Raw genomic sequence first — 55,239 nt, 5'->3', positions numbered from 1 at the left:
GCTGGTCGCCCGGGACTGATCCGGGGACAGGCCTGCGAGGAGGCGCTGTAAACCCGTCCCTGGGCGCTACCAACGCCACAAGTAATGCAGAGTCGAGGGGGTATGCAATGACCTACAGCATTATCGGATATGACTACGCCAGCGGTGCCCACGGCATCGCCTGCGCCACCGGCGGTCCGGCACTGGGTGCCTTCGTGCCGCATCTGCGTGCCGGGGTTGGAGCAGCAATCACCCAGGGATACAGCACCAATGTACTGGCCGCCGAACAGGGCCTGGCGGCGCTGGCTGACGGCATGTCGGTAGAGGCGGTGGTGGAAGCGCTCCAGCGTGACGACCGGGGCGCCGCCTGGCGACAGATCGCGCTGATGGATGCCCGGGGCCGGAGCGCCGGCTGGAGCGGTGAACACAACGTGCCGGTGGTCGCGCTACTGCGCGAGCCGGGCGTGGTGGTAGCCGGCAACATGCTGGCAAGTGATCGGGTCGGAACGCTGATGATGGAGGCGTATCGGCGTAGCCGCGCAAACGCCGACAACCTGGACGCTGCGCTGCTAGCGGCGCTGAACGCCGGCTGCGACGCCGGTGGCGACGCCCGCGGCACGCGCTCGGCGGCACTCAGGGTGCGGGCGCCGGGCGGGCTGCCGCTGGACCTGCGCATCGACGATGCCATGAATGCGGTGGTCGAGCTGCTGGCCCTCAAGCGGCGGGTCGACCATGATCGCGACTATCAGGCCTTTCTTGGGCGGCTGCCGACGGCCAATGACCCGCATCGTCACTGAGCGGGCATTATTGTACTAGAGACGGGAATTCGCGTGAGTCAATCGATACGTGAATGTTGAAAAATTATAATTTTTAAAACTCAATGCAGGGGCCAGGCTAGGGGCTATCCTAACAACACGCCTGATCACAAGGCCACGACACGAGATGCCCGTATGCTGAACGTCGATTCCCCGCTCTATCGCGAGCAGGTCGGCAGCGAATCAACCGCCGACCCCGCGCTCAATCACGCCTTCTGGATGCCGTTTACCGGTAACCGCGACTTTCACGCCAAGCCACGCATGGTGACCGGCGCCGAGGGGCGCTACTTCATCGATCGCCACGGCCGCCGGCTGTTCGATTCGCTGTCCGGGCTTTGGACCTGCGGCGCCGGCCACAATCGCGAGGAGATCCGCGACGCGGTCTCCCGGCAGCTGGGCAGCCTCGATTTCGCGCCGGGCTTCCAGGTCGGCCATCCGCTGGCCTTCGAGCTGGCGGAAAAGGTCGCGAGCCTGACCCCGGCGGGGCTCGATCACGTATTCTTCACCAACTCCGGCTCCGAGGCTGCCGACACCTCGGTGAAGATGGCCAAGGCATACTGGCGTCTCAAGGGCAAGCCCGAGAAGACCCGTCTGATCGGCCGCGCCAAGGGCTATCACGGGGTCAATATTGGCGGCACCAGCCTGGGTGGCATCGGTGGCAACCGCAAGCACTACGGTCAGCTGATGGATGTCACTCACCTGCCGCACACCCTGCAGCCCCAGCTCGCCTTTACCCGCGGTCAGGCCGAGACCGGCGCCGAGCTCGCCGATGCGCTGCTCGAACAGATCGCGCTGCACGACGCTTCCAACATCGCCGCGGTGATCGTCGAGCCAATGTCGGGCTCGGCGGGGGTCATCGTGCCGCCCAAGGGCTATCTACAGCGCCTGCGCCAGATCTGCGATCAGCACGACATCCTGCTGATCTTCGACGAGGTGATCACTGCTTTTGGCCGCTGCGGTGCTACCACCGGCGCCGAAGCCTTCGGCGTCACGCCGGATATCATGAACGTCGCCAAGCAGCTGACCAACGGCGCGGTGCCGATGGGTGCGGTAATTGCCTCGGGCGAGATCTTCGACACCTTCATGCACGGCGGCGGTGCCAAGCATGCCATCGAATTCCCCCATGGCTATACCTACAGCGGCCACCCGGTGGCCTGTGCCGCGGGCCTGGCGGCGCTGGAGCTATTCGAGCGCGAGCAGTTCCCGGCCCAGGTGGCGGCCATTGCGCCGCTCTTTGAAGACAAGCTGCACGCCCTGAAGGGGCGGCGGCATATCGTCGATATTCGCAACTACGGCCTGGCCGGCGCCCTGCAGCTGGCGCCACGTGACGGCGATCCCACGATACGTCCCCGCGATGCCGCGGTAGCGCTATGGGACGCCGGCTTCTACGTGCGTTACGGTGGCGATACCCTGCAGTTCGGTCCGCCGTTCTCGACCACCGGCGATGAGCTCGAGCGGCTCTTCGATGCCGTGGCCACGACCCTCGATCATCTTGCCTGAGCCCAGCGCTCAGGCAGTAATATACGTATTTCAGGAGTCAGCATGGAACAGGTTACCCATTTGATCGGCGGTGAGCGCGTCGCCGCCGAACGCTATCTCGACATCACCAATCCTTCGACAGGCGCGGTGATCCGTCAGGTGGCAGACGCCGATGGCACCACCGTCGAGCAGGCCGTTGCCGCGGCCAAGGCGGCCTTTCCCGCCTGGCGCGACACCCCGCCGGCCAAGCGCGCCCAGGTGATGTTTCGCTTCAAGCAGCTGCTCGAGGACAACGCCGAGCGGCTTACCCGCCTGATCAGCGAGGAGCATGGCAAGGTGCTCGAGGATGCGCTGGGCGAGCTCAAGCGCGGCATCGAGAACGTCGAATACGCCTGCGGCGTGCCGGAGCTGGTCAAGGGCGAGTATTCGCACAACGTCGGGCCGAACATCGATGCCTGGTCGAACTTCCAGCCGCTGGGCGTGGTGGCCGGCATCACGCCGTTCAACTTCCCGGCGATGGTGCCGCTGTGGATGTATCCCATGGCCATCGCCTGCGGCAACACCTTCATCCTCAAGCCCTCGGAGAAGGATCCCACCTCGGCGCTGGCGATCGCCGAGCTGCTCGAGGAAGCCGGCGCGCCCAAGGGCGTGATCAACGTCGTTCACGGCGGCCGCGAGGCGGTCGAGGCGCTGCTCGACGCACCGGACGTGCAGGCGCTGTCCTTCGTCGGCTCGACGCCGATCGCCGAGGCGATCTACTCCCGTGGCTGTGCCAACGGCAAGCGGGTGCAGGCGCTGGGTGGGGCCAAGAACCACGCCGTGGTGCTGCCCGATGCCGATATCGATAACGCCGCCAATACCCTGATGGGGGCCGCCTACGGCAGCTGCGGCGAGCGCTGCATGGCGATCTCGGTGGCGGTCTGCGTCGGCGACGAGACCGCCGAGCGGCTGATCGAGGCGCTGCGGCCCAAGATCGACGCGCTGAAGATCGGTGCCGGTACCCAGCCCGGGCTCGACATGGGGCCGCTGGTTACCGCCGAACATCGCGACAAGGTGCTCGGCTTCATCGATGACGGCGTGGCCGCCGGCGCCGAGCTGGTCGCCGATGGCCGTGGCCTGACCGTGCCGGGCCACGAGCAGGGCTTCTTCATCGGTGGCTGCTTGTTCGACAAGGTCAGCGCCGACATGCGCATCTACCAGGAGGAGATCTTCGGCCCGGTACTGTGCGTGGTCCGGGTCGACAGCCTGGATGCGGCCATCGAGCTGATCAACGCCCACGAATACGGCAACGGCACCTGCCTGTTCACCGGCGACGGCGAAGCGGCGCGGCGCTTCGCCGACCAGATCCAGGTCGGCATGGTGGGTATCAACGTACCGCTGCCGGTGCCGGTGGCCTACCACAGCTTCGGCGGCTGGAAGCGCTCGCTGTTCGGCGACCTGCACGCCTACGGCCCCGATGCGGTGCGCTTCTACACTCGCCGCAAGGCCGTCAGCCAGCGCTGGCCGGCGCCCTTCGAGAAGACCCACGCCGAGTTCACTTTCCCCTCCGGCGGCAGTTGAGCCGCCCGCGCTGCATTGGCGTCTCGCGGGGCGCCCTGTCGTAGGACAGGGCGCCCCGCGTGCGTCTACGGCCTAGGTCGATGCGGCCAATGTCGTAGCAAGAAACATCCATGATTGCCGATATTCTGCATGACTCGACAATAATAAGCGGGAGTGAATATGGGCAAGCTAGTGTGCGCAGGGGCGTGTCTACTGCTAATTGCCGCCGGGTGGCTGGGGGCGTCGTTTCAGGCCGCCTGGGCATTGGCGCTGGCGCTATTGATGGCGGCACTGGGGGGCGCCGGAGTGATGCTGGCGAGGAGCTGCGCGGTCTATGCCGCGGGCGAGGAACCGGCCTCTGGCGGGAAGTCTGGTGCGTCGCCGCTGGCCGACTACCGCTCGCTCAAGGCGATGGCCTATCGTCTGATGGGTCGCGCCAGCCGCACGGCGATCGCCTCGGCCGAGGTGTCGCACCATGCCGATCGCATGGATCAGCGGCTGGCGCGGCAGGACCAGGTGGTCAAGGAGGCGGTGGCCAGCATGCAGGCGATCACCGCCGCTATCGAGCAGGTCACCCGCAGCGCCCAGCAGGTTGCCGAGCTCGCCGGGCAGTCGCGGGTCTCCAATGCCGCCAGTCGTGATGCCCTGACCCAGGTGATCGAGGAGATGCGCGCCCTGGCGGCACGCTCCGAGGAAGCCCTGGGACTGTTGACCACGCTCAGCACCAAGAGCGAGAGCGTGCGCCACGTGACTGCGCTGATCGAGGATATCGCCGAGCAGACCAACCTGCTGTCGCTGAATGCTTCCATCGAGGCGGCCAGGGCCGGTGAACATGGCCGTGGTTTTGCGGTGGTGGCCGGCGAGGTACGCCAGCTGGCGGGCCGCACCTCGGACGCCACTCGTCAGGTCGAGAGCCTGGTCGGGGAAATCGGCGACAGCAGCCAGCGGGTGGTGGAGACCATCGGTCATCTGATGCAGCGGGTCGGCGATCGGGCCCGGGAGGTCGAGACGGTCGGCCAGCAGCTCGCTGATGTTACCCAGCACGTCGACAGCGTCGAGTCGCAGATCGGCAGCATCGCCGAGGCGATGGCCGATACCAATGGCCACAGCCAGCAGATCGCCACCACCCTGCAGCAGCTGGACGTCGACACCGCGGCCAGCACCCGCGACATGCATGACTTGGCCGAGCAGGCGCGCGCGCTGATGGATGCCGCCGAGGGCGTCGACGGTGAACTCGCCCTGCAGCGCCTCAACGGTCGCCATCAGCAAGTGCTGCAGGCTGCGCGGCGTAGCGCCGAGCAGATCGGCAAGCTGTTCGAGCAGGCCGTGAAACGCGGCGAGATGAGCCTCGAGCAGCTGTTCTCCGAGTCCTATGTGCCGCTGCCCGATACCCGGCCGGCCAAGTACCAGACCCACTATGATCAGTTCACCGACCGCCATCTGCCGGCTATTCAGGAGCCACTTCTCGAGGCCCTCGACCTGGCCTACGCCATTACCTGCGATCGCCGTGGCTATGTGCCGACCCACAATCGTCGCGTCAGTCAGCCAGCCACCGGCGACTATCAGCATGATCTACACTACAGCCGCAGCAAGCGCATCTTCGACGATCCAACCGGCCGCCGCTGCGGGGCACACCAGAAGCCTTTGCTACTGCAAACCTACAAACGTGATACTGGCGAGGTGATGCACGACCTGTCGGTGCCGATCTTCGTGCAGGGGCGCCACTGGGGCGGTTTTCGCATCGGCTACCAGCCTGCAGGGGGAGAAAACGTATAGGGAGACGCGGCATGTACAGGCAAGGAACGCCGCGGAGGACGGTCGGATCACGGCTGGTCGGCAGCCTGCTGGGGCTGCTGCTCGGGGCGGCGTGGCTGCCGGCCCTGGCGCATGATATCCACGTGCTGGCGTCCTACCACCAGGGCAACCCCTGGACCGATGATCTGGTCGCGCATATCGGGGCGGCGGTGGAGCGCCGCGATGACAGCTTGGCGCTAAGCGTCGACTATCTGGATGCGCGGCGCATCGATGAGAGCGAGGCCTTTGCGCTGCACCGTTCGCGTCTGGCCGGGCGTCTTGCGGCAGCGCCTGCCGAGTATCTCATCCTGCTCGACGACGCCGCCCTGCGCTTCTATCTCGACTTCCCGCAAGCGCTGGGCAATCCCCGCCGCGTAGTGGCCGCAGGCATCAACGACCCGGCGCTGTGGGGAGCGGCGACCTATCACGGCGTGCGCCTGGTGGCCACCCAACCGGTGGAGCGGCGCTCGCTGGCGTTTCTGACCGAGCTGTTCGGTGCGCCGTTGCCGCTGCTGGTGCTGGGGGACCGTACGCAGGTGGGGCGCAACCTGACCCGATCGATGCTCGAGGCAATTGACGCCAATGAGCAGGTCGAACTGTTCGACGTGCTCTGGGAATGGAGCCCCGAGCAGGTGACCGAGGCATATCGCGACGCCCCACCTGGCACCCAGGTATATCTGGTCGAAGGTCAGACCATGGGGGCGTCCGATATCGACGCCGAACGGCGCACCTGGTTGAACCAGTTGGAGGCGCGCGGCATTGCGGTCTTCTGCCACCTGCCGTACCAGATCGCGCTGGGCTGTGACGGTGGCGCGGTGCTGGATATCGAACGGGTAGCCCAGCTGCTGGTCGACTCGCTGCTCAGCCACGCCCACGACCAGCTGCCGGTGATACAGGAGGTAGGCAGCTACCGCTATCTACTCGATGCCCGCTGGCGCCAGCGCGCGGCGGGCCGCGATGATATCGAGTGGCTCAACGTCGAGCGCTATATCAGCGCACGTGCCGGCATGTCCCGCCAGCTGCAGTGGCTGGTGGCTGGGCTGGCTACGCTGCTGCTGGCGAGCCTGGTGGTGCTGGGCTGGCTGCGCTGGCGGATGCTGCGGCAGCGCCAGCGGCTGCTGGTCGACCGACGTACCGGCCTGCACACCCGCCAGGCCCTGGAGGCGGCGGCGTTGGCCAAGCCCGAGCGGGTATTCTCCGGCTGGCTGTTCATGCTCAAGGCACCTCAGCTGCATGATTTTCGCCAGCGGCTCGGGCATGAGGCCGCCTGGTCATTGATGCGCGGGCAGCTGGCGCTGATTCTCCCGCGCCTGCCAGAGGCGTGGCAGCTCTATGTGAACCCCGACCTTACTCTGGTGGGTCATATCGACAGCGACGCCGAGGGCGACCCTGAGGTTCAGTTGGACCGGCTGCTGGCGGCGCTGCCGCAGCTCGATGGCGGTCATCGCCGCCTGGAGTGGTATGCCTGCCTGGTGATGTGCCAGCCGCGGTTGACCAACCTGCCAGCCTACCTGGCGGCGCTGGAGGATGGCATGCATCAGCTGGGGCGCGAGGGCTGGCAGCGGCCGTTGGCGCGGGTCGCGCCCTACGACGAATCGCGGGGCAGTCGCTATCGCAAGCTCTCGGATGCGCTGCGCGAGGCCTTCGAGTCGCACAGCGAGCAGTTCTATCTGCTGATTCAGCCCCAGTTGGCGCCGCGTGACGCTCGTCTGGTGGGCGGCGAACTGCTGGTTCGCTGGCGCCATCCTCATCTGGGCGAGGTGATGCCCAGCGAATTTCTGCCCATCGTCGATGCGCTGGGGCTCAACGACGCTCTCGACCGCTGGGTGATGGAGCAGGGCCTGTGCTGGTTCGAGGCATGCCGCCCCAGGCTTCCCGAGGGCTTCGTGGTGGCGGTCAATATCACCCTCAGTACGCTGGGCCGCGACGACTTTCTGGCCCAGCTGGGCCAGATCATCGAGTCGCGGCAGCTCGACCCGGCGTGTATCGAGCTGGAGATTACCGAGCACGCCAATTTTCACGATCTCGGCGATATCGATCGGGCCATGACCCGGCTGAGAGGCCTTGGCGTGCGACTGGCGCTGGACGACTTCGGTACCGGGCATACCGCCTTCCAGCTGCTCCAGCGGCTGCCGCTGAATAGCGTCAAGCTCGACCGTGAGCTGCTGCAGGCGTCAGGACAGCATGGTCGCGCCCGGGATGCCTACTCGGCGCTGGTGGGTTTCTGCCAGACACTGCGGCTGGGTATCGTCGCGGAGGGTGTCGAGACCGAGGAAGAGGCGCAGTGGCTGGTATCGATGGGCATCGAGGTGGTGCAGGGCTTCTATTTTGCGCGACCCATGCCTTTCGATGATTTCCTCGTGCGCTACGGCAAAGGCTAAAGTTTTGATTGTCCCTGCCGTTAACTAATATTACAAGATATTTCCGGGTATGCTTAAGGATCGCGAGATGCGGCCTGACTGACACTCGATGTTACCTTTCGGCGCTGTCAGGTGCGCCGTTCGTCATGGTCACCCTGCTGGAGAAGGCCGGCCGGGATTGTTAACGGAGTCAGCATGTTCCAGGCCGCGAAAAGCGCCAAACTGGCACTCGACAGCACGCTGCTGGGAGATTCGCTCGAGGCGCTGTTTGCGCCGGCGCAGTTGATCGACGATGTGCAGTGGGTGAGTGGGTTTGCCGGCCCCTCTCTGCAGCGTTTGCTGCACGTACCGGCGCTGCGCGAGCGCGGCCCGCAGCGTGACGCCCTGGGCAAGATGCCCGAGCTGGCCCTGGCCTGGCGACGGCTGGCCTGCGGCGAGGTCAGGCTGGGCGACTGGCTGCCTCAGCATGACGCTGAGTGGGCGGCCTACAGCGATTTCGTCAGCTTCGTGATGTATGCCAGTACCCTGATTGAGCTCCACGAAAAGCCCTCACTGCGCCGCCTCCAGCACCTGCTGGGGCTGGCTGCGCTGCGCCTCAAGCTCGACCCGCTGATTCACCGCCAGCCCGAGCTCGCGGTGCGTCTGGGGATCATGATCGATACGCCCGGCTATCTGGTGGCAGTGGAGATCGCTGCCGCCTGCCAACTGCGCGTGGCCTCGGTGCGCAACGCCATCTCGCGGCGTGAAATGATCGCCGACCCGGCCCACGGCGTGCCGGTGGATGCAGCGCTGGACTGGATGGTGCAGCGCCGTGGCTTCCTCTATCCGGTGATCAACGCCATCACCCCGGGGCGGCGCATCAACGGCCGCCTGGCCAATCAGTGGCTGCTGCAGGACCCGCGGGTGGAGCAGCTGCGCCGCGTCACTCGGCTACGCATGATGCAGTGGCGGGTGTTGGGCTCTCAGCGCTGCTTCGGGGTCAACGAGCAGGGGCTGCATCACTGCCTGGTGACGCTGCCGGCGAATGATCCCGATGGGCTCGCCGCGGCCGGCCTCAAGGCACTGGAGGATCGCTCCGACGACAGTGCGGTGGCGCTCTACCGGCAGAGTTTCGCCGCGGCGGTGGTCGGCGATGGTGCCGGTGAGGCGCCGATCCACCAGGGCGTGGTGCCGACCATGCAGGCGCTGGATACGCTACTCGACTATCTCGCCGATGCCGCTCAGGCCGCCCGCGGCGCGCCGTCCGATCTGCCCTGCCAGGCTGACCAGGAGTAGAGCGCCAGGCCGATCCAGATGAGTACGAAGGTCGCCAGCTGCAGCGGCGTGATCGTCTCGCCGAAGATCAGCAGGGCGATGAAGAACTGAATGGTCGGGTTGATGTACATCAGAAAGCCCAGGGTTGCCAGGCGCAGGCGGCGTGCGGCCCCGGCAAACGCCAGCAGGGGCAGGGCGGTGATCACTCCGCTGGCGATCAGCAGCCAGGTATGGCGTGCCTCGCCGAGGAAGTGCGAGACCTCGAGGTGGGTCAACCAGCCGAGGGCCAGCAGTGCCAGCGGCAGCAGCAGTAGCGTTTCGACGAACAGTCCTGACAGACCATCCAGCGGCACCTGCTTGCGCAGCAGGCCGTAGGTGCCGAACGAGAAGGCCAGTACCAGAGTAATCCACGGTAACTCTCCCAGCCCAACCAGTTGGATGGCGATGGCCAGGCTGGCCAGGCCCACCGCCACGCCCTGTAGCGGCGCCATTCGCTCGCGCAGCACCAGCATTCCCAGCCCCACGTTGACCAGCGGCGTAAGAAAGTAGCCGAGGCTGGCCTGCAGCACCTGACGGCTCTCCACGGCGTAGATATAGATCGCCCAGTTGAGGGCGATCAGCAGTGCGCAACCGAGCACGCGGCCCAGTCGCCGCGGTTCGCCCAGCGCCAGGCGTACCGGCGTGAAGCGGCCGAGCACGGCGATCAGGCCGAGCAGGAACAGGCATGACCAGACGATCCGGTGAATCAGGATCTCCCAGGCCGGCACGCCGTCGAACAGCGCGAAAAACAGCGGGAAGCAGCCCCACATGGTGTAGGCGCCGAGCCCGAACAGGGTCCCCTGGGTAGCCTCGCTGAAAGGGGTGTGACGAGTGTGGGACGTCGGTGGCATGATGACCTCGAAAGCAAAGCGCTAATCTATCATAGCCGTGCCAAAACCCCAGGCCTGCGGGATGCAAGGAGGTGCTTAGTGTCAACGCTGCGAACCACCCTGGTGCAGTGCGATCTGCGCTGGGAGGCGCCGCTGGACAACTGCCGAATGCTCGAGCAGCTGCTCGGCGAACTGGACGCGCACGACACCGACCTGATCGTGCTGCCGGAGATGTTTGCCACCGGCTTTACCATGAACTCGCGTGAGATGGCCGAGCCCATGGCCGACAGCCAGAGCGTGGCCTGGCTGCGCGAGCAGGCTCGCCAGCGCGGCTGCGTGGTGACCGGCAGCGTCGCGGTGGTCGAGGCGGGGGAGTACTACAATCGGCTGATCTGGGCGCGTCCCGACGGCACTCTGAGCCACTATGACAAGCGCCATCTGTTTCGTATGGCCGGCGAGCATGAACGCTACGCCATGGGCGAGCAGCGGGTAGTGGTGGAACTCAACGGTTTTCGCGTGCTGCTCAGCGTCTGCTACGACCTGCGCTTTCCGGTCTGGCTGCGCCAGCAGCCCACGCCCAGCGGATTCGAATACGATGCGCTGCTGTGCGTGGCCAACTGGCCGGCGCCACGCCGCCATCCCTGGCGTACCCTGCTGCAGGCGCGTGCCATCGAGAACCTGTGCTACGTGGTTGGCGTCAATCGCGTCGGCGAGGATGCCAAGGGGCTCGCCTATGCCGGCGACTCGATGCTCGTCGACTTCAAGGGCGAGGCGCTGATCGACGAGCCGCGCGATCGCCCCTTCCTGCGCACTGAGCATCTTGAGCGCCAGGCACTGGAGGACTTTCGCCAGGCCTTCCCGGCATGGCAGGATGCGGACCCCTTCACCCTGCTCCATGAGACCCCACGCTAATGCGCCTCGACAAGTTTCTCGCCGATACCACCGACCTGACCCGCAGCCTGGCCAAGAAGGCGCTGCACCGCGAAGAGGTCAGCGTCGATGGCCAGGTGACCAAGAACCCGGCGACCCAGGTCGATGCCGACAGCGAGGTGCGCTGGCTGGGCCGGCGCCTGGCGCTGGTAGGACTACGCTATGTCATGCTGCACAAGCCGGCCGGTGTCGAGTGCAGCGCGCGGCGTGGGCTCTACCCGCTGGTTCGCGAGCTGATCGAGCTGCCCAACGTCGAGCGGCTGCAGACGGTGGGGCGCCTCGATGTGGATACCACCGGCCTGGTGCTGCTCAGCGACGACGGCCAGTGGTCGCACCGCGTGACCTCGCCCAAGCGCCGCTGCGGCAAGGTTTATCGGGTCACCCTCAGCGATGCGCTGGAGGGTGAGGCGCTGGCCGAGGCACAGCGCGACTTTGCCGAGGGCATACTGCTCGACGGCGAGGAAAAAGTGACGCGTCCGGCCGAGCTTGCGATGCGCGCGCCGCGCGAGGCCGAGCTGACCCTCTATGAGGGCAAGTACCATCAGGTCAAGCGCATGTTCGCGGCCATCGGCCACCACGTCGAGGCGTTACACCGCGAGTCGGTGGGGCCGCTGGCGCTGGGTGACTTGGCGGTGGGGGAGTGGCGTGAGCTGACAGACGCCGAAGTGGCCGCCTTCTAGCCCTCGGGAGACGCCGCGTTGGCGGCCCAGGTGGCGCTGCGGTCGCGTCCCTGGTGCTTGGCCTGGTAGAGCGCCTTGTCGGCCAGGCCAAGCAGCTCGCCGGGGTGCCGGGCATGGCACGGATAAGTCGCCACCCCGCAGGAGAGGGTGATGCTGGGCAATCCAACGCTGCCATGCTGCAGGCTCACGCCGCGTGCCCGCGCTACCAGTTCGGCGGCGCGGCTCTCTGCCTGCTCGGTGTTGGCGCCCGGCAGCAGGGCGACGAACTCCTCGCCGCCCAGTCGGCAGACCACGTCGGCGCCGCGGAAGTGCTCCTGCAGCAGCAGCGCGATGGTCGCCAGTACGCTGTCGCCCGCCTCGTGACCGTAACGGTCGTTGAACTGCTTGAAATGATCCAAGTCGATCATCACCAGCGACAAGGGCGTGCCCTCGCGGTCGGCACGGGTCGCCTCATGCTGCATCAGCTCATCGAAATAGCGGCGGTTCTTGAGGCCGGTGAGAGGGTCCGTATAGGAGTAGCCCTCGAGCTTGTGCACCAGTAGGTCGAGTTGCGCGGTACGCGCCCTCACTTGTGCCTCCAGCTGATGGTTGAGGCGTGCCAGCTGGTACTGGGTGTTGCGATAGTGCCACAGTGAGATCCCCACCATGGCCAGCGAAAAGGCCAGCAGTCCCAGACTGACCGGCACCTTGCGCCAGCCGAGCAGGCCATGAGCCACCGCCATGTCCACCAGGAGCAGGATGGCCATGAGGGTGAAGGCGACGATGATCCAGCGCTGCTCGGTGTCGAGGTGGGCGACTCGCCAGCCGGCCAGGGTCAGCATCAGCGGCAGGGTCATGGCCAGCATCAGGTCGAAGGGCGGAAAGGTGCTGGAGACGCTCACCAAGCCGCTGAGGATGCCCCCCAGAGCGCCCACCAGGTAGGCCAGATGCAGCTGCCACAAGCGCTGCATCCAGCGGCGTGGCCATCCCTCCAGCCAGTGCGCAAGCAGCAGCCCCATGGCCACGGGGAGGGTGAAATAGCCGCTGGCGGCGATGCCATCCCATAGCAGCGGCCGGTTCAGCATCAGCTGACTGGCCTGGGTTTCGGCGAGAATCATGCTGCCAGCGGCCAGTGAGAAGAGCGCGACGGCGGCCAGGCTTCGGCGCTGAGTGCCGATCGCCGCGAAGGTCGCCGCCAACAGCGCCAGCAGCAGCGAGAAGGCGCTGATGATCACGTCGTGCAGGGAGCGCTTCACGACCATGGCCAGCACGTCCAGGCGGTCCATCAGCTTGACCTCTCCCCAGAGGCCGATATCGGTGTAGTTGGAGAAGACCCGGACGTGGAGGGTCCTGCCGGCGAAGTCCTCGGGTAGCTCGATCATGTGCCAGGGCCAGCCGGCGAACGTGCCGCGGCCCTGGTCATCGAACTCGCCGTATTGATAGAGCGGCTCGCCATCCAGGAAGAACTGGGCGATGAGATCGATGCTGTAGATGTAGATGACCGGATCGCGCCACTCGCCATCCGGCAAGGTGGTGCGCAGCCATAGGTGCTGCTGTCCCGCTCTCCCGGGGGGATTGGAAGGGAAGCCGATCTCCTGCCAGTCCTCGGCGGCCTTGTCGTGGCGCCATATCGGCCTGCCCGAGGCATCGAGCGGAGAGTCCCCCCAGCGCCACTCCCAGCCGGAAAGGTCCTTGGGCGGAGCAGTCGCTGCCGAGGCGCTATGGGTCAGCAGCAGGCAGAGCGCGGCCAGCAGCACAACCAGGATACGAGGCATCGGGCACCCATCGACTAGTGGCGTAGCGCCGAGTATAGGCGAGGGTTCGAGCCGAGTCGCGGTGACAGAGCTATGCACCTTCGACGTTAGGCATCAGCCCGGCCGCGGCCACCAGCGCCTGGGTGTAGGCGTGGCGCGGTGCGGCGAGTACCTGTTCGCAGCTGCCCTCCTCGACGACCTCGCCCTCCTTGAGCACCATCACCCGGTGGGCGACGGCCCTGACCACCGCCAGGTCGTGGCTGATGAACAGATAGCTCAGCCCGCGGCGCGCCTGAAGGTCGCGCAGCAGCTCCACCAGCTGCTTCTGCACGGTGCGGTCGAGGGCCGAGGTGGGTTCGTCGAGCACCACCAGTTCAGGCTCGAGGATGATCGCCCGGGCCACGGCGATACGCTGGCGCTGGCCGCCGGAGAACTCATGGGGGTAGCGTGCCGCACAGTTGGCCGGCAGACCGACCTCCTTGAGCGTGGCCTGCACTCGCCGTTCGACCTCGTCGCGACTCAGCTCAGGATGATGGAAGCGCAACCCTTCGCTGATGATCTCCGACACCGGCAGACGCGGCGAGAGCGACCCATAGGGATCCTGGAAGACGACCTGGAAGCGCCGACGGCGGCGGCGCAGGTCGTTACCGCTGAGGCGGTCCAGGCGCTCGCCCTCGAACACCACGTCGCCTTGGCTGGGCGTCATGCGCAGCAGCGCCATGGCCAGGGTGGTCTTTCCCGAGCCGGACTCGCCGACGATGCCCAGGGTCTCTCCCCTGGCCAGCCGCAGTGACAGCGGCTGCACCGCGACGAACGGTGGCGGGCGACGCGAGAACAGTCGCTTGGGGCGCGAGAAGGCCACGCTCAGGTTCTCGGCGCTGAGTAGCGGCTGGCTGCCGGCCGGGGCCGGGCGACCCTCGGGCTCGGCGTCGAGCAGGGTGCGGGTATAGGCGCTGCGCGGCTGCTGGAAGACGTCGGCCACCGGGCCGGTCTCCTGTACCTGGCCCTGGTAGAGCACGCACACGCGGTCGGCGTGGCGGCGCACCAGGTTGAGGTCGTGGGTGATGAACAGCATGCCCATGCCGTGGTGGTCGCGCAGCTCGGCGAGCAGCGCCAGGATCTCCTGCTGAACGGTGACGTCCAGCGCGGTGGTCGGCTCATCGGCGATCAGCAGCTCGGGGTTGTTGGCGATCGCCATGGCGATCATCACCCGCTGGCGCTGGCCGCCGGAGAGCTGGTGGGGCCAGGCGTCGAGCAGTTCGTCGGGGCGTGGCAGCTTGACCTGCTCGAGCAGCTCGCGGCAGCGCGCCCGGGCAGCGCGTCCCGAGAGGCCCTGATGCAGGCGCAGCGTCTCGCCGATCTGGCGAGCCACGGTATGCAGCGGATTGAGCGAGGTCATCGGCTCCTGGAAGATGAAGCCGACGCGGTTGCCGCGCAGCCCCTGCCAGTCACGCGGCTTCATGCGCGACAGGTCGGTGTCGCCGAGGGAGTAGCTGCCGCTGATCCGCGCATTCGGGGGCAGCAGGTGCATGGCGCCCAGGGCGCTGACCGACTTGCCCGAGCCGGATTCACCGACCAGGGCCAGGGTCTCGCCGCGGCGAACCTCGAGGCTCAGCCGGTCGACCACGGTGACATCGTCGAAGGCGATGCTCAGCTCGTCGAGGCGCAGCAGGGTGTCATCAGGCATGAGCCTTGGTCCTCGTATCGGTGCCTGGCTGGGCGCTGGAGGCGTGCTGGATATGGCGCGGGTCGAAGGCGTCACGCAGCCCCTCACCGATGAATACCAGCAGCGAGAGCATCAGCGACAGGCTGACGAAGGCGGTGATGCCCAGCCACGGCGCGTGCAGGTTGTTCTTGCCCTGGGCCACCAGTTCGCCCAGCGACGGAGCCCCCGGCGGCAGGCCGAAGCCCAGGAAGTCGAGGGCGGTGAGGGTGGTGATGGCACCGGTGAACAGGAACGGCACGAAGGTCAGGGTCGCGACCATGGCATTGGGTAGCACGTGGCGCCACATGATCAGTCTCGACGGCAAACCCATGGCCTTGGCCGCGCGCACGTATTCGAGGTTGCGCGCGCGCAGGAACTCGGCGCGTACCACGTCGACCAGCCCCAGCCACGAGAACAGCAGCATGATGCCCAGCAGCCACCAGAAGCCGGGCTGCACGAAGCTGGCCAGGATGATCAGCAGGAACAGCACCGGCAGCCCCGACCAGATCTCGGTGAGACGCTGGCCGATCAGGTCGGTCTTGCCGCCGAAGTAGCCCTGGATGCCGCCGATCACCACGCCGGCCACCAGTGAGCCGGCGGTCAGCACCAGCGCGAAGGCCACCGACAGCCGAAAGCCGTAGATCACCCGCGCCAGCACGTCGCGGCCCTGATCATCGGTGCCCAGCCAGTGCTGGGCATCCGGCGAGGCCGGTGAGGGCCGCATCATCTGCATGTCGAGGGTCTGGTAGGAGTAGGGGATCGGCGGCCACAGCGCCCAGCCGTGGGTGTCGATCTGCTCCTTTACGAAGGGGTCGTGGTAGTCGGTGCGGGTGGGCAGGAAGCCGCCGAATTCGGTCTCCGGGTAGTCGACCAGCAGCGGCACATACCACTGGCCGTCGAACTGCATGACGATCGGCTTGTCGTTGGCGATCAGCTCGGCAAACAGGCTGACCACGAACAGTGCCATGAAGATCCACAGCGAGACCCGCGCGCGACGGTTGCGGCGAAACACCTCGAGCCGGCGCCGGGTGATCGGCGAGAACTGGGGGGAGAGTAGTGACATCGGCTCAGGACTCCCGGGTCTCGAAATCGATACGTGGGTCGACCCACACATAGGTCAGGTCGGAGATCAGCTTGAGGATCAGGCCGATCAGGGTATACAGGTAGAGGGTGCCGAAGATCACCGGATAGTCGCGCTGCATCACCGCCTCGAAGCCGAGCAGGCCGAGCCCCTCGAGGGAGAAGATGACCTCGATCAGCAGCGAGCCGGTGAAGAAGATGGTGATCAGTGCCCCGGGCAGGCCGGCGATGATGATCAGCATGGCGTTGCGGAACACATGGCCGTAGAGCGTGCGACGGTCGCTGGCGCCCTTGGCCCGGGCGGTGAGCACGTACTGCTTGTGGATTTCGTCGAGGAAGCTGTTCTTGGTCAGCATGGTCAGGGTGGCAAAGCTGCCGATGGTCATGGCCACCACCGGCAGCGTGATGTGCCAGGCGTAGTCCTTGATCTTGCCCCACGTCGAGAGCTCGTCGAAGTCCGGCGAGGTCAGCCCGCGCAGCGGGAACAGGTCCCAGTAGCTGCCGCCGGCGAACAGTACGATCAGCAGGATGGCGAACAGGAAGCCGGGGATGGCATAGCCGACGATGACCAGGCCCGAGCTCCAGACGTCGAAGCGCGAGCCGTGATGCAGTGCCTTGCGAATGCCCAGCGGGATCGAGATCAGGTAGACCAGCAGCGTGGTCCATAGCCCCAGCGAGATAGACACCGGCAGGCGCTCGATCATCAGCTCCACCACCGGTCGGTCGCGGAAGAAGCTGTTGCCGAAATCGAAGGTGGCATAGTCGCGCAGCATGCCGACGAAGCGCACGTGGGCGGGCTGATCGAAGCCGAACTGCGCCTCGAGCTGCTCGATGAAGCGTGGGTCGATGCCACGGGCGCCGCGCGACTCGTCGCGGGTCACCACCTCGGCGCCGCCCATGTCGAGGCGCGTGCTGGCCATGCTGTCGACGCCTTCGAAGCGCGCCAGCATCTGGTCGATGGGGCCGCCCGGGGCGGCCTGCACGATGATGAAGTTGAGTAGCATGATCCCCAGCAGGGTGGGGATCATCAGCAGCAGTCGGCGCAGTGTATAGCTAGCCACGAGGCATCCTTCCGGTAGGCGTTGCGTCAGCGACGGCGCACGCGACGGTTGATCTCGGCTTCACGTTCGGCATCCACCCACCAGGCATCCAGGTCCATGCCGTACTTGGGGTAGGGTTCCGGCCAGTCGAACTTGTCCCACACCGCAATGCGCGTCTCGCCGGAGTGGTAGTGGGGAATCATCGCGAACTGCCACAGCAGCACCCGATCCAGGGCGCGGGTCAGGGTGTTGAGGGTCTCACGGCTGTCGGCGCGGATCAGCTGCTCGACCAGCGCGTCGACCACCGGGTGCTGTAGGCCCATCAGGTTGCGGCTCTGGGGCACCTCGGCGACCGCGCTGGTCCAGAAGTCGCGCTGTTCGTTACCCGGGTTGTTGGACTGCGGGAAGTGCGCCGTGGTCATGTCGAAGTCGAAGCTGCGCAGCCGGTTGAGGTACTGGTTGATATCGACGATGCGGATCGATGACTGCACGCCGAGGCGCGCCATGTTGCGCAGCATGGGTTGCACTACCCGCTCCAGCCCGCTATCGAACAGCAGCACCTCGATGCTCAGCGGGCGGCCAGTCTCGGCATGGCGTAGCACGCCATCCTCGACCTCGTAGCCCGCCTCGCGCAGCAGGTCGAGGGCCAGGCGCAGGCGCTCGCGCAGATTCTCCGGGTGCTCGATGGGCACCGGCTCCTCGAACAGGCGGTCCGGCAGTTGATCCCGGAACGGCTCGAGCAGCTCGAGCTCGGCCTCGCTGGGCAGGCCCTCGGCGGCCATCTCGGAGTTCTGGAAGAAACTCTCGGTGCGCTTGTAGGTGTCGTAGAAGATATTGGCATTCAGCCACGGGAAATCGAAGGTCAGCGAGAGCGCTTCGCGTACTCGCGGATCGCTGAACTTGTCGCGGCGAAGGTTGAAGACGAAGGCCTGCATGACCGAGGGATTGACGTCGGGAATCGCCAGCCGCTTGACCAGGCCGTCGCGGTAGGCCGGGAAGTCGTAGCCGATGGCCCAGGTGGCGGCGCGGGCATCGGTGCGGTAGTCCATCACCCCGGCCTTGAAGGCCTCCCAGGCGATATCGCGGTCGCGATAGTAGTCGTAGACCAGGCGATCGATATTGTAGCGTCCGCGGTTGACCGGCAGGTCGCGGCCCCAGTAGTCGTCGTCGCGTACGTAGGTGATGCTGCGCCCGGGCTGAACTTCGCCGATGCGGTACGGGCCGGAGCCTGGGTGACGGTCGAGGGTCGGGGCGCTGAAGTCGCGGCTTTCCCAGTAGTGCCTGGGCAGCACCGGGAGCTGGCCAACGATGAGCGGCAGCTCGCGGGAGTCATTGCTGGCGAATTCGAAGCGCACGGTATGGTCGTCGAGGGCCTCGACGCTCTGCACCTCGGCATAGTAGCCGCTGTAGAAGGGGTTGCCCTGTTCGATCAGCAGCTCGAAGCTGAATGCCACGTCGTGGGCGGTGACCGGCTCGCCGTCCTGGAAGCGCGCCTCGCGGCGGATGTCGAACTCTACCCAGTAGCGCTCCGGGTCGAGGCGAATGCCTTCAGCGAGCAGGCCGTAGAGAGTGAACGGCTCGTTGGGGTTGGCTTCCAGCAGCGTGTCGTAGATCTGCGAGATGCCGACCGCGGCGGTGCCGCGGATGATGAAGGGGTTGGTCGAGTCGAAGCTCGAGCCGACCGCCGCCCGGGTCATGCTGCCACCCTTGGGCGCCTCGGGGTTGACGTGGGGGAAATGGCTGAAGTCAGCGGGTAGTTCGGGCTCGTCGTAGAGCGCCAGGCCGTGGACGGTGGGCACGTCGTCGGCCTCGGAGGCGGTGTCCGGCAGGCCGCCAGGCTCGGCGTCCAATGGCTCGGCGGAGGTGTCGCTGGGCGGCGGCGCATCCGCCGGGGCCCCGGGCAGCTCGGCGCTGGCCAGGGGAGCGAGAGCCAGCACGGCGCCACACAGGGCGATCAGCAGCCACGGGCGTAGAGCGGGGCGACGAGGTAGGGCGATCGACATCGAGACATCCTTGGACATGTCGCACAACGGTCGCGGCAGCGCCGCGACCGCTAGCATGGCAGTAGCATAACGCAAAGGTGTCAGTCGCTCGGCGTTTTGACAACTCCCCTGGTCCAACGCCTTTCAACCCTGATCCCAGGACCGCCGCCAAGGGGCTAGTTGGCGGCCAGGGTGCTCTGGGGAACCTGCAGCGTCTGGCCCTCGCGAATCACGTCGCCGTTGAGGCCGTTGTAGTCGCGTAGCTCGGCGACGCTGGCACCGAAGCGCGAGGCGATCGCCGACAGGCTGTCGCCGCTGCGTACCACGTACTGCTCCCAGCCAGTCGGGCCGTCGCCTGGGGCGATGCTGTCGAGGCCTGCGACCAGATCCTCATGGCGGTCCACCGGCACCAGCAACACCGGCGAGTGGTTGGGCGAGATGGTGCCCTTGAGTAGACCGGGATTGAGCGCCTGGAGCTCGTCGCGGCTGACCTTGGCAAGCTCGGCGGCGCGGGCGAGGTCGACGGGCTGCTCGATATCGACCTTGGCAAAGGCAGGTGTATCTTCGATATCAGGCAGCTCGACGGCGTAGCGCTCGGGGTCGTCGATGATGGTGGCGATGGCCAGCAGCTTGGGCACGTAGTTCATGGTTTCGCTGGGCAGGCGCAGGTGCCAGTAGTCGTCTGGCTCGCCGCGAGCGGCGGCGGCACGACGCGCGTTGTTGACGGTGCCGGCGCCGGCGTTATAGGCCGCCATGGAGAGCTCCAGGTCGCCTTCATACCACTCCTCGGCCTGCTGTTCGAGGTAGTCGAGCGCCGCGCGGGTCGAGGCAACCACGTCGAGGCGACCATCATAGGCGCCGTTGCGCGACAGGCCGAGGGCATCGCCGGTGCCGGGCATGAACTGCCACAGCCCGCTGGCCCCGCGATGACTGCGAGCGGCAGGATCGAAAGAGCTTTCGACAAACGGAATCAGGGCCAGCTCGCCGGGCAGGTCGCGGGCCTCGACCTGCTCGGTGATCCAGTGCAGCCAGGGCCGCGCCCGCTCGGTGATCTCGGCGATGTTCTCGGGGCTCGAGCGATAGTACTCGATCCACTCGTCGATGCGTGGGTCGTGGCGCGCGTCCTGCAAGGCGAAGCTGTCGCGCAGGCGCGCCCAGGCATCCTGAGGGGTGGCAGGCTTGAGCGCCAGGGCGTGCCAGAAGTTGAGCTGAGCGGGCTCAGGCGCCGAGAAGCCGCGTGGGATCTCGTCGACGCGATACTCCGCGGCCGCACCTGCGGCGCTCAGGGTGATGGTGATACACAGCAGGCTGCCCGCCAGGCCCATGGCCAGGCGGCGCGTGGTTCGGTAGGTCATGTTGAATGTTCCTCTGGGGCGCTGATGACGGCGTCCATAAGCATCAGAAGTTGTCTTTCCAGGCGCGCAGGGTGGCGAAGGTGGCCAGCGGAGAATCCGTTGCTCCGTGATGCGCCGCGGTGGCTTGCAGGGCCGGCTCGCCACTGCGCAGGAAGGGATTGATGTCACGCTCGGTACCGAGGTGAGAGGGTAGCGTCGGGCGATCCTGGTCGCGCAGCGCCTGGCACTGCGCAATCACCTCGTCGAGCCGGGGATTGTCGGGGTCGGCGGCCTTGGCGAAGCGCAAGTTGGCCAGGGTGTACTCGTGGGCGGCGAAGACCAGGCTGTCGTCGGGCAGTTCGGCGAGCCGCGTCAGCGAGGCGTGCATCTGCTCGGGGCTGCCCTCGAAGAGTCGCCCGCAGCCACCGAAGAACAGGGTGTCGCCACAGAACAGCAGCGCCGGAATGCCGGCGGCGAAGTAGCTGATATGGTCGAGGGTGTGCCCCGGGGTGGCGATGACCTCGAAGCGGCGTCCGAGCACGCTGCACTGGTCGCCGTCGGCCAGTACGCTGTCGACGCCGTCGATGTCGGGTGGGCCGTAGACATGGGGGCCATAGCGCTGCTTGAGTTCGCCGAGTCCGCCGGTGTGATCGTGATGATGATGGGTAATCAGTATGGCATCGAGGGTCAGTGCTTCGCGCTCGATGAGTTCGATCACCGGGGCGGCGTCGCCGGGATCGACGACCACGATGCGCTTGGCGTCGCTCTGGCGCATCAACCAGATATAGTTGTCGCTCAACGCCGGAATTGGTGTCACGCTCAGCATTGGTCACTGTCCTCGGTGGCGGTCGGTCATCGCTGACTTAACCCGTCAGGCAGCCCACGTTATAGTCATGAAACGTGCAAGAAATTCCGCTAATCGAGCGCTGCCTCGGTGCAGGATCGCTACAAAACCCGCTACTTTGGAGGTAACCTCTGGCGCTGTCAAATTCGGATATAACGATACAGTTGGCGCAGCTGGTGCGTGAAGGCCGCCGCTACTGGTCGTCGCCGGACGGTCAGGCCCACTGGCAGGCCGAGCGTGCCTGCATCGGGCCGGTCTGCGAAGCGCTGTTCGGGCAGCATAGCCTGGAGCTGGGCATTGGCCCGCCGCTGTGTGACATGTCGCCGATCCATCATGCGCTGCGCTGGTCACCGACCCGCGAGCTGGCCGAGCAGTCGCAGACGCTGGTATGTCTGCCGCATGCGCTGCCGTTGCCGGATGCCACGCTGCAGCTGGTGGTGGTCCATCACCTGCTGGAGGTGGTGGCCGAGCCGCACCATGTGCTGCAGGAGGCGGCCCGGGTTACCGCCGACGGCGGCGAGCTGATCATCTTCGGCTGGGACCCGGTCGGCGTGTCGGGCTTGTCGCGGCTGCTGTCGCGGCGCCGTGAGCAGCTGCCGTGGCGCGGCCATTGGCGCACCCCCGGGCGGCTGCGCGACTGGTTGGCGTTTGTCGATTTCGAGATCGAGCGGGTAGACTACTGCGGCTTTCATCTGCCGGGCAGCCTGCCGCGCAATGCCACCCTCGAGACCCTGGGGCGGCGCCACAACGTGCCGCTCGGCGATACCTTCATGATCCGCGCGCGGCGCCACTCGCAGCGAGCCCAGATCCAGCGCCCACGGCTCTCGCTAAAGGATGCCCTGGGCGGTGCCTCGCTGGGCCACGCGACCCGGGTCGGCCGACACGCCAACAGGAAAACGCCCCTTGAGTGATACCGCACTGCCCAGCGTAACCATCTATACCGACGGCGCCTGTCGCGGCAATCCTGGCCCCGGCGGCTGGGGTGCGCTGTTGATCAGCGGCGACCATGAAAAGCCGCTCAACGGCTATGAGGCCAGGACCACCAACAACCGCATGGAGCTGATGGCGGCGATCATGGCGCTGCGCGAGCTCAAGCGCGAATGCCGCGTGGCGCTGTGGACCGACTCCGAGTACCTGCGCAAGGGGATCACCGAGTGGATCCACGGCTGGCAGAAGCGCGGCTGGAAGACCGCCGCCAAGCAGCCGGTCAAGAACGCCGAGCTGTGGCGTGAGCTGCTGGCGGAAACCCAGCGCCACCGCATCGAGTGGCACTGGGTCAAGGGCCATAGCGGCCATCCGGGCAACGAGCGCGCCGATCAGCTGGCCAACCAGGCCATCGATGCCAATGCTGCCGGCTGAGCGCTGCCCGCCAACCATCTGAGAGGACCGCATGCGACAGATCATTCTGGATACCGAAACCACCGGCATCGATCCCAAGGAAGGCCATCGGCTGATCGAGATCGGTGCGGTGGAGATGGTCAATCGCCGTTTTACCGGCAATACCTACCATCAGTACATCAATCCCCAGCGCGACATCGAGCTCGAGGCGGTGGAGATACACGGCATCACCAATGAGCGGGTGGCCAATGAGCCGCTGTTCGCCGAGATCGCCGATGATTTCTGGGCCTTTATCGCCGGCGCCGAGCTGGTGATTCACAACGCTGCCTTCGACGTGGGGTTCATCGACCATGAGCTGAGCATGCTCAACGCTCAGCGTGGCACGCCCACGCTGGGTCCGGTGGCCGACCACTGCGCGATCCTGGATACCCTCAAGATGGCGCGGGACCTGCACCCGGGCCAGCGCAACAATCTCGACGCACTGTGCAAGCGCTACGAGATCGACAACGCCCAGCGCGTGCTGCACGGCGCGCTGCTCGACGCCGAGATCCTCGCCGAAGTCTATCTGGCGATGACCGGTGGCCAGACGGCCCTGAGCCTCGATGCCTCCAGCGCGGGCGGTGATAGCGGCACGGCGAGTGGTGCGGTGGGGATCCGTCGGCTGTCGTCGGAGCGTCAACGCCTGGCCACCGTGGCACCCAGCGAGGCGGAGCTGGCAGCGCACTTCGCCAAGCTCGATGGTATTCGCCAAGGTGCCGGTGAGTGCGCCTGGGATTCGCTCAGCGGCTGGCCGGCCACGCCACAGGAGAGTGGCTGATGCTGCGTCGTGAGCTGCCTCGCGGGGTATCCAGCGGCTACCTGCTGTGGGTGGCCCAGGGGCAGGTTGCCGAAGGTGAAGGTGGCACGCCGCTGCTCGCCGCCCAGGCCTGGCGCGAGAGCGACCTGCCGCTGGGCTACTGGCACGACGTGCCGGTGGCGCTGCGCCTCGGTGACGCGCCTGACCCGCAGCACACCTGGCATGCCGGGCGCGACTGGCTGGCACGGCTACCCGAAGGCTGGTTTGCGCTGCTATCGACCGCGCTGCAGGTGGCCAACTGGTGGCGTGATCACCGTTTCTGCGGGCGCTGCGGAAGTCCCTCGCGGCATCTATCCCACGAATTTGCGATGCACTGCGACAGCTGCGGCCACCGCAACTATCCGCGTATCTCGCCGTGCATCATCACGCTGGTGACCCACGGCGATGCCATGCTGCTGGCGCGCAGTCCACGCTATCCGGCGGGGCGCTATTCGACACTTGCCGGGTTCATAGAGCCTGGAGAGTCCGCCGAGGAGGCGGTGCGTCGCGAGGTGTTGGAGGAGGTCGGGGTCAGTGTCGGGCGGATCAGCTACTACCGTAGCCAGGCATGGCCGTTTCCGCATGCGCTGATGCTGGGCTATTTCGCCGAGGCGGCCAGCCGGCGGATTCGCATCGATGAGCATGAGATCGCCGATGCCGCCTGGTTTTCGCCGCGGCGCTTGCCGCAGCTGCCGCCGCACTACTCGATCTCGCGGGCGCTGATCGAGTCGCACCTGCGGGCGGTGGCCAGGGGCGACGGCTGAGCCCGCCGACGGCGGGCTCGGGGCGCTCAGCGGTTGGGGAACAGGCTGGTGAGCTTGGTGGCCAGCATGACGTTGCCGGTGGCCTTGAGCTTGCCGGTCATGAATGCGGTCATGCCGTTGATCTCGCCGTTCATCACGCCCTTGAGGGTGTCGGTGGTCATGGATAGCGTCACCGAGGGGTCGTCGTGCTCGCCCTGCTGGACATCGAGGCTGCCATCCTTGACCACCAGATAATAGTCGTCGGCATCGCTGAAGTTGAACTGGAAGACATCGTCCATGCCTGTCGCGGCCTCGGCGTCGAAGCGTTGCTGGAGCTTGTCGATGATGGGGTTGTCCATGAGGGTGTCCTGTGCTGAACGTGCGCGAGTTAGTAGCGCTGCGGAAAGTCCGGCAGCTATCATGAGCGTATTTAAAACGACCGTTTAAGGCAAGTACCGCGGCCGTGCCGGGATAGCCGTCCAGGCAAACGATAAAGTCACCATGGCCACTGGTACCAGCACTTTGACGAGGCCAGCAGATTTGATTGAGGAGAGTGTCTTGAGCGACGGGATTGGCGACATCTTGCTATTCGTACTCCAGTGGCTGGTGCTGCTGGGGATCGTGGCGGCGTTGGTGGTGGCCGGGCTGGCGCTGCTGGGGCGGGCGCGGCAAACCGGCAGCGAGCGCAGTCGTCAACTGCGCATCGATGAGCTCAACGGCCACTATCGGTCGCGCCGCCAGCGTCTGCAGCTGGCTCGCTTGGCGCCAGCTGAGCGCAAGCGCTCGATGAAGACGTGGCGTCGCGAGGAGAAGCAGCGCCGCAAGTACGGCGATCAGGCACTGACCGGCAGCGTCTGGGTGATCGAGTTCCACGGCGATATCAGGGCCTCGGCCACGCCGCGTCTGGCCGAGGAGGTCTCGGCGCTGCTGGCGGTGGCCGAGGCGGGCGATGAGGTGGTGGTGTTGCTGGAGTCTGCGGGAGGCTTGGTGCACGCGTATGGTCTGGCGGCGGCCCAGCTCGATCGCCTGCGTGATGCGGGCATCGCCACGACGGTATGCGTCGACAAGGTGGCAGCCAGCGGCGGCTACATGATGGCGTGCACCGCCCAGCAGCTGCGGGTCGCGCCCTTTGCCGTGCTGGGCTCGATCGGTGTGGTGGCTCAGCTGCCTAACGTGCATCGCCTTCTCAAGCGCCACGATATCGATGTCGACGTGATGACCGCGGGGCGCTACAAGCGCACCCTGACGGTATTCGGCGAGAATACCGAGGAGGGGCGCGAGAAGTTCATCGAGGACCTCGAAGGCATCCACGGTCTGTTCAAGGAGTATGTGGCGGCGCGTCGGCCGCAGCTCGACATCGAGGCGGTGGCCACCGGCGAGATCTGGTACGGCAGTGAGGCAGTGCAGAATGGACTGGCCGATGAGGTGGGCACCAGCGAGGCCTATCTGCTCGAGCGCATGGCCCAGGCCAGGGTGTTCAAGATCAGTCTCGAGGCGCGACGAGGGCTGGGTGAACGCCTGGGGCTCGCCGTCTCGCAGGGCGTCGAGCGCGGCGTCGAACGCACCCTGGAGGCGCTCGACGCCAGTCGTTGGCTGCGACGCTGAGTTGTGTGGCGGTTGAGTGGTGTCAGGGTCAGGTGCGATACAAGGCGGCGAGGGTGTCGATGACACGCCGGGCGTGATCGCCGTGAAGCGAATAATATATCGTCTGCGATGCGCGTCGGGTGCTGACCATGTTTTCACGGCGCAGGATCGCCAGGTGCTGCGACAGCGCCGATTGGCTAAGGCTGAGCTTGCCATTGAGCTCGGAAACCGACAGCTCGCTGTCATCGAGCAGGCAAAGAATGCGCAGTCGGTTCTCGTTGGCCATGGCCTTGAGCAGGCCGGTGGCATCGGCAAGGGTCGAGTCGCCGGCATCGAGCAGCTGGGCGGCGGCGTGGCGAGTGCTCATGGTCATCTCTCCTTATGGGGCGAATCTTGTTGTAGTGCTGGACGACACCGGAATCAGCGCTATCTAATCATTTAGTAAATGTTTAAGCGCTTCGCCACCCCTTCGGCAACAATAAGTTAACGCTGAATCAATGCTTCTTTGTAATCTGTTGGTTTACTTGCGTTTCCATTGCGTTATTGTCAACAATTGTGCGCGGCTTTGGCCTAATAGCCGATGGTATGAGAGAAATGCAGGCGATTAACTTCTAGAGTGTCAACAATTCGTTGCCAGCCCCGGGAGCCCCCATGAGTCGCTATTCCTCCGTCTATCGCCACGCCATCGACCAGCCAGCCCAGTTCTGGGGCGAGCAGGCCCAGCGTATTCCATGGTTCACGCCACCCACCACGCTGCTCGACTATGACGCACAGGGGCATGCCCGCTGGTTCGTCGATGGCGAGATGAACACCTGCTATGCGGCGCTCGACCACCACGTCGAGAATGGCCGTGGCGACCAGCCGGCGGTGCTGTGGGACTCACCGGTCACCGCCAGCAAGGCGCGCTACAGCTATCGCGAGATGCGCGATGAGGTGGCGCGGCTGGCCGGGGCGCTTGCGGGGCTTGGCGTCAGCAAGGGTGACCGGGTAGTGATCTACATGCCGATGGTGCCCGAGGCGCTGATGGCGATGTACGCCTGCGCGCGTCTGGGGGCGGTGCACTCGGTGGTGTTTGGCGGGTTCGCCCCGCACGAGCTGGCGGTGCGCATCGATGACGCCGAGCCCAAGGTGGTGCTGGCCGCTTCCTGCGGCGTCGAGGTCGACCGGGTGATCGCCTACAAGCCGATTCTCGATGCGGCGCTCTCGCTCAGCGAACATCGTCCCGAGGCCTGTGTGATCCTGCAGCGCGACGTGGGCGAGGCCGAGCTGGGGGCGCTGGATCATGACTGGCGCACGCTGGTGGCCAATGCCGCGCCGGCAGACTGTGTGCCGGTCAAGGCCAGCGACCCGCTGTATATCCTCTATACCTCGGGTACCACCGGCAAACCCAAGGGCGTGGTACGCGACAACGGCGGCCATGCGGTTGCGCTGCACTACTCGATGGAGGTGGTGTACGGCATGCAGCCCGGCGAGGTGTTCTGTTCGGCCTCGGATGTCGGCTGGGTAGTGGGGCACTCCTATATCGTCTATGCGCCGCTGCTGGCCGGCTGTACCACCCTGGTCTATGAGGGCAAGCCGGTGCGCACGCCGGATAGCGGGGCATTCTGGCGGCTGATCGAGGAGTACCGGGTCAAGGTCTTCTTTGCCGCGCCCACGGCGTTTCGCGCGATCAAGAAGGAGGACCCGGAAGGGCGCTGGCTGGAGCGTCATGACATCACTTCGCTGCGCACCCTGTTCCTGGCCGGCGAGCGCCTCGACCCGCCGACCTTCCACTGGCTTGAAGGCCTGCTCGAGGTGCCGGTGGTCGACCACTGGTGGCAGACCGAGACCGGCTGGCCGATCGCTGCCAACCTGCAGGGCCTGGCGCCGATGCCGACCAAGGCCGGCTCGGCGACCTATCCGGTGCCGGGGTTCGATGTGCAGGTCCTCGACCCCGAGGGCGAGCCGGCCGGGGTGGGTCAGCAGGGCGCGGTGGTGATTCGCCAGCCGCTGCCACCGGGCTGCCTGACCGGCGTATGGCGCGATCCGCAGCGCTTCCACAGCGCCTATATGGCGGCCTTCCCCGGCTATTACCTGACCGGTGACGGCGGCTATTTCGATGCCGACGGCTACCTGTTCATCATGGGCCGCACCGATGACGTCATCAACGTTGCCGGCCACCGCCTCTCCACCGGCGAGATGGAGGAAGTGGTGGGTGCCCACCCGGCCGTCGCCGAGTGTGCCGTGATCGGTATCCACGATGCGCTCAAGGGCCAGGTGCCGGTAGGGCTGGTGATTCCCAAGGACGGCTTCGATGGCGATGAGGCGGCCCTCGAACAGGCCCTTATCGCGCGAGTCCGCGAGCAGATCGGTCCGATTGCCTGCTTCCAGCAGGTGCTGGTGGTGCCACGTCTGCCCAAGACCCGCTCGGGCAAGATCCTGCGCAAGCTGCTGCGTACCATCGCCGACGGCGAGCGCTTCGGAATACCGTCGACCATCGACGACCCCGGTAGCCTCGAGGATGTCCACACGGCAATGTGCGAGCGCGAGCTGGGCCAGGCCAGCCAGGCGCGCCAGGGCTGACCGCGCCGCCGTCAGCCGGTATACTAGGCTCACAGACGACGCCACGCCCCGCGTGGCGTCGTGCCGTTCCATGAGGGTTCCCTCACCCCTCGATCACAAAAAAGGTGCTGCATGTTCCATCTCTCCCCGCGCCAGGCCCGGCGCTGCCTGCTGGCGATGGTCAGTTTCCACGTGCTGGTGATTGCTACCAGCAACTATCTGGTACAGCTGCCGTTTACGCTGTTCGGCTTCCATACCACCTGGGGCGCGTTCAGCTTTCCGTTCATCTTCCTCGCCACCGACCTCACCGTGCGGCTGTTCGGCAAGGCCCAGGCGCGGGCCACCATCACCCGCGTCATGCTGCCGGCGCTGCTGATCTCCTATCTGGTGTCGGTGATCTTTCCCCGCGGCAGCTTCGCCGGCCTCGAGGGCCTCGGCGAGTGGAACCTGTTCGTGGCGCGCATCGCGCTGGCCAGCTTCATGGCCTACGTACTCGGCCAACTGCTGGACATTCATGTCTTCGACCGCCTGCGCCATCTCAAGGCGTGGTGGGTGGCGCCGGCAATCTCCACGGTGTTCGGCAACCTGGCCGACACCATGGCGTTTTTCTCGATCGCCTTCTACCACAGCCCCGACCCCTTCATGGCCGCCAACTGGCTGGAGATTGCCTGGGTCGACTACGTCATCAAGCTGGCCATCAGCCTGCTGTTCTTCCTGCCACTGTACGGCGTGCTACTGGCCTGGCTGAGCCGCCGGCTGGTCGACTGGACCGGCCACCGCGACCTCGCACCGAGCGCCGCTGGCGAGGTTCGCTAGGCGCCGCCCAATGATTTAAAGGAGAGCCCATGAGCGTTGAATTGCACGCAGTTGATACCGGCGGAGAGGGGACGCCGCTGGTGGTGGTGCATGGCCTGATGGGGAGTGCCGACAATTGGCGCTCCCACGTCAAGCAGTGGCATCGCAAGCGTCGCGTGGTGGCGGTGGACCTGCGCAATCACGGACGCTCGCCGCACGCCGCGGGGATGCGCTATGCCGAGATGGCCGACGACCTGCTGGCCTGCCTCGAGCGACTCGGCATCCAGCGCTGCCATCTGCTTGGCCACTCGATGGGCGGCAAGGTGGTCATGACGCTGGCACGGCAGGCCCCCGAGCGCGTGGCCTCGCTGATCGTCGCCGACATCGCGGCGGTGCGCTATGGCCACGGTCACGATGCCATCTTTGCAGCCATGCACCACGTCGAGGCGCATGCGCCGAGCAATCGCCGCGAGGTCGACGCGCTGCTCGCCGAGCACGTCGAGGACAAGGGGACGCGGCTGTTCCTGGCCACCAACCTGGCGCGTGGCGAAGATGGCCGCATGGGCTGGCGGCTGGGCCTCGAGCACATCGAGGCGGCCTACGAGGCGATCCGTGACGTGCCGGACGGCGAGGGTGCCTATCCGGGGCCGGCGCTGGTACTGCGCGGAGGGCGCTCGGACTACGTCAGCGATGCCATGCTGCCGGGGCTGCGCGAGCTGCTGCCCCGCGCCGAGGTGGTCACCCTCGACGCAGGCCACTGGCTGCATGCCGAAGCGCCTACCGACTTCCAGGCCGCGGTCAACGACTTCGTGGCGAGCGTCGAAGGCTGAGCAGCGCCTCAGTCCAGTGGCTGAACCTCGAGGCGGTGGCTGTCGCCGCCGATGAAACGGCCGAGGATCTTGTAGGTATCGACGTCGAACTGCGGCGTCTGCTGTGCCAGCGCGGCCAGCGACGCCGCGCTGAGGTCGCTCACGCTGCCCAGGTAGCACCAGTGGTCGACCAGATGCCACTGCTGCATGCCGCCGGGATGATGCTCGCCGAAGGCCACCCGACCGGGCCACGGCCAGTGCTGGACGCGTAGCCGCTCGAGGGCCTCTCGGGCCCGGGCATCATGCTGATGCGGCGACTCCTTGCCGCAGCAAGCGCCGGCGCAGCGCCCCAGCTGATGTGCGAAACAGGCGCCTTTGCCGTGTTCGAGCCCCAGCCTGCGTGGACACAGGGCATGGTTCTCGGCGATCTGCTTGAGGGCCAGGCGCGCATCGCGGGGGTGGCGAAAGAGCCCGTACAGGGCGCAGCTGGCACGCCCGTCCAGGGCGTCGCCACTGACCAGCGACGGCGCCTGCTGCTGGGCTGGCCACTGCCAGCTGACCAGTCTGCCGCGGCGTCGCAGCTGCCGGTTCATGATCGGCATCAGCGTCTTGACCAGGCGCGCCTCGAGCAGCTGAGCGCCGAGGTCGCCGGCGGTTTCCTGCCAGTCGATGTCCTGAATCTGCTGTACCAGACGCATCTCCCGCTCGCTATGGCGGTCGGCGCTGAAGTGGCTGAGTACCCGGGCGCGCAGGTTGACGCTCTTGCCGACGTACAGCGGCAGGCGGTTGTGACCATAGAAGAGATACACCCCGGGGCGCGCGGGTAGCGCCCGCAGCGCAGCGGGGTCGAGATGGGTGGGAAGGCTCGCCTGACGCCGCTGAGCGACGCACAGCGCGTCGATATGCTCGCTGCCGTGCTCGGCTTGCCAGTGCTGCCACAGTGCCAGCATGGCGCGGGCATCGCCTTCGGCACGGTGGCGTGAATAGCCGCTCAAGGCGTGGCGCTCGAGCAGCGCATCGAGATTATGCTGGCGCTCGTGGGGCGCCAGTCGGCGCGACAGCTTCAATGTGCACAGTGTGGGGGCAGTGAAGCGGCGGCCGGCGCGTTCGAACTCATTGCGCAGGAAACCGTAGTCGAAGCGCGCATTGTGCGCTACCAGGCAGGCGTCCTGAAGCCATGCGAAGAGCTCGTCGGCGAGTGCCTCGAAACGCGGGGCGCCCGCCACCAGTGACGCATCGATGCCGGTAAGACGGCTGATGTGGGCAGGGATCGGCTCGCCGGGATCGACCAGGGACACGAAGCGGTCGACCTCGTGTCCATCGACGACCTTGATGGCGGCAACCTCGGTGATGCGGTCTCGGGTGGTGCGGGTACCGGTGGTTTCCAGGTCGAGGAAGATCAGGGTGTTCATGGTACCTCGGCGATGCTCAGGGCGCGTGGAGGTCTACTGCCAGACGTTCGAGCGGGTGGCGGGTGTCGATATGACCTCGCTCGTAGAGATAGTTCTGCAGCGTCGCATAGCGCCGTGCATCCAGTGCCGCCGGACGCAGCGCCAGGCGGCGCAGGGTATCCGGCCAGGCACGCTGGTTGATGGCGGTGGCAAGCGTGGGGTGGTGGCCGGTGATCAGCTCCCAGGCGTCGTCGGGATGGTTGAGGGCCCACTCGGTGGCGTCTTCCAGGGCGTTGAGCAGGCGCTTGATCTCACTGCGTTGGCTGGCCAGGGTGTCGCGATTGGCCATCAGGATCAGGCCGTCGTGGCGCGGGATGCCGTAGGCCTCGACGCTGAAGCCGCGCACCCTGAGTCCCTCTTCGTCGAGATGGTGGGGCAGGACGTGGCGCAGCGGTGCGATCAGCGCGTCGACGCGCCCCTCGAGCAGTGCCTGGGCGGGACTGAAGTTGACGTAGTCGAGGACCAGGTCGTCGAGGCCGATGTGGTACTGGTCGAGCATGCTCGAGAGTAGCGGCGACAGGCTATCGTCGAGGGCGTAGCCGATGCGCTTGCCGGCGAGGTCGGCGAGGGTGTCGATATCGCTGTCGGCCGCTACGATAAGGCTGCTCAGTGGCGTGGGCATCAGGCTTGCAACGCGCACCAGCGGCAGCTGCTGGTCGACCAGCATGTGCAGCTGGGCCTGGCGGCCCAGCGCCAGGTCGGCGCGCGCCGCGGCGAGCAGCTTGGGTGGCAGGCTAGGGTCGGCGGGCACGTTGAGGGTGACGTCCAGCCCATAGCGCGCGAAGTCGCCGCGGGCCTGGGCAACCAGCAGTGCGGCATGCTGGGGGCTCAGGTACCAGTCGAGCACGATGCGCAGCTCGTCGAGGGGGGGCGGGTCGATGGGCTCAGGGGTGCGCAGCGTGATCGACGGTACCGACTCATCAAGCGGCGCCGGATCGGGGCGCGGAAAGACCTCGAACAGGATCGGGTGCTGGGCGGCAAAGGGCAGGGCGGCCGGGTCGATATAGGGGATCGGGTCGCGCTGGCTGGCGGGTAGCGCCTCCTGACCTATCTGCGGCACAGCCTCGAGTGTCGTGGCCGGAGCATCGCTATCCTCCTCGTCATCGCATAGGGCGAGCGTCGGGAAACTCAGGGTCACGGCGAGAGCGGCGAGCAGTGCCCACAAGGCCTTGCGATTGCGCAGGGTCGTCATCCAGGTCTCCAGCGGCGAGTCGAAGGCCGGCAGCGTGGCCGGCCAGCAGGATTGTATCCTTGAGCGACGGCTGCTGCCTAGCCACTATCTCTGCAGAATTTGTACAAGCTGTTGAAAGTGTAGGACTATCGCCCTGCCTGATCGTCGCCGCGCAGGCGCTGTGGCATACTCGAATCTCCTTTCGCTCGCGTACGCAGGCCATGGATAGCATCAACTCCCTCTTTCTGCTCAGCGGCTTCTTGATTGCCCTGAGTATTCTCGCCAGCCGCCTGTCGTCGCTGTTTGGCCTGCCGCTGCTGATCATTTTTCTGGGGCTGGGCATGCTGGCCGGCGAGGAGGGGCTGCTCGGCATTCAGTTCGATGACTACTCGCTGGCGTTTCTGATCGGCCACCTGGCGCTGGCGATGATCCTGCTCGATGGCGGCCTGCGTACGCGTCTAAAGACCTTTCGCGTCGGCTTCAGGCCGGCGCTGTCGCTGGCCACCCTGGGGGTGTTCCTGACCAGCGGCATCATCGGCTTGCTGGCCATGTGGGTGTTCGATCTGACCCTGACACAAGGGCTGCTGGTGGGGGCCATCGTCGGCTCCACCGATGCCGCGGCAGTGTTCTCGATGCTCAGCGGCCGCGGGATCAATCTCAATGAACGCGTCGGGGCCACGCTGGAGATCGAGTCGGGTACCAACGACCCCATGGCGATCTTCCTGACCATCATGCTGGTCGAGCTGCTGGTGGGCGACATTGGCGGAGTCAGCGAGACACTGCTGTTTCTGATCGAGCAGTTCGGTTTCGGGCTGGTGATCGGTATCGGCGGCGGCTGGCTGATTGCCAAGCTGTTGAGCTCTCTCGACCTGGCGCCCGGGCTCTACTCGCTGCTTGCCCTGGCGCTGGGCTTCTGCGTGTTCGGCCTGACCAGCGTGCTGGGCGGCAGTGGCTTCCTGGCCATCTACCTGTGCGGTCTGATGATCGGCAATCGTCCCGGGCGCCACCTCAATCTCATCCTGCCCGTCCACGACGGCCTGGCCTGGCTCAGCCAGATTGGCCTGTTTCTGGTGCTGGGGCTGCTGGTCACTCCCAGCGACCTGCTTGAGTTCGCGCTGCCGGCTTCGCTGGTAGGGCTGGCGCTGATCTTTGTGGCGCGGCCGCTGGCGGTGCTGATCTCGGTCAAGCCGTTCTTCAAGTTCCGCTGGCGCGAGATCGGTTTTATCTCATGGGTAGGGTTACGCGGCGCGGTGCCGATCGTGCTGGCGATTTTCCCGGTGATCGGCGGGGTAGAGAATGCCTCGCTGTACTTCAACGTGGCCTTTGCAGTGGTGCTGATGTCGCTGTTGATCCAGGGCGGCACGATTTCGCTGATGGCGCGCTGGATGAAGGTCGAGGTGCCGCTCGGGGTGACGCCCAACCGGCGTGGGCCGCTTGGGGTGCTGCCAGAGAATGATTACGAGATGTTCGTTTATCATGTCGATAATCAGGACCTCGATGACGTGCCGATCCGCCTGCTGCGCTTCCCCTCCGGAGCGCTGATCTCGGCGCTGTTTCGCCAGCACGCCATGCTTCACCCCAAGGGCAGTACCCGGCTGATGCTCGGCGACGTGGTCTGCGTGATCGGTCGTACCGGTGATCTGCCGGCCCTCAACCGCCTGTTCAACGGCGATGCCAAGCTCAAGCGCGAGCGGGCCTTTTTCGGCACTTTCACCCTCGACGCCGATGCCTTGATGAGCGACGTGGCGGCGGCCTATGGCTTGACCCTGAGCCCCGGTGAGCAGGGGATGACGCTCGGCGAGTTCGTGTCGCTACGGGTCGGTGGCCACCCGGTGGTGGGCGATGACGTCGGCTGGCACGGTTTTCACTGGGTGGTAAGCGAGATGGAGGGTAATCGCATCACCAAGGTTGGTCTGCGTCTCTATCAATAACCACTGATGGCAAACAAGCCCTTGACCTGCGGTGAGAAACTGGTAATATTCTGCGCCGTGAGCCGGAGGGATGGCAGAGCGGTTGAATGCACCGGTCTTGAAAACCGGCAAGGGTGAAAGCCCTTCCAGGGTTCGAATCCCTGTCCCTCCGCCACTCACGATCGGAGCGTGGCGCAGCTTGGTAGCGCGCTGCAATGGGGTTGCAGAGGTCGCAGGTTCGAATCCTGTCGCTCCGACCAGATGGATTCAGATAAACCGCCACTCACGGATCATGCCGGGTGGCGGTTTTTCGTTGTGCGATATGTCAGCGTGGCCCGCGGTGGCGGGTCAAGTACAGCGCTGCGGCCAGCACCATCAGCGCCAGGCCGACGAAGGCTACCGGGTTGTAGGTGGCCCAGCCGTACACCCCGAGTAGGGTGCCAATCACCAATATTACCCAGCGTGTCGTCTTGACGGTCATCGTGTCTCCTCGGTTGGCGGTGCGTGATGGGCGTGGCGCGCTGCGGCGCCTATGCTGCATGTTGCACGTCGCGCACTTGCATTACCATTGTTCGATGGATGCAGTGATATCGCCGCCAGTCATTATCGCGCCAGCTCCGGGAGGGCTGCCATGCCGTTGATCGTGGGAATGAGTCTGCTGCTGGGCTGCCAGTTCATTGGCGAGCTGCTGGCCAGAGGCCTGGCGGTTCCTGTCCCTGGTCCGGTGCTGGGCATGCTGGTGCTGCTGCTGGCGCTGATGATCCACGGTCGTGTGCCGACGGCGCTGCGTCACAGTGGCGAAGGATTGCTGCGCTATTTGACGCTGCTGTTCGTGCCCGCCGGGGTAGGGATGATGGTGCATGCACAGCTGATCATGGCTGACCTGTGGGTGATCGGCGTAACGCTGGTGGTGTCCACGGCGCTGACCCTGGCGGTGACGGCCAAGGTCATGAGCTGGCTCAACCAGCGCCGGCTGCGTCGCGGCACTGGCACATGAATATCGTCGCCCTCGATCAGCTGTGGGTCTACCTCTCCGGCCATCCCCTGGTGTCGCTGCTGGCTACGCTGGTGGCCTTTATCGCCGCCAGCTGGCTCAATCGCAAGATGGGCGGGACGCCGCTGCTGCACCCGGTGATTCTCAGTATCGTGCTGTTGATCGGTTTCCTGCTGCTTGCCGGGATCGACTACCCGACCTACTTCGAAGGCGCCCAGTTCATACATTTTCTGCTGGGACCAGCCACGGTGGCGCTGGCGATCCCGCTGTACGATCACCTCGAGCGAGTGCGCGCAATGCTGGTGCCTATCCTGCTCGCCTGCTGCGCGGGTATCGTCACCGCGGTGGGGTCGACCATCGGCCTGGCAGCATTGATGGGGGCGGCGCCGGAGACATTGCTGAGCCTGGCACCACGCTCGGTGACGTCGCCGATTGCCATGGGGATTGCCGAACAGGTCGGCGGTATTCCGTCGCTGGCGGCGGGGCTGGTGCTGCTGACGGGGTCGGTGGGCTGTGCACTGGGGCCGTGGATCTTGCGTCTGATGCGGATCACGGATCCCAGCGTGCAGGGCTTTACCATGGGGCTCGCCGCGCACGGTTTTGGCACCGCCCACTGCTTTGCCTCGATCGGCGCCATGGCAGGTGCCTTCGCAGGCCTTGCCATGGCGCTGACGGGGCTGCTGACGGCTTTCCTGCTGCCCCTGATGACCACGCTGTCAGGATTGTGAACGCGGCCTCACAGCTCTTCCCAGAGCTGTCGGCGGAACTCGTGGGAGAGCTCGGTGACCTTGTCGAGACGCGCCAGGCTGGCCTCGGCCACCTCGTTCATGATCTCCTCATAGCAATCGTTCAGTGCGGTGTCGCTGCGCAGTCGGTCGGGGTCGAGCATGCATTCGCCGATACGCAGGTTGGCGTTGAGGCAGGCGAGCATAAAGGTCGCTTCGCTCTCGATGATCTGGTTCATGGCCTTGAGCCACTGGAGCTGCACGCGAGCCGCTGGGGCGTTGGTAGCCTGCCACTGTTCTAGCCATAGCTGAGTCAGCGGCGCAGTGGCTGAAGATGAGTGCTTGGTCGTCGGTGTCATGCCGGCCTCCCGGTAGCATGGGGTATCCCGAGCAGTATAGTCTGCCGTGGGGAGGCGACGAGTGGCGAATGCTGCGATGCGCCATTTTGCTGATGTGGGTCAAATTCGGCATCGAACTTTAGTCGTGAGGAGAGGCTATGTGGGGGGTCATAAAATCGGTGCTGGCAGCGTTTTTCGGCGTCCAGAAAGAGCGCCAGCGCCAGCACGATTTCGAGCACGGCAAGCCGGGAGCCTTTATTCTGGTGGGGTTGCTGATGGGGGTGGTGTTCGTGGTGGTGATCGCGGCACTCGCCATCTACCTCGCCGGCTGAGGTCGTCCGCCGCTGCCTGCGTTGAGGGGCGGGGGTTGCCTTTCGACGGCAGATGCTCTTCTATATCGCGACAAGACACACCTAATATTGCACGTCGGTTGCGCCGCCGGTATGAGCAAAAACAAGTTGAGGAGGAGCCAATGCGCAAGTTGCTCGCATTGATGACGGGTGGGGGATCGCTCTTGGGGGGCGCATCGCTGGCTCAGGCCAATGGCTGGAACATGCCCGTCGGGGTGACCGATCTGAGCGCCGAGATCTATTCGCTGCACATGACGATCTTCTGGATCTGTGTGGTGATCGGTGTGGTGGTGTTCGGTGTGATGTTCTATTCGCTGTTTAAGTTCCGTCGCTCCAAGGGTGCCAAATCGTCGCACTTTCACGAGAACACCACCGTCGAGGTGATCTGGACGGCAGTGCCGCTGCTGATTCTGGTGGGCATGGCCGTACCGGCCACCGCCACGCTGCAGAAGATGTACGACACCTCGGATGCCGAGCTCGACGTGATGATTACCGGCCAGCAGTGGCGCTGGCGCTATGAGTATCTCGGTGAGGATGTTGCCTTCAACTCCAACATGAGTACGCCGCGCGCTCAGATCAGCGGCGAGGAGGATCGCGGCGAGCACTATCTGCTCGAGGTCGATGAACCGCTGGTGCTGCCGATCAACCGCAAGGTGCGCTTCCTGCTGACCGCTGATGACGTTATCCATTCCTGGTGGGTGCCCGATTTCGCCGTCAAGCAGGACACCATTCCCGGCTTCATCAACGAGAACTGGGTGCGTATCAACGAGCCGGGCATCTACCGCGGCCAGTGCGCCGAGCTGTGCGGCATGGATCACGGTTTCATGCCGATCGTGGTGCACGCCATGGAAGAGGACGACTTCGACGACTGGCTTGCCGAGCGCAAAGAGGCCGCCGAAGCCGAGGCCATGGGCGTCGACCGCGAATGGGAAATGGCCGAGCTGATGGAGCGCGGTGAGCAGGTCTACGGTTCGATCTGTGCGTCCTGTCACCAGGCCGACGGCAGCGGCTCGCCGCCCGCCTTCCCGGCGCTGGCCGGCAACCAGGAGCTTATCGATGACGTCGACTGGCATATCGATGTGGTGCTCAACGGTGTGTCGGGCACGGCGATGCCGGCATTCCGTAGCAACCTCAACCCGGTTGAGCTGGCTGCGGTGGTGACCTACAGCCGCAATGCCTGGGGCAACGACACCGGCGATGCGGTGCAGCCCGCGGAGATCGTCGAGCTACTCGAATAGACGATCACCCTAACGTCTCTCTGCCACCAGACAACGATATCGGAGATGTGCGATGGCTCCCAAATTGCCGCCCCATCACAGTTTGCAACACTCGAGCACGACCGCCGCGGCCGGCGGTCAGGTGCACGACGATCATGACCATCACCCCCAGCCGCGCGGCATCATGCGCTGGCTGCTGACCACCAATCACAAGGAGATCGGTAGCCTCTACCTGATTTTCTCGTTGATCATGTTCTTCATCGGCGGGATCTTCGCACTGGTGGTGCGCGCCGAGCTGTTCCAGCCGGGGCTGAACCTGGTCAATCCCGAGTTCTTCAACCAGATGACCACCATGCACGGCCTGATCATGGTCTTTGCGGCGGTCATGCCGGCCTTTACCGGGCTGGCCAACTGGATGATTCCGCTGCAGATCGGTGCGCCGGACATGGCCCTGCCGCGCCTCAATAACTTCAGCTTCTGGCTGCTGCCGGTGGCCTTCATCCTGCTGCTGTCGACGCTGCTGATGCCTGGTGGCGGTCCCAACTTCGGCTGGACCTTCTACGCGCCGCTCTCCACCACCTACGCGCCGCCGTCGACCACCTTCTTCATCCTGTCGCTGCACATTGCCGGGGTCAGTTCGATCCTGGGCGCCATCAACATCGTCGCCACCATCCTCAACATGCGTGCACCGGGCATGCGCATGATGGACATGCCGCTGTTCGTATGGACCTGGCTGATCACCGCCTTCCTGCTGATCGCGGTGATGCCGGTACTGGCCGGGGTGATCACCATGATGTTGATGGACATCAACTTCGGTACCAGCTTCTTCGACGCGGCAGGTGGCGGCGACCCGGTCCTGTTCCAGCACCTGTTCTGGTTCTTCGGGCATCCCGAGGTCTACATCATGATCCTGCCGGCCTTTGGTATCGTCTCGGCGATCATTCCCTGCTTCGCTCGCAAGCGGCTGTTCGGCTACGCCTCGATGGTCTACGCCACGGCGTCCATCGCGGTGCTGTCGTTCCTGGTCTGGGCGCACCACATGTTCGTGGTGGGGCTGCCGTTGGCCGCCGAGCTGTTCTTCATGTACACCACCATGCTGATCGCGGTGCCCACCGGGGTGAAGGTGTTCAACTGGATCACCACGCTGTTCCGCGGCTCGATCACCTTCGAGGTGCCGATGCTGTTTGCGCTGGCCTTCGTGGTGCTGTTCACTATCGGTGGCTTCTCCGGGCTGATGCTGGCCATCGCCCCGGCGGACTTCCAGTATCACGATACCTACTTCGTGGTGGCGCACTTCCACTACGTGCTGGTGCCGGGGGCGGTGTTCTCGATCATGGCGGCGGTCTATTTCTGGCTGCCCAAGTGGACGGGCCACTATCCCAGTGAAATCCTCGGCAAGTGGCACTTCTGGCTGTCGGTGATCGGCGTCAACCTGACCTTCTTCCCGATGCACTTCTCGGGGCTGGCCGGGATGCCGCGCCGGATTCCCGACTACGCCCTGCAGTTTGCCGACTTCAATCTGGTCTCCAGCCTGGGCGCCTTCCTGTTCGGTTTCTCCCAGCTGATCTTCGTGTGGGTGATCATCAAGTGCGTGCGCGGGGGCGTCAAAGCGCCTGCCAAGGCATGGGATGGTGCGGAAGACCTCGAGTGGACCGTGCCCAGTCCGGCGCCGCTGCACACCTTCGAAACGCCGCCGGACTTCAAGCCGGTACAGCACTAAACGCCTTGACGCCTGCCGGTTGCCATACCGGCAGGCATAAGGAGAGTCGGCATGATGAATCCAGTTCAACGTACGGTATTCCGCAGTGTCCTGGTGTTGATCGGGATGTTTGCCTTCGCCTTTGCGCTGGTGCCGCTCTATGACGTCTTCTGTCGCGTCACCGGGCTCAACGGCAAGGTCGACGAGCGCGCCCAGTCACTGGTCAGCGAGGAGGTCGACCAGTCACGCTGGGTGACAGTACAGTTCATTACCCGCTCGGGGTCGGGCTTGCCGTGGATACTCGATGTCGAGCAGCGTCAGGTGCGGGTCAATCCTGGACAGCCCACCGAAATCGACTTCGTCTTCACCAACCAGAGCGCGGTCGCTCAGTCGGGACGTGCGGTGCCCAGCGTCTCGCCGTCGCGGGCTTCGCGACATCTGCGCAAGGTGAACTGTTTCTGTTTCGAGGAGCAGCGCCTCGAGGCCGGCGAGCGTATCGAGCTGCCGCTGGTGTTTCAGCTGACCCGCGACTTGCCGGAAGACGTCAATACCGTGACGCTGGTCTATACGCTGTACCCCGTGGACGAGGACAAAGCACAATTACAGGCGCAGGCAGCGCCGGCACCAGGAGGTGATGCATGAGTGGTGGCAGTTACTACGTACCCGCAACCAGCAAGTGGCCGGTGCTGGGCTCGCTAGCGCTTGGGGTGATGATGATCGGCGCCGGCATGTCGCTGGTGCACGGCAACGGCACCATCGTCATGTCGCTGGGCCTGATCGGCGTGCTGACAGTCATGGCGCTGTGGTTCCGTGATGTCGTGATGGAGTCGCGGCAGGGGCTCTATGACGCCCAGATGGACCGCTCCTTTCGCCAGGGCATGGGGTGGTTCATCTTCTCTGAAGTGATGTTCTTCGCCGCGTTCTTCGGTGCGCTGTTCTATATTCGTGTGTTTGCGTTGCCGTGGCTCGACGGTGAAGGAGCCAAGGGCGTGGCAGCACTGCTGTGGCCCGATTTCTCGGCGACCTGGCCGTTGATGAGCCCGCCGGATCCCAGCGTCAGCGGTCCGCGCGAGGTGATGAATCCGTGGCAGCTGCCGCTGGTCAACACCCTGATCCTGGTGGCATCGAGCATTACCCTGACCATCGCCCACGAGGGGCTCAAGGAGGGTAATCGCGCAGCCTGTCGCAACTGGCTGATCGCCACGCTGCTGCTGGGTTTCGTGTTCGTCGTGATCCAGGGCGTCGAGTACTATCAGGCGGTGACCCACTACGGCATCACCCTTCAGGCAGGTATCTACGGTGCCACCTTCTTCATGCTGACGGGCTTCCACGGCTTGCACGTGATAATCGGTGTTACCATCCTGGCGGTGATGTTCGTGAGGATCCAGCGCGGCCACTTTGGCGGTCACGATCATTTCGGCTTCGAGGCATCGTGCTGGTACTGGCACTTCGTCGACGTGGTGTGGATCGGTCTGTTCCTGTTCGTCTACGTGTTCTGAGACGTGCGCTGAGCTGTCACCGGGCCCGGCACTTGCTGCCGGGCCTTCGCGTGATAGGGCGACCCTCAGGCCAGGTCGCCGATGTAAAAACCGTAGCCGAGTAGTACGATCAACAGGCCGGCCATCGAGACGCGCAGCTTCAGCGACGTTAATAGTCGTCGTGAACTGCCGTGGTCGCGCAGCAGGAAACCGGCACCCGCCGCCAGACTGGCGAGCATGGTAAGAAATGTCAGGGCGATCAACGCTTTCAGCATGGGATACTCCGTGAGTCATCAGACGCCCAGTTCAAGCAAGCCGGTGCAACATGTCAAGCGCTTATGGTGGTGGTGGCTGGCCTGGAGCCTGCTGGTCGCCCTCGGTATCGGCCTTGGCATGTGGCAGTGGGAGCGCGCCGCCGACAAGCGCGACTATTTGCAGCGCCTGGCCGATGCGCCGCAGTTGGTGGCCCCCGAGGAGACCCCGCCGGAAGGGTCACGCATCACCCTGCGCGGAGAGTTCCTCGCCGACCAGAGCTACTTCCTCGACAACCGGGTGGTCGACGGGCAGGTGGGGGTGGCGGCGCTTACCCCGCTGCGTGGCGATGACGGTCGGCTGTGGCTGATCCAGCGCGGTTTCGTGCCCACCGCAGGAAGCCGGATCGATCCCGAGATCGATACGCCAGAGGGAACGGTGACATTGAGCGGGCAGTGGCAGCCGGCCGCCGAGACCGCGCTGCTGTTCGGCCCCAACCAGGAGGGGCGGCGGCTGCAGCGCCTGGCACTACAGCCGTGGCAGGCTGCGCTGGGCGATTTTGCGCATCCTGGCTGGGTGCACATGGGTCAGGGGCCGGGGCTGTTTACGCCCTGGTGGCAACCCAGCGTGATGCCGCCCAGCCGCCATACCGGCTACGCCGTCCAATGGTGGGGGTTGGCATTGGCGGCGCTTGCGGTAATGCTGATAGGGGGGCGGCGTCTGGGACGCGATCTGCGTGAATCCCGCGACGCCTCGAAACCGATAGTGCGAGAGCGGGAACCATGAGCCCACTGAACAGACAACGAATGAAACTGCTGGCCTTGATCATGCTGTTTGCCGTGCCGCTGGTCAGCGCCTGGGTGATGGTCGAGTTTCGTATCGGAATTCCCGATGAACGCACCGCGCATGGGGAGCTCAATCCCGATGTGCCGCGGCTTGCCGATTGGCCGCTGGTTGAGCCGCGCCCGGCCATCGATCACGGTGATTGGGTGCTGGCCTTCGACTGTGTCGGGGGCTGTGAAGCCGATGCCGACCAGTGGTGGCGCCTGCACCGTGCGCTGGGGCGCGAGGCGCCACGCGTCACGCGGCTGCGCCTTGGCCCGGCCGAGTCGGCTCTGCCTGGCGAAGTGCTGGGTGAGTGGCAGGAGCCCCCCGGTTGGCGCGATGGCGGCCAGCTGTGGCTGCTCGATCCCCAGGGGCAGGCGGTGTTGAGCTATTCGGCGGGGGTCGACCCGCAGGACGTACTGGCGGATATCAATCATCTGCTGCGTATGAACAGTGATCCGGCAACCGCGCAGAGCGATACGTGAGGGCGACAAGGTGATGGATGGCGCGATGGAGAAACAGCAGGCGCGGCTCAGGTTGCTACGACGCCTGAGCCTGATGGGCGTGGTGTTCACCACGCTGGTGATCCTGGTTGGAGTGTGGACGCGGCTGGTCGATGCCGGACTGGGTTGCCCGGATTGGCCAGGATGCTATGGCCGGTTGGTGGTGCCCGATGCCGATACCGCCTCGCTGCACTCTCCGGATGCCCCGCTCGAGACCTTCAAGGCATGGGTGGAGATGGTGCATCGCTATATCGCCTCGGCGCTCGGCCTGCTGGTGCTGGCGCTGGTGGCGCTGGCAGTGCCGCTGCGTCGGCTGGCAGGGTTTCCCTGGCGGCTGACGCTTGCGCTGCTGGCGGTGATCATCGTGCAGGGCGCCTTTGGCGCCTTCACCGTGACGCTCAAGCTATGGCCACAGGTGGTCACCCTGCATCTGCTCGGCGGGCTGACGGTGATGCTGCTGTTTCTATGGCTGCATCTGCGCCTGCGTCAAGCCAGCGTCGAGGATGTGCGTCAGCCACGGGTCAAGCGACGCATGTCACCGCTATGGGCGCTGGTGGCTGCCCTGCTGGTGGGGCAACTGGCGCTGGGGGGCTGGACCTCGAGCAACTACGCCGGGATCTCCTGCCAGGGCTTTCCGACCTGTAACGGCGAGTGGTGGCCGGAAATGGACTGGAGCGACGGTTTTCATCTCACCCAGACCGTGGGGCCAAACTATCTGCATGGCCAACTGCACGCCGACGCGCGAGCGGCTATCCACTACGGCCATCGCCTGGGGGCGCTGGCGCTGGGGGTAGGGTTGCTGCTGCTAGCCGTGGCACACTGGTCGCGGCCCGGGATGCGGCCGTGGATGCTGGGCATTCTCGGCAGCTACGTGCTGCAGGTGGCGCTGGGCATTGCCAATGTATTGCTGTGGCTGCCGCTCAGCCTGGCGCTTGTGCATACCGCAGGCGCCGTACTATTAATAGTGGTGTTGACGCTCGCCTACTGGCAGGCGAGCCTGACGCGCTCCCACGAGTCGGGAAACAAGCAAGTGGAAAACGGTAAGGAGTGGGCGCATGCGTAATGCCACGATCGAGCAGGGGGAGTTGCTGGCTGACGAGAGCATGGCGGCCGTGACCTGGCAGTGGCGCGACCTGATCACCCTGTGCAAGCCGCGAGTGGTGATCGTGATGCTGGCCTGTGCACTGGTCGGCATGGCGCTGGCGACCCCCGGCATACCGCCGCTGGCCAGCGTGGTCTACGGTCTCGTCGGGATCGCCCTGTGTGCCGGCGGGGCAGCAGCCTACAACCATGTATTGGATCGTCGCCTCGACGCCATGATGGTGCGTACCTCACGGCGTCCGCTGGCCACTCAGCGTCTGCCAACCCACTACGCCCTGCTGTGGGCCACGGGCTTGTCGGTGGTTGGCTTTGCGCTGCTGCTGTGGCAGGTCAACGCGCTCACGGCGTGGCTGACGCTGGCGTCGCTGGTTGGCTACGCGTTGATTTACACGGCCTTTCTCAAGCGTGCCACGCCGCAGAACATCGTGATCGGCGGTGTTGCCGGCGCCGCGCCGCCGCTGCTGGGCTGGACCGCGGTCACTGGTCAGCTCGGCGCCGAGCCGCTGCTGCTGCTGTTGATCGTGTTTGCCTGGACGCCGCCGCACTTCTGGGCATTGGCCATTCATAAGCGCGACGAGTACGCCAAGGCGGGGGTGCCGATGCTGCCGGTGACCCACGGTGACGCCTTCACTCGACTGCAGGTGTGGCTGTATGGCTGGCTGACTGTGGCGGTGACGCTGATGCCGTTCGTGATCGGCATGAGCGGCATGCTCTATCTGGTCGGGGTCACGGCCCTCAACGTGCGTTTCATGTTCTGGAACTGGAAGGTGTGGCGGGGGCATGACGAGCAGGCGCCGATCAACGCCTTCTGGTTTTCGATTCGCTATATCCTGGGAGTATTCGGCGTGCTGCTGTTCGATCACTACGCCGTCAACTGGGTCATGTGAGTACCGCTACAGGCGCTCGGGCTCACTTGCTGGATCGTCAGCGGCTGCGTATGGTGCAGGCATTCAGTCCCCATTCCCAACCCGAGTCGAGAGTTATGAGCGCTACCTTGTTCTGGAGTCTTGCGGCCCTGGCTGCAGTCATTGTCGCCGGGCTTGGTGCCTATGCCGTCACCCTATGGCGTGAGGTGCGGCGGCGTGAGGCGTTTCGCCAGGAAGAGATACGTCGTGCCCACCAGAACTGCCTGGACAGCCTGGGGGCGATTGCCGCCGCCATGCGTGCCGAGCAGGTCGACCTGGTGGAGGGTGCCCTGCGTTGCAAGGTGCTGCTGGAGATCATCGACCCGGCGCTGGTCGAGCGCGAGGCGTTTCGGGTGTTTGCCAGCGTGCATGCCGAAACTCAGCACTTGAGTACCCACTCGTCACGCAACGCGCTGACGCCTCGCCAGCGCATGGATGAGGACCGCCAGCGGTTGGCGGTGGAGGATGCCAATCGGCCGGCGCTGCTGGACGCAGCGCGCGAAGTGGAGAGCCTCAAGCAGCGCTGGCCCGAAGGGCTGCACTGAGTCACGCCGATCCGATGTGCCCATTTTCTTGTACAAAATCGCTTTTTGGTATAGTTTTCAACCACGGCTGCAAAGATTTCAGCCGTTTGCGTTGATGACTGGTGCTCGATGCAAGGGCATGAGATCATGCGCATTAGCACATGAGCACTAGCCGAAATGTTGCAAATGTGCTTTCTTTTACCTTGAGTAGGTCGAAAAATTCGAGCTAGCTCGACGGTTTACCTGGATACGCGGTGTAACTCAAGTGTTACGACTAGCGCTGTGTTAAGAAGGAGTCTTACATGAAAAAATCAACGACTGGCTTGCTGATCGGTTCCGCGCTGGTGCTTGGCCTTGCCGGCTGTGCCACCTCAGGACCGACAGGCGGTCAGACATCTGCCCAGATGTCGGCCTCCTCTTCTTCAGCTGACCGCGCCTGGTATCAGCATCCGGCCGTATGTGGCGTTGCTGGTGGCCTGATTGGCGGCAGCATCGGCTATGCGACCTCGGGCAGCTCAGACGAAGATCAAGGTGCTGCCATGGGCTTTGGTGTGGGTGCTGCTGCTGGTGCACTGCTGTGCGCCGATCGTACTCCCGAGCCGCAGCCCCAGCCGGAACCCGAGCCGATGCCCGAGCCGGAGCCCGAGCCGGAGCCCGAGTTCGAGCCGGTGGTGCTGAGCAGCGAAGTGACCTTCGCGTTCGATTCCTCCGAACTGCGCCCTGAGGCCAGCATGACGCTGGACGAAGTGGCACATCGTCTGCGCGAGAACCCCGAGCTGCGTGTCAACATCGACGGCCATACCGACTCCGTCGGCAACCCGCAGTACAACGAAGGGCTGTCTCAGCGTCGTGCCGACTCCGTGCGTGCCTACCTGGTCTCGCAGGGCATCGACGAGAACCGCATGCGCACCCGTGGCTTCGGTGAGGCGCGTCCGGTGGCTAGCAACGACACCGATGAAGGTCGTGCTCAGAACCGTCGCGTCGAAATCGACCGCCAGTAAGGCATAGCGCTACGGCGCACGATGCCTGAGCGGCTTTCGCCGCTCACTTGACGAGGGAGTGCCATTGGCACTCCCTCGTTGCGTCCAGGGCGTGGATAGATGCCCGGCATGGCGCGCTGGGGGTGCCATCTGGTATCGTAGGCTGCTGTTTTTTCAGCATGCCTGACCGTACGTTTTGACACTCACCTGTTTGCGACACGTGATCCCTGGTATGGATCACCACTGCGCCCAAGGAATTGCCGCAATGCCCATCGTGACCCTGCCGGATGGCAGCCAGAGAACCTTCGACGAACCGCTTACCGTGATGCAGCTGGCCGAATCGATCGGTCCCGGCTTGGCCAAGGCCTGCGTGGCCGGCAAGATCGACGGGGTGCCGGTCGATGCCGCCGACCTCATTGATCGCGACGCCACGGTTGCCATTCTCACTGCGCGTGATGAAGAAGGCCTCGAGGTCATTCGCCACTCCTGCGCTCATTTGATCGGGCACGCCGTCAAGCAGCTCTACCCCGAGGCCAAGATGGCCATTGGTCCGGTGATCGAGGATGGCTTCTACTATGACGTCGACTTCGGTCGCTCGGTGACGCCGGATGACCTGGCGGCCATCGAGACGCGCATGAAGCAGTTGATCGACGAGGAGTATGATGTCATTCGCGAGTACGTCGACCGCGACGCCGCGATGCTGGCGTTCCTGCATCGCGACGAGACCTACAAGCAGGAGATCGTGAGGGAGATCTCCGAGGGCGAGACCATCCGCCTCTATCACCACCAGGAATACGTCGACATGTGTCGTGGGCCTCACGTGCCCAATACCCGTCATCTCAAGGCGTTCAAGCTGACCAAGCTGGCCGGCGCCTACTGGCGCGGTGACGCCTCCAAGCCGATGCTGACGCGTATCTACGGCACCGCCTGGCCCGACAAGAAGCAGCTCAAGGCTTACCTCAAGCGTCTCGAGGAGGCCGAGAAGCGCGATCACCGCAAGCTGGCCAAGAAGATGGACCTCTTCCACCTCCAGGAAGAGGCCCCGGGAATGGTGTTCTGGCATCCCAACGGCTGGACCATGTACCAGGCGCTCGAACAGTACATGCGCCGGGTGCAGGTCGCCCATGGCTACCAGGAGATCAAGACGCCTCAAATAGTCGATCTGGCGCTGTGGAAGAAGTCGGGCCACTGGGGGCACTACAGTGAGCTGATGTTCACCACCGAGTCGGAGAAGCGCGAGTACGCGGTCAAGCCGATGAACTGCCCGTGCCACGTGCAGGTCTTCAATCAGGGACTCAAGAGCTACCGTGACCTGCCGCTGCGCCTCGCCGAGTTTGGCAGCTGCCACCGCAATGAGCCCTCTGGCTCGCTGCACGGCTTGATGCGGGTGCGTGGCTTTACCCAGGATGACGCGCATATCTTCTGCAGCGAGAAGCAGATCCAGGCCGAAGCCGAGGCCTTCATCCGATTGACGCTGGAAGTCTACAAGGAGCTTGGCTTCGACGACGTGGAGCTCAAGCTCTCGACGCGCCCCGAGGACTTTCTCGGCGAGGCGGCGCTATGGGATCGCGCCGAGGCGGGGCTGGAGGCGGCGCTCGACGCTACCGGCCTCGAGTGGGAACTGCAGCCGGGCGAGGGCGCCTTCTACGGGCCCAAGATCGAGTTCGCACTGCGCGACTGTCTCAATCGGGTCTGGCAGTGTGGTACCCTGCAGCTCGACTTCAATCTTCCCGGCCGTCTGGGTGCCCAGTTCGTCGACGAAGATGGCGCACGCAAGACGCCGGTAATGCTGCATCGTGCGATTCTTGGCTCCTTCGAGCGCTTCCTGGGGATTCTCATCGAGCACTATGCTGGCGCCATGCCGCTGTGGCTCGCTCCACAGCAGGCGGTGATTCTCAATATCACCGACGCCCAGCGCGATTTTGTCGTCAATCTCGAGCAGCGTTTGCAGAAAATTGGCCTTCGCGTCAAGGCGGACTTGAGGAACGAGAAGATCGGCTTTAAAATCCGGGAACATACGTTGCAGAAGGTTCCCTATCTCCTGGTGGTGGGAGATAAGGAAGTCGAGTCTGACGCCGTGGCCGTACGTACCCGCAGCGGTGAAGACCTCGGCACCCTCAGGGTCGATGATCTCATTGCCCGGCTGGTGGCCGAGGGAATCTGATTGCCGGCTGCCCCGGGCCACGGCAACGTCAACCAACACGGAGATGTAGCGATCAAGCGAAGCAACCCAAGAGGGCGTGTTCAGGACAAGCGCCCCCCGATGAACGAGCGAATTACCGAAGATCAGGTTCGCCTGATCGACAGCGACGGCGAGCAGTTGGGTGTCGTGCCCACCAGCGACGCGCTGGAGCGTGCCGAAGCCGCCGGTATGGACCTCGTGCAGATTTCCAACGCCGATCCGATCGTCTGCAAGATCATGGATTACGGCAAATTCGTCTTCGAGCAGAAGAAGCAGAAGGCTGCTCAGAAGAAGAAGACCAAGCAGATCCAGGTAAAGGAAGTCAAATTCCGGCCTGGCACCGACGAGGGCGACTACCAGGTCAAGTTGAAGAACCTGATTCGCTTCCTCGAAGGTGGCGACAAGGGCAAGGTCACGCTGCGGTTTCGTGGCCGCGAGATGGCACACCAGGACATCGGGCGCAAGCTGATGGAGCGGGTTGCTGCGGATCTCGAGGATCTGGCCAATGTGGAGTCCTTCCCCAAGATGGAAGGTCGCCAGATGATCATGATCCTTGCCCCCAAGAAGAAGTGATCCGAAGGCAAGTCAACGGGTAGTTCGCCGCTCGGGCGGGCTACCGGCCTTGGGTTTTCTGAAAAACATCGAGCGGAGTAATTCTCATGCCGAAAATCAAGACCAACAGTGGCGCCGCCAAGCGCTTCAAGAAGACTGCCAATGGCTTCAAGCACAAGCAGTCCTTCCGTAGCCACATCCTGACCAAGAAGTCGACCAAGCGGAAGCGTCATCTGCGCGGGATGAAGCAGATTCACGACGCCGACAAGGCCCTCGTCCAGCGCATGCTGCCGAACCTGTAACCGGTTGATCCACTTTAACGTCAGGAGAATGCTATGACTCGTGTCAAGCGTGGCGTCGTTGCTCGTCGCCGTCACAAGAAAGTACTGAAGCAGGCCAAGGGCTACTACGGTGCTCGTTCGCGGGTGTTCCGCGTTGCCAAGCAGGCCGTGATCAAGGCTGGCCAGTATGCCTATCGCGACCGCCGTCAGCGCAAGCGTCAGTTCCGTGCCCTGTGGATCGCGCGTATCAACGCCGCGGCTCGCATCAACGGCCTGTCCTACAGCCGCTTCATCGACGGCCTCAAGAAGGCCGGCATCGAGATCGACCGCAAGGTCCTGGCCGATCTCGCCGTGCACGAGAAAGCTGCCTTTGCCGCCATCGTCGAGAAGGCCAAGGCTGCTCAGTAAGTGACGGTGCAGCGGTGGCCGACGGCGGTTAACACTGCCTCGCTACCACGCATGCCGTAACGTCGCAGGGGAAGAGCCGCCGCTCTTCCCCTGTTTTTTTGTGACCCAGTGTCGGCCGCATGGCGCGGCCGACGAGATTCGGAGCTTGACGGATGGACCATCTTCCCACATTGGTCGCCGAGGCTCGCCAGGCCATCGACGCCGCCGATGACATCGCGGCACTGGATGACGTGCGGGTTCGCTATCTTGGCAAGAAGGGCGAGATTACCGCGCTGCTCAAGGGCCTGGGCAAGCTGCCGGCCGAGCAGCGTCCGGCGGCCGGTGAGCGCATCAACGAAGCCAAGCAGCTGCTCGGCGGTGAGCTCGAGGCGCGCCGCCAGGCGCTGCAGCAGGCCGCCCTGAATGCGCGCCTGGCGGCGGAGCGCCTCGACGTGACCCTGCCCGGCCGCGGACAGGAGAGCGGCGGTCTGCACCCGGTCACGCGCACCCTCGAACGCATCGAGGGGCTGTTCACGCGGATCGGCTTCGACGTGGCGGTGGGCCCGGAGATCGAAGATGATTATCACAACTTCGAAGCGCTGAATATTCCCGCCGAGCACCCGGCGCGGGGCATGGCGGATACCTTCTATTTCGATGCCACCCGCCTGCTGCGCACCCACACTTCACCGGTGCAGGTGCGCACCATGAAGGCCGAGCAGCCGCCGATCCGTATCGTCTGCCCGGGGCGGGTCTACCGCAGCGATTCCGACCTGACCCATACCCCGATGTTTCACCAGGTGGAGGGCTTGCTGGTCGATGAGGGCGTCAGCTTCGCCGACCTCAAGGGCACCATCGAGGACTTCCTGCACGCCTTCTTCGAGCGCGACGACCTGTCGGTGCGCTTCCGGCCGTCCTACTTCCCGTTTACCGAGCCATCTGCCGAGGTCGATATCCAGTGCGTGATGTGCAGCGGCGCCGGTTGTCGGGTCTGCTCCCACAGCGGCTGGCTCGAGGTGATGGGCTGCGGCATGGTGCACCCGGCGGTGTTCCAGCACTCGGGTATCGACAGCGAGCGCTACACCGGTTTTGCCTTCGGCATGGGCGCCGAGCGTCTGGCCATGCTGCGCTACGGTGTCAACGATCTGCGCTTGTTCTTCGACAACGACCTGCGCTTCCTGCGCCAGTTCGGTTGACCGCCATCACGCTCGCTTTGAGGAGACAGGATTGTCATGAAATTTTCCGAACAGTGGCTGCGTGAATGGGTATCGCCGCAGCTGGCGACCCAGGCGCTGGCCGACCAGATCACCATGGCCGGTCTCGAGGTCGACGCCATCGAGCGGGTGGCCGGTGACTTCAATGCGGTGGTCATTGCCGAAGTGGTGGCCAAGACGCCACATCCGGATGCCGACAAGCTCAATGTCTGCCAGGTCGATGACGGCAGCGGCGAGTCGCTGCAGGTGGTGTGCGGCGCGCCCAACGTGGAAGTGGGGCAGAAGGTGCCCTTTGCCCGCGTCGGCGCCGTTCTGCCCGGTGACTTCACCATCAAGCCCGCCAAGCTGCGCGGCGTCGAATCCCGCGGCATGATCTGCTCGGCCTCCGAGCTGGGGCTCGAGGAGGACACCTCGGCGGGGATTCTGGAGCTGCCGGCGAGCGCGCCGGTGGGCGACGATCTGCGGCTGTGGATGGGCCTCGACGACAGCACCATCGAGGTCGACCTGACGCCCAATCGCGGCGACTGCTTGAGCGTGCTGGGCATGGCGCGCGAGGTCGGCGTGCTCAACCGGCTAGCGCTCGATGGTCCTGCGCTGGAGGCGGTGCCGGCGAGCCATGATCAAGGGTTTGCCATCGAGGTGGCCGACGCCGAGCGCTGTCCGCGCTACCTCGGTCGGGTCATCAAGGGCGTCGACGTGAGCGCCGAGACGCCGCTGTGGATGGTCGAGCGGCTACGGCGCAGCGGCGTGCGCAGCATCGATCCGGTGGTCGACGTCACCAACTACGTGATGCTCGAGCTCGGCCAGCCGCTACACGCCTTCGATCTGGCCAACCTCGACGCGCGCATCGAGGTGCGCCGGGCGCGCCCCGGCGAGCGACTGACGCTGCTCGACGGCCAGGACATAGCGCTGCGCGACGACACCTTGGTGATCGCCGATGCCAAGGGTGCGCTGGCGATTGCCGGGGTGATGGGCGGCGAGCTGTCCGGCGTGAGTGCCGCGACCCGCGATATCTTTCTCGAGTCGGCGTTCTTCAGCCAGCTGGCGGTGGCCGGCCAGGCGCGCTCCTACGGGCTGCATACCGACGCCTCGCACCGTTTCGAGCGCGGTGTCGATCCTGCATTGACGGCGCGCGCCGCCGAGCGTGCCACGCAGTTGCTGCTGGAGATCGTTGGCGGCGAGGCGGGGCCGCTGGTCGAGGTGGCAAGCGCTGCACACCTGCCTGGCGAGCGGCAGGTGGCGCTGCGCGCCGAGCGCCTCGAACAGGCACTCGGCAAGCGCCTGGCAGGCGACGAGGTGGTCGAGATTCTCGAGCGCCTGGGCATGCAGGTCGAGACCCAGGTCGACGGCTGGTCGGCGCGGGTGCCGAGCTGGCGCTTCGATATCGCCATCGAAGAGGACCTGATCGAGGAGCTGGCACGCATACACGGCTACAACCGCCTGCCGGTGCGGCGCCCTGTGGCGCGCCTTGGCCTGCGCGCCGACCACGAGGTGCGTCAGCCGCTGGCCAGGCTGCGCCGGCAGCTGGTGGCGCGCGGCTACCAGGAGGCGATCAGCTACAGCTTCGTGGCGCCGGAACTGCAGCAGGCGCTGCATCCCGGGGCGCGCTCGCCGCGGCTGGCCAACCCGATCTCCAGCGACATGGCGGTGATGCGCTATAGCCTGTTCCCGGGACTGATCAAGGCGCTGCAGCATAACCTCAACCGTCAGCAGCAGCGCGTGCGGCTGTTCGAGACCGGCCTGGTCTTCCGCGGTGAGCTCGACGACCTCGAGCAAGTGCCGATGGTCGGCGCGCTGGTGTGTGGATCGCGTGAGCCCGAGGGCTGGGCCGGGGGGCGCGACAAGGTCGATTTCTATGACCTCAAGGGCGATCTGGAGAGCCTGATCGCACTGGGCGGCGATGCCGCCGCCTGGCGCTTCGAACCGGCCGAGCACAGCGCGCTGCATCCCGGGCAGACCGCCCAGGTACTCCATCGCGGCGAGGCGGTGGGCTGGATCGGTACCCTGCATCCGGCGGTGCGTGCCCAGCTGGGCCTCAAGGTCGATGCGCTGCTCTTCGAGGTGCGCCAGGATGCACTGACCGAGGGCGTGCTGCCGAGCTTCAGCGCGCTGTCGCGCTATCCCGAGGTGCGTCGCGACCTGGCGCTGCTGGTCGATGAGGACCTGCCGCTGCAGGCGCTGCTCGACTGCCTGCGCGAACAGGCCGGCGAGTGGCTCACCGAACTCAAGCTATTCGACGTCTATCTTGGCCAGGGTGTGCCGGAAGGGCGCAAGAGCCTCGCCTTGGGCTTGACCTGGCAGCATCCTTCGCGCACGCTGAATGACGATGAAATCAATCAGTTAGTCGATGCAATCGTCACCGAGTCCCGTCAGCGTCATGGCGCCGAGCTGAGAGGCTGAGCGTCTCCGGCGCCAGGGACGGTGCCGCTATCCAGCGAGGGAATGATATGGGCGCGTTGACCAAGGCGGAACTTGCCGAACACCTGCACGTCGAGTTGGGACTCTCCAAGCGCGAAGCCAAGACCATGGTGGAGGCGTTCTTCGAGGAGATCCGCGGTTGCCTGCGTGAGAACGAGCAGGTCAAGCTGTCGGGGTTCGGCAACTTCGATCTGCGCGACAAGCGTGAGCGACCGGGGCGTAATCCCAAGACCGGGGAGGAGATTCCGATCTCGGCGCGGCGGGTGGTGACCTTCCGTCCCGGCCAGAAGCTCAAGAGCCGGGTCGAGGACTTCGACGGCGTCTCGATGATCTAGACGCATTCACGCCAACGGCGCCCCTGGGGCGCCGTTGGCGTATGGGTCATCCTCCCGCGCCGCTCTCCATCAGGTAGGTGATCACGACCTTGATCACATAGCCAAGCATGCCGGCCCCGAGCACGATGAACAGCATGATGGTGCCGAACTTGCCGGCCTGGGACTTGCGCGCCAGATCCCAGATGATGAAGCTCATGAAAAGAATCAGCCCGCCGATCATCACAGGCGTTACCCAGGCCTCGAAGATCTCCTGCATGCTTGCTCCATGTCATTGAATGGCATGCCATTATACGCTTGTGGTAATATCCGACCAAATTTCTCAAGCAAAGAGCTCTCATGGCCATATTGAAGATCTTTGTCGGCACCATGTACGGCGGGGCGCTGGATGTCGCCGAGCAGATAAAACCACTGTTCGAGGAGGCCGGCTATCGGGTCGATATCTTCGAACAGCCGAGCCTCGACGATCTGCTCGCCGAGCCGCCGACGCTGGCGCTGTTCTGCGTCTCGACCACCGGCAGCGGCGACTATCCGGGTAACCTGGTGCCGTTCACCCGCGCCCTGATCGACCAGAGTCCAGCGCTAGGCGAACTGCGCTACGGCCTGATAGCGCTGGGCGACAGCTCCTACGGCGATACCTTCTGTGGCGCCGGACGTGCGTTGGATGCGCTGCTCGCCGACCTTGGCGCCCAGCGCGTCGGCGAGCGACTCGAGGTCGACGCCATGGAGACCTTCATGGCCGACGATGCGGCGCTGCCGTGGGCCGAGGCGTGGATCGCCGAGCACGGCCTGCAGGTGGCATGATGGGCGGGCCGAGCGCTGAACGGCTGACCGCGCTGCTGGGGGTGCTGGTGGTGATGCTGGCGACCTTGCCGCGCTACCTGGACGGTGGCCATGAGACGCGGCTGTCACTGATGCTGATGGCCTGTGCGGTGGTCGTGGCGGTGACGCTGCTGCACTGGCGGCTGCTCGATAACGCGGCGCGGCGCCGTGTGCCGAGCCTGCTTCGGCGGCTGGGGTTCTGCCTGCTGGCAGGGTTGGCGCTGATGGCCGGCTGGTATGCGTTGGCTGCCAACCTGACCGGCTGGCAGGTGCTGCTCTCCCACGGCACCACGGCAGGCCTGCTGATGCATGTACTCAGCCTGTGGTGGCGTCGCGATCACGCCGGGCCTGCCTGAGTTAGCGTCTCGCATCCGAGCGCCATCCCCGAACCTTGCTGTTGTGCCCCCGGCCGTGCCGGGGGCGAAGCCATGGGTGGCTAGGGTCAGGCAAGCTGGTAGCACGGCACATAGGCGGTGCCGGGGAGTTTCATGCGCCCCTGGGCGACGAAGGAGGTGAGCAGGGCGTCGAGGTGGCGCATCAGCTCCGGCTCGGCGTGCAGCGTGAAGGGG

56 protein-coding genes and 2 tRNA genes (1 of these 58 only partly in view) are annotated in these 55,239 nt (G+C 65.2%); 41 read left to right on the top strand and 17 right to left on the bottom strand.

What is annotated here, in order from left to right:
* The first annotated feature begins 107 nt into the window (after positions 1 to 107).
* The 6 genes from QC821_RS11930 (at position 108) to QC821_RS11905 (ending at position 9,241) form a co-directional block, all read left to right on the top strand.
* Entirely contained in the window at positions 108 to 776 is a 669-nt protein-coding gene (locus QC821_RS11930) for a DUF1028 domain-containing protein (RefSeq protein ID WP_309721517.1), read from the top strand.
* Positions 777 to 929: 153 nt separating this feature from the next.
* A complete protein-coding gene (gene aptA / locus QC821_RS11925; protein ID WP_422720109.1) occupies positions 930 to 2,294 on the top strand; it encodes an omega-aminotransferase AptA in 1,365 nt (454 codons plus the stop codon).
* 42 nt (positions 2,295 to 2,336) lie between these two features.
* Positions 2,337 to 3,833 carry a CoA-acylating methylmalonate-semialdehyde dehydrogenase gene (locus QC821_RS11920; RefSeq protein WP_309721514.1) on the top strand — a complete coding sequence of 499 codons (1,497 nt, stop codon included), beginning with the start codon at positions 2,337 to 2,339 and terminating at the stop codon, positions 3,831 to 3,833.
* Between the two features lie 159 nt (positions 3,834 to 3,992).
* Entirely contained in the window at positions 3,993 to 5,588 is a 1,596-nt protein-coding gene (locus QC821_RS11915; protein ID WP_309721511.1) for a methyl-accepting chemotaxis protein, read from the top strand.
* Positions 5,589 to 5,599: 11 nt separating this feature from the next.
* Positions 5,600 to 7,987 carry an EAL domain-containing protein gene (locus QC821_RS11910; RefSeq protein ID WP_309721508.1) on the top strand — a complete coding sequence of 796 codons (2,388 nt, stop codon included), beginning with the start codon at positions 5,600 to 5,602 and terminating at the stop codon, positions 7,985 to 7,987.
* Positions 7,988 to 8,161: 174 nt separating this feature from the next.
* The gene (locus QC821_RS11905) at positions 8,162 to 9,241 is read left to right on the top strand and encodes a hypothetical protein (protein WP_309721505.1); all 1,080 of its coding nucleotides are present in this window, start codon (positions 8,162 to 8,164) and stop codon (positions 9,239 to 9,241) included.
* Here the strand turns inward: QC821_RS11905 and rarD are convergent.
* Positions 9,187 to 10,110 carry an EamA family transporter RarD gene (gene rarD, locus QC821_RS11900; RefSeq protein ID WP_309721502.1) on the bottom strand — a complete coding sequence of 308 codons (924 nt, stop codon included), beginning with the start codon at positions 10,108 to 10,110 and terminating at the stop codon, positions 9,187 to 9,189. The genes QC821_RS11905 and rarD overlap by 55 nt on opposite strands.
* 78 nt (positions 10,111 to 10,188) lie before the next feature.
* Here rarD and QC821_RS11895 point away from each other — a divergent pair, with 78 nt between their 5' ends.
* Positions 10,189 to 11,001 (top strand): amidohydrolase, encoded by an 813-nt coding sequence (locus QC821_RS11895; protein ID WP_309721500.1) that lies wholly within the window; start codon positions 10,189 to 10,191, stop codon positions 10,999 to 11,001.
* On the top strand, positions 11,001 to 11,699 hold the full coding sequence (locus QC821_RS11890) for a pseudouridine synthase (protein WP_309721497.1): 699 nt from the start codon (positions 11,001 to 11,003) through the stop codon (positions 11,697 to 11,699). The genes QC821_RS11895 and QC821_RS11890 overlap by 1 nt, the downstream gene beginning before the upstream one ends.
* Here the strand turns inward: QC821_RS11890 and QC821_RS11885 are convergent.
* From QC821_RS11885 to gloB, 7 genes are all read right to left on the bottom strand, one after another.
* A complete protein-coding gene (locus QC821_RS11885; RefSeq protein ID WP_309721495.1) occupies positions 11,696 to 13,453 on the bottom strand; it encodes a sensor domain-containing diguanylate cyclase in 1,758 nt (585 codons plus the stop codon). The two genes, QC821_RS11890 and QC821_RS11885, sit on opposite strands and share 4 nt — an antisense overlap.
* Positions 13,454 to 13,523: 70 nt before the next feature.
* Positions 13,524 to 15,119, bottom strand: a complete 1,596-nt coding sequence (locus QC821_RS11880; protein ID WP_309721491.1) for an ABC transporter ATP-binding protein — start codon at positions 15,117 to 15,119, stop codon at positions 13,524 to 13,526.
* Entirely contained in the window at positions 15,112 to 16,200 is a 1,089-nt protein-coding gene (locus QC821_RS11875) for an ABC transporter permease (protein ID WP_309721488.1), read from the bottom strand. Before QC821_RS11875 ends, QC821_RS11880 begins: the two co-directional genes overlap by 8 nt.
* A 4-nt stretch (positions 16,201 to 16,204) precedes the next feature.
* The gene (locus QC821_RS11870) at positions 16,205 to 17,278 is read right to left on the bottom strand and encodes a microcin C ABC transporter permease YejB (protein ID WP_309721485.1); all 1,074 of its coding nucleotides are present in this window, start codon (positions 17,276 to 17,278) and stop codon (positions 16,205 to 16,207) included.
* Between the two features lie 26 nt (positions 17,279 to 17,304).
* Positions 17,305 to 19,260, bottom strand: coding sequence for an extracellular solute-binding protein (locus QC821_RS11865; protein WP_309721483.1), 1,956 nt, complete (start codon positions 19,258 to 19,260; stop codon positions 17,305 to 17,307).
* Positions 19,261 to 19,415: 155 nt separating this feature from the next.
* Complete coding sequence (locus QC821_RS11860) at positions 19,416 to 20,594, bottom strand: transglycosylase SLT domain-containing protein (RefSeq protein WP_309721480.1); 1,179 nt, start codon at positions 20,592 to 20,594, stop codon at positions 19,416 to 19,418.
* Between the two features lie 43 nt (positions 20,595 to 20,637).
* The gene (gloB, locus tag QC821_RS11855; RefSeq protein ID WP_309721477.1) at positions 20,638 to 21,399 is read right to left on the bottom strand and encodes a hydroxyacylglutathione hydrolase; all 762 of its coding nucleotides are present in this window, start codon (positions 21,397 to 21,399) and stop codon (positions 20,638 to 20,640) included.
* A 182-nt stretch (positions 21,400 to 21,581) separates the two neighbouring features.
* Here gloB and QC821_RS11850 point away from each other — a divergent pair, with 182 nt between their 5' ends.
* Genes QC821_RS11850 through nudC form a run of 4 tightly spaced genes read left to right on the top strand, consistent with a single transcriptional unit; the run spans position 21,582 to position 24,354 of the window.
* Positions 21,582 to 22,328 (top strand): methyltransferase domain-containing protein, encoded by a 747-nt coding sequence (locus QC821_RS11850; protein ID WP_309721474.1) that lies wholly within the window; start codon positions 21,582 to 21,584, stop codon positions 22,326 to 22,328.
* Positions 22,321 to 22,776 carry a ribonuclease HI gene (gene rnhA / locus QC821_RS11845; protein ID WP_309721471.1) on the top strand — a complete coding sequence of 152 codons (456 nt, stop codon included), beginning with the start codon at positions 22,321 to 22,323 and terminating at the stop codon, positions 22,774 to 22,776. The genes QC821_RS11850 and rnhA overlap by 8 nt, the downstream gene beginning before the upstream one ends.
* A 31-nt stretch (positions 22,777 to 22,807) precedes the next feature.
* Entirely contained in the window at positions 22,808 to 23,572 is a 765-nt protein-coding gene (gene dnaQ / locus QC821_RS11840; protein ID WP_309721468.1) for a DNA polymerase III subunit epsilon, read from the top strand.
* Complete coding sequence (nudC, locus tag QC821_RS11835) at positions 23,572 to 24,354, top strand: NAD(+) diphosphatase (RefSeq protein ID WP_309721581.1); 783 nt, start codon at positions 23,572 to 23,574, stop codon at positions 24,352 to 24,354. Before dnaQ ends, nudC begins: the two co-directional genes overlap by 1 nt.
* A 26-nt stretch (positions 24,355 to 24,380) precedes the next feature.
* Here the strand turns inward: nudC and QC821_RS11830 are convergent, their stop codons facing one another.
* Positions 24,381 to 24,692: an SCP2 sterol-binding domain-containing protein gene (locus tag QC821_RS11830; RefSeq protein WP_309721465.1), complete on the bottom strand. Its 312-nt coding sequence runs from the start codon at positions 24,690 to 24,692 to the stop codon at positions 24,381 to 24,383.
* Positions 24,693 to 24,891: 199 nt separating this feature from the next.
* Between QC821_RS11830 and sohB the strand changes: the two genes are divergently transcribed.
* Complete coding sequence (gene sohB / locus QC821_RS11825) at positions 24,892 to 25,938, top strand: protease SohB (RefSeq protein WP_309721462.1); 1,047 nt, start codon at positions 24,892 to 24,894, stop codon at positions 25,936 to 25,938.
* Positions 25,939 to 25,966: 28 nt separating this feature from the next.
* Here the strand turns inward: sohB and QC821_RS11820 are convergent, their stop codons facing one another.
* Positions 25,967 to 26,284, bottom strand: a complete 318-nt coding sequence (locus QC821_RS11820) for an ArsR/SmtB family transcription factor (protein ID WP_422720108.1) — start codon at positions 26,282 to 26,284, stop codon at positions 25,967 to 25,969.
* A gap of 284 nt (positions 26,285 to 26,568) precedes the next feature.
* Between QC821_RS11820 and QC821_RS11815 the strand changes: the two genes are divergently transcribed.
* From QC821_RS11815 to QC821_RS11805, 3 genes are all read left to right on the top strand, one after another.
* Positions 26,569 to 28,479, top strand: coding sequence for a propionyl-CoA synthetase (locus QC821_RS11815; RefSeq protein WP_309721457.1), 1,911 nt, complete (start codon positions 26,569 to 26,571; stop codon positions 28,477 to 28,479).
* 111 nt (positions 28,480 to 28,590) lie between these two features.
* The gene (locus tag QC821_RS11810; RefSeq protein WP_309721454.1) at positions 28,591 to 29,274 is read left to right on the top strand and encodes a 7-cyano-7-deazaguanine/7-aminomethyl-7-deazaguanine transporter; all 684 of its coding nucleotides are present in this window, start codon (positions 28,591 to 28,593) and stop codon (positions 29,272 to 29,274) included.
* A gap of 29 nt (positions 29,275 to 29,303) precedes the next feature.
* Positions 29,304 to 30,083: an alpha/beta fold hydrolase gene (locus QC821_RS11805; RefSeq protein ID WP_309721452.1), complete on the top strand. Its 780-nt coding sequence runs from the start codon at positions 29,304 to 29,306 to the stop codon at positions 30,081 to 30,083.
* An 8-nt stretch (positions 30,084 to 30,091) separates the two neighbouring features.
* Here the strand turns inward: QC821_RS11805 and QC821_RS11800 are convergent, their stop codons facing one another.
* Together QC821_RS11800 and QC821_RS11795 are read right to left on the bottom strand one after the other, a co-directional pair.
* Positions 30,092 to 31,474 (bottom strand): 3'-5' exonuclease family protein, encoded by a 1,383-nt coding sequence (locus QC821_RS11800; protein ID WP_309721449.1) that lies wholly within the window; start codon positions 31,472 to 31,474, stop codon positions 30,092 to 30,094.
* Positions 31,475 to 31,490: 16 nt separating this feature from the next.
* A complete protein-coding gene (locus QC821_RS11795; protein WP_309721445.1) occupies positions 31,491 to 32,705 on the bottom strand; it encodes an ABC transporter substrate-binding protein in 1,215 nt (404 codons plus the stop codon).
* Between the two features lie 200 nt (positions 32,706 to 32,905).
* Between QC821_RS11795 and QC821_RS11790 the strand changes: the two genes are divergently transcribed.
* The 3 genes from QC821_RS11790 to QC821_RS11780 all read left to right on the top strand — a co-directional run bounded on the left by QC821_RS11790 (position 32,906) and on the right by QC821_RS11780 (position 34,854).
* On the top strand, positions 32,906 to 34,615 hold the full coding sequence (locus QC821_RS11790) for a potassium/proton antiporter (RefSeq protein WP_309721442.1): 1,710 nt from the start codon (positions 32,906 to 32,908) through the stop codon (positions 34,613 to 34,615).
* Positions 34,616 to 34,679: 64 nt separating this feature from the next.
* Positions 34,680 to 34,769: transfer RNA gene (locus QC821_RS11785), tRNA-Ser, on the top strand.
* 8 nt (positions 34,770 to 34,777) lie between these two features.
* Positions 34,778 to 34,854, top strand: a tRNA-Pro gene (locus QC821_RS11780).
* Positions 34,855 to 34,919: 65 nt separating this feature from the next.
* Here the strand turns inward: QC821_RS11780 and QC821_RS11775 are convergent.
* Entirely contained in the window at positions 34,920 to 35,075 is a 156-nt protein-coding gene (locus QC821_RS11775; protein ID WP_309721439.1) for a hypothetical protein, read from the bottom strand.
* A 150-nt stretch (positions 35,076 to 35,225) separates the two neighbouring features.
* Between QC821_RS11775 and QC821_RS11770 the strand changes: the two genes are divergently transcribed.
* Positions 35,226 to 35,591: a CidA/LrgA family protein gene (locus QC821_RS11770; protein ID WP_309721437.1), complete on the top strand. Its 366-nt coding sequence runs from the start codon at positions 35,226 to 35,228 to the stop codon at positions 35,589 to 35,591.
* Complete coding sequence (locus tag QC821_RS11765) at positions 35,588 to 36,316, top strand: LrgB family protein (RefSeq protein WP_309721434.1); 729 nt, start codon at positions 35,588 to 35,590, stop codon at positions 36,314 to 36,316. Before QC821_RS11770 ends, QC821_RS11765 begins: the two co-directional genes overlap by 4 nt.
* Before the next feature lie 8 nt (positions 36,317 to 36,324).
* On the opposite strand, the gene QC821_RS11760 is transcribed toward QC821_RS11765, so the two are convergent.
* Positions 36,325 to 36,672 (bottom strand): hypothetical protein, encoded by a 348-nt coding sequence (locus tag QC821_RS11760; RefSeq protein WP_309721432.1) that lies wholly within the window; start codon positions 36,670 to 36,672, stop codon positions 36,325 to 36,327.
* A 137-nt stretch (positions 36,673 to 36,809) separates the two neighbouring features.
* Here QC821_RS11760 and QC821_RS11755 point away from each other — a divergent pair, with 137 nt between their 5' ends.
* From QC821_RS11755 to QC821_RS11735, 5 genes are all read left to right on the top strand, one after another.
* Positions 36,810 to 36,983 carry a DUF2970 domain-containing protein gene (locus tag QC821_RS11755; protein WP_309721429.1) on the top strand — a complete coding sequence of 58 codons (174 nt, stop codon included), beginning with the start codon at positions 36,810 to 36,812 and terminating at the stop codon, positions 36,981 to 36,983.
* A gap of 140 nt (positions 36,984 to 37,123) precedes the next feature.
* Entirely contained in the window at positions 37,124 to 38,239 is a 1,116-nt protein-coding gene (coxB, locus tag QC821_RS11750) for a cytochrome c oxidase subunit II (RefSeq protein ID WP_422720107.1), read from the top strand.
* Positions 38,240 to 38,291: 52 nt separating this feature from the next.
* A complete protein-coding gene (gene ctaD / locus QC821_RS11745) occupies positions 38,292 to 39,938 on the top strand; it encodes a cytochrome c oxidase subunit I (protein WP_309721426.1) in 1,647 nt (548 codons plus the stop codon).
* Between the two features lie 54 nt (positions 39,939 to 39,992).
* A complete protein-coding gene (locus QC821_RS11740; protein WP_309721576.1) occupies positions 39,993 to 40,559 on the top strand; it encodes a cytochrome c oxidase assembly protein in 567 nt (188 codons plus the stop codon).
* Positions 40,556 to 41,416, top strand: coding sequence for a cytochrome c oxidase subunit 3 (locus QC821_RS11735; protein ID WP_309721422.1), 861 nt, complete (start codon positions 40,556 to 40,558; stop codon positions 41,414 to 41,416). Before QC821_RS11740 ends, QC821_RS11735 begins: the two co-directional genes overlap by 4 nt.
* Positions 41,417 to 41,481: 65 nt before the next feature.
* Here the strand turns inward: QC821_RS11735 and QC821_RS11730 are convergent, their stop codons facing one another.
* Positions 41,482 to 41,670: a DUF2909 family protein gene (locus tag QC821_RS11730; protein ID WP_095619150.1), complete on the bottom strand. Its 189-nt coding sequence runs from the start codon at positions 41,668 to 41,670 to the stop codon at positions 41,482 to 41,484.
* 10 nt (positions 41,671 to 41,680) lie between these two features.
* On the opposite strand from QC821_RS11730, the gene QC821_RS11725 reads away from it, so the two are divergent.
* From QC821_RS11725 to ihfA, 13 genes are all read left to right on the top strand, one after another.
* A complete protein-coding gene (locus tag QC821_RS11725; RefSeq protein ID WP_309721415.1) occupies positions 41,681 to 42,433 on the top strand; it encodes an SURF1 family protein in 753 nt (250 codons plus the stop codon).
* Between the two features lie 20 nt (positions 42,434 to 42,453).
* Positions 42,454 to 42,957 (top strand): hypothetical protein, encoded by a 504-nt coding sequence (locus QC821_RS11720; RefSeq protein WP_309721412.1) that lies wholly within the window; start codon positions 42,454 to 42,456, stop codon positions 42,955 to 42,957.
* 25 nt (positions 42,958 to 42,982) lie between these two features.
* Positions 42,983 to 44,038 (top strand): COX15/CtaA family protein, encoded by a 1,056-nt coding sequence (locus tag QC821_RS11715; RefSeq protein ID WP_309721409.1) that lies wholly within the window; start codon positions 42,983 to 42,985, stop codon positions 44,036 to 44,038.
* Positions 44,031 to 44,963: a heme o synthase gene (gene cyoE, locus QC821_RS11710; RefSeq protein WP_309721406.1), complete on the top strand. Its 933-nt coding sequence runs from the start codon at positions 44,031 to 44,033 to the stop codon at positions 44,961 to 44,963. The genes QC821_RS11715 and cyoE overlap by 8 nt, the downstream gene beginning before the upstream one ends.
* A 95-nt stretch (positions 44,964 to 45,058) precedes the next feature.
* On the top strand, positions 45,059 to 45,526 hold the full coding sequence (locus QC821_RS11705) for a DUF2489 domain-containing protein (RefSeq protein WP_309721403.1): 468 nt from the start codon (positions 45,059 to 45,061) through the stop codon (positions 45,524 to 45,526).
* Positions 45,527 to 45,807: 281 nt separating this feature from the next.
* The gene (locus tag QC821_RS11700) at positions 45,808 to 46,506 is read left to right on the top strand and encodes an OmpA family protein (RefSeq protein ID WP_309721400.1); all 699 of its coding nucleotides are present in this window, start codon (positions 45,808 to 45,810) and stop codon (positions 46,504 to 46,506) included.
* A 244-nt stretch (positions 46,507 to 46,750) separates the two neighbouring features.
* A complete protein-coding gene (gene thrS / locus QC821_RS11695) occupies positions 46,751 to 48,649 on the top strand; it encodes a threonine--tRNA ligase (RefSeq protein ID WP_309721397.1) in 1,899 nt (632 codons plus the stop codon).
* The gene (infC, locus tag QC821_RS11690) at positions 48,650 to 49,240 is read left to right on the top strand and encodes a translation initiation factor IF-3 (protein WP_456064525.1); all 591 of its coding nucleotides are present in this window, start codon (positions 48,650 to 48,652) and stop codon (positions 49,238 to 49,240) included.
* Between the two features lie 86 nt (positions 49,241 to 49,326).
* Positions 49,327 to 49,521: a 50S ribosomal protein L35 gene (rpmI, locus tag QC821_RS11685; protein WP_076748010.1), complete on the top strand. Its 195-nt coding sequence runs from the start codon at positions 49,327 to 49,329 to the stop codon at positions 49,519 to 49,521.
* Positions 49,522 to 49,554: 33 nt separating this feature from the next.
* Complete coding sequence (rplT, locus tag QC821_RS11680; protein WP_095619159.1) at positions 49,555 to 49,908, top strand: 50S ribosomal protein L20; 354 nt, start codon at positions 49,555 to 49,557, stop codon at positions 49,906 to 49,908.
* A gap of 152 nt (positions 49,909 to 50,060) precedes the next feature.
* Entirely contained in the window at positions 50,061 to 51,080 is a 1,020-nt protein-coding gene (gene pheS, locus QC821_RS11675; RefSeq protein ID WP_309721390.1) for a phenylalanine--tRNA ligase subunit alpha, read from the top strand.
* Between the two features lie 36 nt (positions 51,081 to 51,116).
* On the top strand, positions 51,117 to 53,498 hold the full coding sequence (pheT, locus tag QC821_RS11670; RefSeq protein ID WP_309721387.1) for a phenylalanine--tRNA ligase subunit beta: 2,382 nt from the start codon (positions 51,117 to 51,119) through the stop codon (positions 53,496 to 53,498).
* 47 nt (positions 53,499 to 53,545) lie between these two features.
* Positions 53,546 to 53,851: an integration host factor subunit alpha gene (gene ihfA, locus QC821_RS11665; RefSeq protein ID WP_076748006.1), complete on the top strand. Its 306-nt coding sequence runs from the start codon at positions 53,546 to 53,548 to the stop codon at positions 53,849 to 53,851.
* A gap of 46 nt (positions 53,852 to 53,897) precedes the next feature.
* On the opposite strand, the gene QC821_RS11660 is transcribed toward ihfA, so the two are convergent.
* Positions 53,898 to 54,107: a DUF2788 domain-containing protein gene (locus tag QC821_RS11660; RefSeq protein WP_191164459.1), complete on the bottom strand. Its 210-nt coding sequence runs from the start codon at positions 54,105 to 54,107 to the stop codon at positions 53,898 to 53,900.
* 80 nt (positions 54,108 to 54,187) lie between these two features.
* Between QC821_RS11660 and QC821_RS11655 the strand changes: the two genes are divergently transcribed.
* Entirely contained in the window at positions 54,188 to 54,652 is a 465-nt protein-coding gene (locus tag QC821_RS11655; protein WP_309721381.1) for a flavodoxin domain-containing protein, read from the top strand.
* Positions 54,652 to 55,026, top strand: a complete 375-nt coding sequence (locus tag QC821_RS11650; protein ID WP_309721379.1) for a hypothetical protein — start codon at positions 54,652 to 54,654, stop codon at positions 55,024 to 55,026. The genes QC821_RS11655 and QC821_RS11650 overlap by 1 nt, the downstream gene beginning before the upstream one ends.
* A gap of 86 nt (positions 55,027 to 55,112) precedes the next feature.
* On the opposite strand, the gene ppnN is transcribed toward QC821_RS11650, so the two are convergent.
* On the bottom strand, positions 55,113 to 55,239 hold the final stretch of the coding sequence (ppnN, locus tag QC821_RS11645; protein WP_309721376.1) for a nucleotide 5'-monophosphate nucleosidase PpnN. It continues 1,238 nt past the right edge of the window; 127 of the gene's 1,365 nt are visible here — the last part of the coding sequence; the start codon falls outside the window, past its right edge — the gene reads right to left on this strand; it ends in the stop codon at positions 55,113 to 55,115.

Origin of the sequence: Franzmannia qiaohouensis (assembly GCF_031451695.1) — a bacterium.
Taxonomy (GTDB): domain Bacteria; phylum Pseudomonadota; class Gammaproteobacteria; order Pseudomonadales; family Halomonadaceae; genus Franzmannia; species Franzmannia qiaohouensis.
This window is presented reverse-complemented; position numbering and strand designations above follow the sequence as displayed.

Excerpts from the sequence above, each read along its gene's own strand:
- ihfA (WP_076748006.1), top strand. The coding sequence starts at position 53,546 with ATGGGCGCGTTGACCAAGGCGGAACTTGCCGAACACCTGCACGTCGAG.
- QC821_RS11915 (WP_309721511.1), top strand. The coding sequence starts at position 3,993 with ATGGGCAAGCTAGTGTGCGCAGGGGCGTGTCTACTGCTAATTGCCGCC.
- nudC (WP_309721581.1), top strand. The coding sequence starts at position 23,572 with ATGCTGCGTCGTGAGCTGCCTCGCGGGGTATCCAGCGGCTACCTGCTG.
- ctaD (WP_309721426.1), top strand. The coding sequence starts at position 38,292 with ATGGCTCCCAAATTGCCGCCCCATCACAGTTTGCAACACTCGAGCACG.
- QC821_RS11720 (WP_309721412.1), top strand. The coding sequence starts at position 42,454 with ATGAAACTGCTGGCCTTGATCATGCTGTTTGCCGTGCCGCTGGTCAGC.
- dnaQ (WP_309721468.1), top strand. The coding sequence starts at position 22,808 with ATGCGACAGATCATTCTGGATACCGAAACCACCGGCATCGATCCCAAG.
- rarD (WP_309721502.1), bottom strand. The coding sequence starts at position 10,110 with ATGCCACCGACGTCCCACACTCGTCACACCCCTTTCAGCGAGGCTACC.
- pheT (WP_309721387.1), top strand. The coding sequence starts at position 51,117 with ATGAAATTTTCCGAACAGTGGCTGCGTGAATGGGTATCGCCGCAGCTG.
- QC821_RS11920 (WP_309721514.1), top strand. The coding sequence starts at position 2,337 with ATGGAACAGGTTACCCATTTGATCGGCGGTGAGCGCGTCGCCGCCGAA.
- coxB (WP_422720107.1), top strand. The coding sequence starts at position 37,124 with ATGCGCAAGTTGCTCGCATTGATGACGGGTGGGGGATCGCTCTTGGGG.
- QC821_RS11715 (WP_309721409.1), top strand. The coding sequence starts at position 42,983 with ATGGAGAAACAGCAGGCGCGGCTCAGGTTGCTACGACGCCTGAGCCTG.
- QC821_RS11775 (WP_309721439.1), bottom strand. The coding sequence starts at position 35,075 with ATGACCGTCAAGACGACACGCTGGGTAATATTGGTGATTGGCACCCTA.
- QC821_RS11830 (WP_309721465.1), bottom strand. The coding sequence starts at position 24,692 with ATGGACAACCCCATCATCGACAAGCTCCAGCAACGCTTCGACGCCGAG.
- QC821_RS11820 (WP_422720108.1), bottom strand. The coding sequence starts at position 26,284 with ATGAGCACTCGCCACGCCGCCGCCCAGCTGCTCGATGCCGGCGACTCG.
- QC821_RS11765 (WP_309721434.1), top strand. The coding sequence starts at position 35,588 with ATGAATATCGTCGCCCTCGATCAGCTGTGGGTCTACCTCTCCGGCCAT.
- QC821_RS11930 (WP_309721517.1), top strand. The coding sequence starts at position 108 with ATGACCTACAGCATTATCGGATATGACTACGCCAGCGGTGCCCACGGC.
- QC821_RS11650 (WP_309721379.1), top strand. The coding sequence starts at position 54,652 with ATGGGCGGGCCGAGCGCTGAACGGCTGACCGCGCTGCTGGGGGTGCTG.
- QC821_RS11815 (WP_309721457.1), top strand. The coding sequence starts at position 26,569 with ATGAGTCGCTATTCCTCCGTCTATCGCCACGCCATCGACCAGCCAGCC.
- QC821_RS11890 (WP_309721497.1), top strand. The coding sequence starts at position 11,001 with ATGCGCCTCGACAAGTTTCTCGCCGATACCACCGACCTGACCCGCAGC.
- QC821_RS11740 (WP_309721576.1), top strand. The coding sequence starts at position 39,993 with ATGAATCCAGTTCAACGTACGGTATTCCGCAGTGTCCTGGTGTTGATC.
- QC821_RS11885 (WP_309721495.1), bottom strand. The coding sequence starts at position 13,453 with ATGCCTCGTATCCTGGTTGTGCTGCTGGCCGCGCTCTGCCTGCTGCTG.
- QC821_RS11705 (WP_309721403.1), top strand. The coding sequence starts at position 45,059 with ATGAGCGCTACCTTGTTCTGGAGTCTTGCGGCCCTGGCTGCAGTCATT.
- cyoE (WP_309721406.1), top strand. The coding sequence starts at position 44,031 with ATGCGTAATGCCACGATCGAGCAGGGGGAGTTGCTGGCTGACGAGAGC.
- thrS (WP_309721397.1), top strand. The coding sequence starts at position 46,751 with ATGCCCATCGTGACCCTGCCGGATGGCAGCCAGAGAACCTTCGACGAA.
- rpmI (WP_076748010.1), top strand. The coding sequence starts at position 49,327 with ATGCCGAAAATCAAGACCAACAGTGGCGCCGCCAAGCGCTTCAAGAAG.
- QC821_RS11700 (WP_309721400.1), top strand. The coding sequence starts at position 45,808 with ATGAAAAAATCAACGACTGGCTTGCTGATCGGTTCCGCGCTGGTGCTT.
- QC821_RS11790 (WP_309721442.1), top strand. The coding sequence starts at position 32,906 with ATGGATAGCATCAACTCCCTCTTTCTGCTCAGCGGCTTCTTGATTGCC.
- QC821_RS11735 (WP_309721422.1), top strand. The coding sequence starts at position 40,556 with ATGAGTGGTGGCAGTTACTACGTACCCGCAACCAGCAAGTGGCCGGTG.
- QC821_RS11805 (WP_309721452.1), top strand. The coding sequence starts at position 29,304 with ATGAGCGTTGAATTGCACGCAGTTGATACCGGCGGAGAGGGGACGCCG.
- QC821_RS11755 (WP_309721429.1), top strand. The coding sequence starts at position 36,810 with ATGTGGGGGGTCATAAAATCGGTGCTGGCAGCGTTTTTCGGCGTCCAG.
- gloB (WP_309721477.1), bottom strand. The coding sequence starts at position 21,399 with ATGCTGAGCGTGACACCAATTCCGGCGTTGAGCGACAACTATATCTGG.
- QC821_RS11770 (WP_309721437.1), top strand. The coding sequence starts at position 35,226 with ATGCCGTTGATCGTGGGAATGAGTCTGCTGCTGGGCTGCCAGTTCATT.
- QC821_RS11800 (WP_309721449.1), bottom strand. The coding sequence starts at position 31,474 with ATGAACACCCTGATCTTCCTCGACCTGGAAACCACCGGTACCCGCACC.
- QC821_RS11810 (WP_309721454.1), top strand. The coding sequence starts at position 28,591 with ATGTTCCATCTCTCCCCGCGCCAGGCCCGGCGCTGCCTGCTGGCGATG.
- QC821_RS11730 (WP_095619150.1), bottom strand. The coding sequence starts at position 41,670 with ATGCTGAAAGCGTTGATCGCCCTGACATTTCTTACCATGCTCGCCAGT.
- QC821_RS11875 (WP_309721488.1), bottom strand. The coding sequence starts at position 16,200 with ATGTCACTACTCTCCCCCCAGTTCTCGCCGATCACCCGGCGCCGGCTC.
- QC821_RS11880 (WP_309721491.1), bottom strand. The coding sequence starts at position 15,119 with ATGCCTGATGACACCCTGCTGCGCCTCGACGAGCTGAGCATCGCCTTC.
- QC821_RS11660 (WP_191164459.1), bottom strand. The coding sequence starts at position 54,107 with ATGCAGGAGATCTTCGAGGCCTGGGTAACGCCTGTGATGATCGGCGGG.
- aptA (WP_422720109.1), top strand. The coding sequence starts at position 930 with ATGCTGAACGTCGATTCCCCGCTCTATCGCGAGCAGGTCGGCAGCGAA.
- QC821_RS11905 (WP_309721505.1), top strand. The coding sequence starts at position 8,162 with ATGTTCCAGGCCGCGAAAAGCGCCAAACTGGCACTCGACAGCACGCTG.
- QC821_RS11655 (WP_309721381.1), top strand. The coding sequence starts at position 54,188 with ATGGCCATATTGAAGATCTTTGTCGGCACCATGTACGGCGGGGCGCTG.
- rplT (WP_095619159.1), top strand. The coding sequence starts at position 49,555 with ATGACTCGTGTCAAGCGTGGCGTCGTTGCTCGTCGCCGTCACAAGAAA.
- QC821_RS11795 (WP_309721445.1), bottom strand. The coding sequence starts at position 32,705 with ATGACGACCCTGCGCAATCGCAAGGCCTTGTGGGCACTGCTCGCCGCT.
- pheS (WP_309721390.1), top strand. The coding sequence starts at position 50,061 with ATGGACCATCTTCCCACATTGGTCGCCGAGGCTCGCCAGGCCATCGAC.
- QC821_RS11860 (WP_309721480.1), bottom strand. The coding sequence starts at position 20,594 with ATGACCTACCGAACCACGCGCCGCCTGGCCATGGGCCTGGCGGGCAGC.
- QC821_RS11865 (WP_309721483.1), bottom strand. The coding sequence starts at position 19,260 with ATGTCGATCGCCCTACCTCGTCGCCCCGCTCTACGCCCGTGGCTGCTG.
- QC821_RS11910 (WP_309721508.1), top strand. The coding sequence starts at position 5,600 with ATGTACAGGCAAGGAACGCCGCGGAGGACGGTCGGATCACGGCTGGTC.
- QC821_RS11760 (WP_309721432.1), bottom strand. The coding sequence starts at position 36,672 with ATGACACCGACGACCAAGCACTCATCTTCAGCCACTGCGCCGCTGACT.